Here is a 57671-nt window from a genome sequence, read left to right as displayed (position 1 = left end):
TGGAACTGGCGGCTGACCGGTTGCCGACGACGATCGGGACCTGCCGGTAGTTGGAGCCGTCGGTGGCGTAGGCGCCGCGGCTGCCGGCGTCGAAGCGGACTTCAGCGTCGACCTCCCGCAACGCGCGCTCCAGGGCCGCGAGGTCGAGTTCCTCGCCCGTGTCCTGGCCGGCCACGGTCAGTTCCCGCCGCTGCCGGGCAGGAACTCCTGGACCTTCGCCTTCACCCCTTGCCGGACGACGGAACCCCGGTCGCTGTCGCCGTGCAGGACCGCTGCGGCGGCGGCCTTGATCTGGTCCCAGGTGGCGTGCGGCGGGATCGGCGGCACCGCCGGGTCGGTGCGGAAGTCGATGACGAACGGCCGGTCCGCGGCCAGTGCCCGGCTCCACGCCGGCCCGACGTCCTCGGGCCGCTCCACCCTCACGCCGTTGAGGCCGAACGAGCGGGCGATGTCGGCGTACGGGATGTCCGGGAGGCTCTGTGAGGGCTCGAACTGGGGGGCGCCCTGCATGGCGCGCATCTCCCAGGTGACCTGGTTGAGGTCGTGGTTGTTCAGCACCGCCACCACCAGGCGCGGGTCCGCCCACTCGCGGTAGTACTTGGCTGCGGTGATCAGCTCGGCGAGGCCGTTCATCTGCATCGCGCCGTCGCCGACGATCGCGATCGCCGGTCGGCCGGGGTGGGCGAACTTCGCGCCGATCACATACGGCACCCCCGGGCCCATGGTGGCCAGAGTGCCCGACAGCGAGCCGCGCATGGTGCCGCGCAACCGCAGGTGGCGGGCGTACCAGTTCGCCGCCGACCCGGAGTCGGCGGCGATGATCGCGTCTTCGGGCAGCAGCGCGTCCAGCGTGTGGACGACGTACTCCGGGTTGATCGGTTCCGCGCTGACCTCGGCGCGGCGCTGCATGACCTCCCACCAGCGGGCGGCGTTGTCCTCGATCGTCTTGCGCCACGCGCCGTCGCTCTTCGCCTTGAGCAGCGGGATCAGGCGGCGCAGGGTCTGGGCGGCGTCGCCGACGATGTTCGCCTCGAAGGGGTAGCGCAGCCCGATCATGGACGGGTCGAGGTCGATCTGCACCGCGCGGGCCTGGTCGAAGTCGGGCAGGAAGTTGCTGTAGGGGAAGCTGGAACCGACCACCAGCAGGGTGTCGCAGTCGCGCATCATCTCGTAGGAGGGCCGGGTGCCGAGCAGGCCGATCGAGCCGGTGACATAGGGCAGCGTGTCCGGGAGGGCGTCCTTGCCGAGCAGGGCCTTCGCAACGCCGGCGCCGAGCAGATCGGCGACCTGCTCGACCTCGGCGCGGGCGTGACGGGCGCCCTGGCCGATCAGCATCGCGACCTTCTCGCCCGCGTTGAGGATCTCCGCCGCCCGGGCGAGGTCCTCATCGGTGGGCACCGGCGCGTAGTGGGGGATGCCGAGGCTGGAGGGAACGTGCTTGAAGGCGTGCGCGGGCGGCTCGTAGTCCAACTCCTGCACGTCGGCGGGGATGACCAGCGCGGTCACGGTGCGCCGGGTGCCGGCGATGCGCATCGCCCGGTCCAAGACGTTCGGCAGCTGTTCGGGGACGGTGACCATCTCGCAGAACTCGGACGCCACGTCCTTGTACAGGGACAGCAGGTCGACTTCCTGCTGGTAGGAACCGCCCATCGCGGTGCGGTCGGTCTGCCCGACGACCGCCACCACCGGGACGTGGTCGAGCTTTGCGTCGTACAGGCCGTTCAGCAGGTGAATCGCGCCCGGGCCGGAGGTGGCGGCGCACACGGCGGTGCGGCCGGAGAACTTGGCGTAGCCGACGGCCTCGAAGGCGGCCATCTCCTCGTGCCGGGCCTGGATGAACCGTGGCTGGTCCTCGGCCCGGCCCCAGGCGGCGAGAAGCCCGTTGATGCCGTCGCCGGGGTAGGCGAAGACGTACTCGATCTCCCACTCGCGCAGTCGCTGCAACAGGTAGTCGGCAACCTTCATCGTCTGCTCCTCCTGGTCCCGGTGCTGGCCGTCGGACGCGGCGCGGGCGCTCGTCGGTGCTCGGCCAACCGCAGGCGGCGGCCCGAAACCCCGCTGTCGGCGGTGGCCGGACGCGGACAGGTGAATTCCCGGGCCATGGCGGCAGTATCGCGAAGGCTTGGGCTGTGGGCGGGCAGGCGTGCCCGAGGGCGCGTGACCAGTCGCCCGCCCGGGGCTCCCCCACGGACCGCATGCCGCAGGGGCGAGGGCACCGCGGCGGCAGCCCGCGCCGCTCGGCAAGGGCGCACAGCAACCCGAGATCGCCGCGGACCCCGTTCCGGGCCGGCCGGGAGCCGGGCGGCGGCACCGAGGACCGCACCGAATGGCCGGGGATCGAGCTGCCGGAGGAGGCCGAGGGCGCCCCGGGACCCCAGGACGCCGAGGGAGAGACCCCCGGGAACCGGCTGAGCCGCGGCGCAACGCCACGACGACGGCCCCGGCTCCCCCGCGAAGGGGAGCCGGGGCCGCTGCCGCGCGGACCGCCGCGGCTCAGCCCGGGGTGATGCGGCCGCGCCAGCCACCTTCCGCCCGGCCCCGTTCCTCCATGAAGTCCTTGAACCGCCGCAGGTCGCCCTTGACCCGCCGGTCGACCATGCCCAGGGCGGATCCGGCCTTCTCCGCCATCCCCTCGGGCTTGTAGTCGATGGCCAGGCTGACCCGGGTGTGCGCGTCGTCGATGCGCTGGAAACTGACGACGCCCTTCTGGTCGACGTCGCCGTCGACGGTCCGCCAGGCGATCCGCTCGTCCGGCAGCTGGTCGACAACCTCGGTGTCGAACTCACGGCTGACCCCGCCGATGCTGGTCCGCCAGTGATTGTGGCGGTCGTCCAGTTGGGTCACCGCGTCGACGCCCTCCATGAACCGGGGGAACTCCTCGAACAGCGTCCACTGGTTGTACGCGTCGTGCAGCGGCACGTCGACGTCAACCGACTCCTTGACCATGCTCATCCGGTGCCTCCCTGCGGGTCGCGGGCCGGGCCCGTCCCGGCCTCGACCGCGCGCCTGCCCGGCCCGGGCACTGGTAATCACCGGATCCCCTATGGGCCATGCGGGTGTCACCCGATGACCGACCGGCGCCGTCCAGGACGGAAGACCGTCCCTGCTCCAGAAGGCGGCCGGCAGGTTCTGGTGTGACCACGGGACTGACCCGGGCCGGCAGCATGGCCACGACCCGCACGGCTCCTGATGTGCGGCCGTCCGGGCCGGCGGCCTCCGACACGCGGTGACCGGTCGCACCGGCGCTACGTGGCTGCCCTGCCACTCACTGCCGCTCTGCCACTCCCCCAACACCTGGCGTCCGGTGGAAGACCGGAGTCGGCGAGCGGGCAGGGTGTGAGGTGGGCTCTCTGGGGCAGGCGCGCGGCATGCTGCTGATCAGACCGCCCGGGGTCTATCCGCCCCAGGGCGACACCGAGCTCCTGATCTCCTGCCTGCGCCGCGAGCGCCTCGACGGGGGCTGCTGGGTGCTGGACCTGGGAACCGGGACCGGGGCGGTGGCACTGGCCGCCGCGCGAACCGGGGCGCGGGTCACGGCGGTGGACCTCTCGGCACGCGCCGTTCTGGCGGCCTGGGCGAACACCCGGCTGCGCCGCCGTCACGTCGAACTGCACCGGGGCGACCTGACCGGCCCCGTCCAGGACCGGCGCTTCGACCTGGTGACCGCCAATCCGCCCTACGTACCCACCGAGGGCTCCGGACGGCCGCGGGGGCCCGCCCTCGCCTGGGACGCCGGGCCGGACGGGCGGCTCGTCCTGGACCGGATCTGCCGTGAGGCGCCGCGCCTGCTCGACGCCGGCGGGGTGCTGCTGCTCGTGCAGTCGTCGCTGGCGGGCGTGCCGCAGACCCTGGCCGCGCTGCGCGATGCGGGCCTCCGGGCGGCCGTGGTGGCCCGTCGACGGCAGGCGTTCGGGCCGGTGATGACAGCGCGGGCCGGGCTGTTCGAACGGCTGGGGCTGATCGGGGCGGGCGTGCGCGAGGAGGAGTTGGTGGTGGTGCGCGGTGTCCGGTAGCGGAGACCCGGGGCGCGGCGCTCGTGCGCCGGTGCGGGTGACGGTCCTGGCCGAGGGGCCGATCCTGGTGGAGGGGCCGGTCGAGGTGACCGGGCCGGACGGTACGGTGCGGCTCTGCGAGCGCCCGGTGGTGGCGCTCTGTGCCTGCCGGCGCAGTCGGCACCGCCCCTTCTGCGACACCAGCCACCGCCGGCACGGCGGCCCCGTCGGAAGCCACCGCGATCCGTCGGCCCCCCGTTGACGCTGACCGGCACCGGACCGCGCCGCTCACCCCGGCCCGTCGGGCAGGGGTACGCGCAGCGAGCTGCGCCCGGCGCGCCAGTGGCCCAGCAGATGGGCGGCGAACCGGTCGTCCACCACCTCCGTCGCTGCCAGACCGAAGGCGATGTCCTCGGCCAGCGCGGGTTCGGCGGCCGTCAGTTCGTCGATCACCCCGCGTCGGACCAGTTGCTCGTGCACCGCGTCCGCCTCGATGTGCTCACGGTAGAACAGCGTGCCGTCCGGCCCCGCCCCCAGCCGCTCCAGGGCGGCGGCCAGCCGGGCCGCGCCCGGCGAGGAGGTGATCTCGATGGCGGCGAACTGGCCGACGGCCGCGCCGCGCAGCACCCGGTGCAGCCCGAACAGCGTCATCAGGTTGACCACCGCCAGCGCGGGCGCGGGCACCGCGTCGAGGTAGTGGCCGTAGGCCGGCTCCAGGCCGAGGTCGGCCATCATCCGGGCGAACAGCAGCGCGTGGGCGTTCTCCGGCCGCCCGGCGCCGTACTCGTCGAAGGTGACGGTCATCAGGACGGCCTGGGCCGGGCCGTGGATCCTGGGCAGCATCCACAGTTGCGGGTCGGCCTCCTTGAGGTGGTAGACCGAGCGGTGGACCAGGTACTCGCGGGCCTGCCAGCGCTCGCCCTCCGCCTCCAGGTACGCGGACGGGCCGCCGTCGCCCGCGGCGGTCAGCAGCCGCTCGACGGCCTCGGCGAGCGGCCGCACGGGCCTCGCCGCTTCCCGGACGGCGGCGAGGAACGGGCGTTCCAGGGTGCGCCGGAGCGCGAGCAGCCCGGGGTCCCACTCCCACCCGGCGTCGACGCCGGGCAGGCCACGGTCGTGCAGTTCGTAGCAGAGGTGCAGCGCGAGTTGGTGGTCCTCGCCCCACGGGTCACCGTCCCGAACCGCCTCCTCCCACGCACCACCGGACAGGTCGCCGGCCGGTTCGCCGGTCGGAGCGGCCGCCAGCAGGGCAAGGACGCCTTCGGAGAGTGGCCCCCGGGACGCCGGAGCCCGATGCAGGTCGAATGCCGCTTCAGCAGCCTGGGAATTCCGCGTCCGCCTGCCCATCCCCTTGTCTCCCTCCGATCAACCATCGGATCTGGTGGGGCGGCTTCCCCGGATCGGCCTGCGCGAACCTGTGGGTGAGGAGCGGTCCCAGCGGCCGCTGTGCGCTTCGGTGGACGGGCGGCCGTCGGTGGGTGGACACCGTTGCGCCGGTGCTGCCGCACCCCGGGGCTCAGTGCTCCGGGGGGACGGGAGAGTGCGCGCTGGGCCGCGGCGAGGACGGGGCCGGTGATCCGGCGCGCAGCGGGCCGGTGGGCGCGCAGGGCGGCCTGGGCGGCGTTGGCTCCGCAGGCGCCGTGGACCCCGCCGCCGGGGTGGGCGGAGGAGGAGGCCATGTAGAAAGTCCGGATGCGATGAGCGACGGCTCCGTCTTCCGCTGGTCGTGCCGCCGACCGACGCCGGCGGCGGCCGGTGCCGTTCGCCGCGGCCAACCGCCGGTCGGCGGGTCGGCGGGTCGGCGACCGAGCGCGGGCCGCACCTTCATGCTCGGGCGCCGCCTGTACCCGGGTGCCATTCGCGGAGAACAATGGTGGCATCGTCCTGCAGCGGCCGTGCTGGTGGTCGAGGCCCTCGGGTCGTTGCCGCGGGGTCGACTTCGCCGTGCGGCGGCGGCACGGGGGCAGGCGCGGCCGGGCCGTCAGCGGCTGTCAGTCCTCGACGGCCACCCGGACGCTCTCCAGTGCGGTGTCGGCGGCGTCCGGGACGAGCATGCCTGCCTGGACGCCGCTGTGCAGGTAGGCGACAACGGCGTCATTGAGGCGTTCACCGGGCAGTGCGGCCGGGATCCCCGGAGGGTAGGGGGTGAGCATCTCGGCCGCGATCCGGCCGCTCGCCTTGCCGATCGGGACCTGCTCGGTGGCGCCGAAGAAGGCGTCGCGCGGCAGCATCACCTGCTCCAGCCGCAGGTCCCGCGGGTCGGGCACGTCCACGGCCGGGCCCGGGCGCAGCCGGTCGGCCACGTCCGTCAGCTCTTCGAGGGCGGCCAGGAGCCGGGCGGTGGTCGCGGGGGTGTCGGCGTGGGTGAGCTGGGCGCTGATCCGGCGGTGGTCGCAGACGTGCAGGTCGACCTGGTGGTGGGAGCGCAGCCAGTCCCCGGCCCGGTAGCCGGTGCTGCCGAGTCCGGTCACGTCGATGATCACTTGCAGGGGGTCCAGGTCGAAGGCGCGGTGCGGGGCGCAGAAGTCGTCGCGGCTGTGGACGTGGAGCCCGTCCAGCTCCTCGATGCGCCGACGGACGTCACCGGCGAGGGCGAGCGTGCGGTCGTAGAGGGCGCGGCCGTGCTGGACCATCTGGCGGCGCCAGCCGTCCAGGGCGGCGTGGACGAGGACGGAGGGGCTGGTGGTGCCGAGCAGGTCCTCGCACTGCTTGAGCACGGCGGGGTCGACACGTCGGCCCTGGAGGTGGAAGACGGAGCTCTGTTCCAGGCCGGAGCCCATCTTGTGGACGGAGGTGACGCACACGTCGGCGCCGGCGTCCATCGCCCAGGTCGGCAGGTCCGGGTGGAAGGGAAGGTGCGCGCCCCACGCCTCGTCGACGATCAGCGGCCGGTCGTGTGCGTGGCACACCTCGGCGACGGCCTTCAGAGCCGCGCAGGTGCCGTACGGGGTGGGTGAGGTGACCAGCGCGCCGCGGGCTTCGGGGTGCTCGGCCAGCACCCGGGCGAAGGCGTCGGCGGACGGCGGGTGGGCCAGGTGCAGGTCCGGGTCCCACTGCGGGTCCACCCACAGCGGCCGGATGCCGGCCAGGATCAGCCCGGCCACCACGGACTTGTGCGCGTCCCGGCCGACCGCCAGTTGCTCGTGCGGCCCGGCGACCGCGAGCATCGCGGCCTTGACGGACAGCGAGCTGCCGCAGGTGGAGAAAAAGGTGTGCTCGGCGCCGACGGCCTCGGCCATCAGGGCTTGCGCGTGCTCCAGGATTCCGCGGGTGGACAGGCGGTCGTCCAGGCCGCCGGTCGCCAGCACGTCCGCGCGGAACACGTCCGCGCCCAGGACGCGCACCACCCGTTCGTCCGCGCCGCGGCCCTGCTTGTGTCCGGGCGGGGTGAACACGGCGTGCCCGTTGGCGTGGTAGGCGGCCAGGGCTTCCAGTACGGGTGCCTGTGACTGGTCCATGCTCCGCGCGTTCCCGCCCCACCGCTGCGGAAACCGCCCGGGCCGCCTGCCCCGGGGCGGTGGCGCGGACGGGGGAAGGGGGCAGGCGCCCCCGGCGTGGCGGGCACCTGACCTGCGCGCGGACCCGGAAGGGTGAGGGCGATGGAACCAGTGGTGGACCGGATCGCGCAGCCATGGGGAAGCCGCACTCCCTTCGAACCAGGCACGCCCTGGCCCGCCAGGGTCGACGCCTTCCTGGCCGACGGCCTAGCGCCACAGGACGTCGAACGCTGGGTACCCGCCGCCTCGCTCCTGCACTCCAACGGCGACGCCATGGACATCGCCGTCCGCCACGGCCGGATCGTCGGAGTGAGGGGGCGCGCTTCGGACCGGGTGAACCGGGGCCGGCTCGGACCGAAGGACCTGTTCGGCTGGCAGGCCAACCACTCACCGGACCGACTCACCAGCCCACTGATGCGCAGGGGCGGGGAGCTGGTGCCGTGCGACTGGGACACGGCCATGAGCGCCGTGGTGGCGCGATCGAAGGGCCTGCTGGACGAGAGCGGGCCGGGGTCGGTCGGCTTCTACACCAGCGGGCAGCTGTTCCTCGAGGAGTACTACACCTTGGCGGTGATCGCCCGTGCCGGGATCGGCACCAACCATCTGGACGGCAACACCCGGCTGTGCACCGCGACCGCCGCCCAGGCGCTGAAGGAGACCTTCGGCTGCGACGGCCAGCCCGCCTCCTACACCGACATCGACCACTGCGACGCCCTGGCGCTGTTCGGGCACAACATGGCCGAGACCCAGCCGGTGCTGTGGATGAGGGTCCTGGACCGTCTGGAGGGCGCCGCCCCGCCGCGGCTGGTCTGCGTGGACCCCCGCCCCACCCCGGCCGCCGCACGCGCCACGGTGCACCTGGCCCCGCGCGCCGGCACCAACGTCGCCCTCCTCAACGCGCTTCTTCACGAGATCATCCGTACCGACCGGATCGACCGCGACTACATCGACCAGCACACCGTCGGATTCGACGAACTCGCGGAACGGGTTGCCGAGTGCGCTCCGGCCTGGGCCGCGCGGATCTGCGACGTCCCCGTCTCCCGGATCGAGCACGCCGCAGAGATTCTGGGCACCGCCCGGCGGCTGCTGTCCACGGTGCTGCAGGGCGTCTACCAATCCCACCAGGCCACTGCCGCAGCCGTCCAGGTCAACAATCTCCAGCTGATCCGCGGCATGCTCGGCCGCCCCGGCTGCGGGGTCCTGCAGATGAACGGCCAGCCCACCGCCGAGAACACCCGCGAATGCGGCGCCAATGGCGACCTGCCAGGGTTCCGGAACTGGGAGAACGACGCACACGTCGCCGAACTCGCGCGCCTCTGGAACGTCAAACCGTCACGAATCCCGCACTACGCGCCGCCCACCCCGGCGATGCAGATCCTCCGCTACGCCGAGCAGGGCTCGATCCGAATGCTGTGGATCTCCGGCACCAACCCCGCCGTCTCCCTGCCCGAACTGGCGCGCATCCGCTCGATCCTCGGCCAGGAGCGGCTGTTCACCGTCGTCCAGGACCTGTTCCTGACCGAGACCGCGCAGCTGGCGGACGTGGTGCTGCCCGCGGCGACCTGGGGCGAGAAGACGGGCACCTTCACCAATGCCGACCGCACCGTCCACCTGTCCGACAAGGCCGTCGACCCGCCCGGCCACGCGCGCCCGGACCTGGACATCTTCCTCGACTACGCCCACCGCATGGACTTCCGCGACAAGGACGACCAACCGTTGATCGGCTGGCACGACCCGGCCTCGGCGTTCGCGGCGTGGCAGGAGTGCAGCCGAGGCCGGCCCTGTGACTACACCGGCCTCAGCTACGAGAGGCTGCGCGAGCACGGCGGCATCCAGTGGCCGTGCACCGACCAGGCCCCTGACGGCACCGAGCGCCTCTACGGTGACGGCATCACCTGGGCCGCCCCGGAGACCTGCGAGACCTACGGCAAGGACCTGGTCACCGGCGCCCCGGTCTCCGAGACCGAGTACCGGGCGCTCAACCCGCACGGCCGAGCGGTCCTCAAGGCCGCCGAGTACCTGCCGCCGCACGAGGACACCGACGACGAGTACCCGCTGCAGCTGACCACCGGCCGCACCCTCTACCACTTCCACACGCGCACCAAGACCGGCCGCACTCCCCAGCTGAACGCCGCCGCGCCGGACGTGTGGGTCGAGCTGTCTGCCACCGAGGCGGCGCGGTGCGGTGTCGCCGAGGGCGACCTGGTCGAGGTCACCAGCGCGCGTGGACGGATCCGCGGCCGGCTGCGGGTCACCGCCATCCGCGACGGCACGGTCTTCGTCCCCTTCCACTACGGCTATTTCGACACCCCTGCCGGCCACCGGCCCGCCGATGGCGCACCGGGGCGGGCGGCCAACGAGACCACGATCACCGACTGGGACCCGGTGTCCAAGCAGCCGCTCTTCAAGACCGCCGCCGCCCGCCTCACTCTCGTCAAGCGGTCGGACGGGGCCGTCGCACCGGCGCCGACCATCACGGCCTCCGCCCCGCTGCACCCCCGCTCCTTCCCACCGACCGCCGGCGGGCCGGCCGCCGCGGCCACCCAGACCGCCGAAACGGAAGGTGAGCGGCCGTGAACGGCATCCGGGCCGTCCTGCGGGCCCTGCACGAGGGCGAACACCGGCTCGAGCGCGACCTGCTCACCGCCGCCGACCGGCACCGCGCCGACCACGAGATCCACCACGTCGCCACCGACATCGCCCGCTGGTCCCGCGAGCACACCGAGCGCCTCGCCGACGCCGGCCGGCACTACGACCTCGACCTGTCCGGCGCGCACGAGCCCGCACCCGGGCTGTGGGCAGGCCTGCGGGAGAAGACGGGCGAGGCACTTGGGCGCCGCCCTGAGCCGGGACTGCTCCTCCTGCACGACCTGAGCGGCCTCCACCTCACGGCCACCGAGAACTCCCTGAACTGGGAGATGCTCGCCCAAGCGGCCCAGGCCACCAGCGACCACCGCCTCCTCGGCCTCGCCACCGCCTGCCACCCGCAGACCCTGCGCCAGATGCGCTGGACCAACACCATGATCAAAACCCTGGCGCCGCAGTCGCTCACCAGCATGTGACGCAAAGCCGTGCGATCACGGGGAGTGATGGCGAGGGCGAGGTCCCTGTCCGACGGCGCGGCAGGGCCGTCGGACAGGGCCAGCCGAATGCCTCACCTGAGGAGCGCTCCACAGGCGCGCGCGGGCATCGACGTGTGGCGGCCCAGAGGAAACTCGGACCGAACGGCCGCCACCTCTCCGTGCACCGCTCGAAGTGGTCGCTGCGCTCATCCGCACTCGCCCGCGGCTGGTCGGCGCGGTCCCGTGGATGGCGCGGAGTACGGTGGGGGGTATGAGCGGTCACGCGCCGCGTCGTGCATCGGAGGCGCCTGTCTGCGAGGTCTGCAGCCGGGCGCAGATGTGGCCGCCGGGTGAGGTGACCGTGGTGACAGGCGCTGCCCGGCTCTGGAGAGCCGGGCACCTGGCCCAGGACGCCGACCGGCGCCCTGTCGGCGGTGCCTTTGAGGAGGCGGTGGGCGTGTCTGTTCACCAGCGGTATGCGGTTACCCTGCCCGGACCGGTCGGCGCCCACGAGCGGCTTACGGTGCTCCTGGTGCACCTGAGCGACGGGATCGCCCCGGGCGGCGGCCACGTGTGGACGGATGCCACCGGACAGTGGCGGTTGCGGATCGAGGGCGAGGTGGCGACGGTGCTGTCCGCGCCCGCGGACTACGACGGCCGCCACCCCTGTCTGGAGGCCGTCCCGATGCCCTGACCACGCCCGGGACACCGGCCACCTGTTTCCCGTCAGCTTTCCGTCAGCCGGTGCCCGTGAGGGCGGCGCGGACGCTGGGCCGAATCGTGAAGACCTCATCCGTGCCGGTCGCCTCCAGCAGCCGGCGGGCCTGCCCGGGGACGGCGGCCAGGGCCAACGCGGTCCCGGCGGCCTCGGAAGCAAGGCGGATGCGCAGCAGTTCGTTGAGGCAGGTGGAGTCGCAGAACAGCAGGTGGGAGAGGTCGACGACCAGCAGGTGCGGTCGCTCGGCCAGCGCCCGGTCGAGGGCGTCGTGCAGGCGGGCACGCTGGTCGTAGTCCACAGTGCCGTCCAGGCGCACGACCTCGGCCCCGTCCGGGGAGTGGGCGGTGGTGATCCGCAGCAGCGGAGCGGGCACGGCGTTGGCGCCGCGCACGGGATGCCGGGGGGACATGAGCGGACCTCCTTCGGCGCGGGAAGCTGTCCGCCTTCGAGCCTGCCCCGTCCTGTGCCCATTCGCCATTGCGTAAGGATGCGATCGTGACCTCGCAGCCGGGCATCCGAGCGGGCGTGTTGCTTCCGGCCCCGTGATCGATGGCGAAGCGGCGGCGGGATGACATCTTCATCGGCTGCGTGGCTGCCTCCTCCCACTGAACGTCGCCGGCCCACCGGACCGGCGGGCGCAGCACGCAACTGTGCGTGAGCGCTGGAGCACACCTCAGGGGGTGTACCGCTTCAGGAAGAGGTGCTTGCCGCACTCCTGGGCCAGCCACAGGCGCCGGTGCTCCCCGAAGTCCGCGAGGCGGGGGTTGTCGAAGGTGTGGGGGAAGTCGGATTCCGGGTTGACGGTGACCCAGACGCGTTCCAGGCACCAGGCGGGGCGGTGGCCGTCCGGTTCGAGGCGCAGGTACGTCGGGTAGCGGTCGAGGTCGTCGGTGTCCAACTGCGGCCTGCGGGGATCGTTGCGGCTCGGGTTCTCCACGTTGGACTCCTCGCCCAGGACGAAGGTCCAGTTGTCCCCTCGCTCCAGTCCTGCGCTGGTGTCGGCGGCGTTCAGGAGGAACTCCCGGCCCGCGATGCCCAGGTAGACCCAGCCGTGAGTACCGGCGTTCGGAACGTCCGCGGTCCGGACGCGGGCCTTGATCTTCTTGATGTCCGCCACCTTGATCCTCCATTTCCCGTCGACGTCATCGACGTCCGGTGAACGTGCACGATCTACACCCGATTATTCCTCGCTATGTGAAATTCGAACCAGAATCACGAACCCGACCTGCCGTCGCCGAGCCTGATTCACCGGCGAAGGTACGAATATCGCTTCGCCTCATCAAGCGCCACCGCCCGGCGGCCCGACCCGCACACGCCCGCCACACCGTCACGACCAGGGAAGTCTCCTGCCGGTCCCCCTGCAGTCGACGCTCGCATCCGAGGCCTCTTCCACCCCGAGTCACCGACGATCCTTCAGTTCTAAATTCACTTCTCCAGCACACGCACACGCCGGGCGTGCAATGCCAGGCACGCTCCCCCACCCCGGGGGAGTGCGACAGGGCGAACGTTTCCGGAACCGCCCGCGGGACAACATCAAGAAAGCCGATCAATTCAGTCCGCCGGTCGAAAACCCCCTCGGCCGAAGCCGCGCCGTTCCTCGAGGAGGCCCCATGTCCCGCCATCAGCGGTCCTCGTTCAGCCATGCCCTCCGTCGCATCGTCCACGCGGCGGAGGACCTGGTGGACGACACCCTGGACCGCGCCGGTGACTTCGAGCGCGGGATGCGCCACTCGGTCAGCCGCGCCCTGGACGACGACCCGGATCACCACGACCACGACCACCACCACCCCAGGCACCGCGACCGGGACCGGGACCGCGACGACTGCCACCACGACCACAAGGACTGCCAGCACGGCGGACACGGCCACCACGGCCACGGCGGCTGCCACGACGGCCACGGCCAGGGCGACTGCCACCACGGCCACGGCCACCACCCCCGTCGCGACGACCGGGACCGGGACGATTCGCGGGAATGGGACGGCCCCCGGGAGGGCGGCGGCCCCCGGGGCGACCGGACGGACGACCGGACGGACGGGCGGGACGGTCGCGAGACCGGCGAACTGCGCTCGCTCAAAGAGCAGTTGATGCACCTCGCCAACCGCATCGACCGGATGTCCGATGGCGACCGCTGACCGCCGGGCGGCCCGGCCCGGTTCCGGACGGCGGCGCCCGTGGTGAGCGGCGGCCGGGGCCGGCTGTTGATGGGGATCCTCGCCCAGCTGGCCGGCCAGGAGGCGGCGCGCGCGGTCAGACCGCACCGGGGGCCGGCGAACGGGCAGGACTCCGGAGCCGGCCGGCGCGCCCGGGACCTGCGTGACGCGCTGGAGCGACTGGGCCCGTTCTACATCAAGGTCGGCCAGATGCTGGCGACCCGCCCCGACATCGTCTCCCAGGAGATGATCGACGAGTTCGAGAAGCTCCAGGACCGGGCGGCTCCCGCCCCCTTCACCGAGTTCGAGCCGATCCTCACCGAGGAGCTGGGTCCGCTGTGGCGCAGCGGCTTCCGTGACATCGACACCGGCAATCCGCTGGGGACCGCCTCACTGTCGCAGGTGTACCGGGCCGAGCTGCACTCCGGACGCCAGGTCGCCGTGAAGATCCAACGCCCCGGGGTCCGCGAGACCGTCACCGCGGACATGAAGCTGATGGGATCGCTGGCACGTTTCGCGGCCCGCCGGGCCCGGCGGTTCAACGAGGTCATCGACGTCGAGGCGATGCTGAGCGTGGTGTTCGACGCGATGCGGCCGGAGCTCGACTTCGTCATGGAGGCCCGCAACATGACGGAGGCCGCCAAGGCCGCCGAGGACTTCGAGTACATCGCCGTCCCGGAGGTCGTCCAAGCCACTCCGCGGGTCCTCGTGCAGGGCCTCGCGCCGGGCAAGCCGATCCGCGAGGCGGACCGCGACGCGTTCAGCGCGCAGGAGCGCGCGGCGATCGGGCGCGATCTCCTGGCGTTCATGTACCGGGGCTTCTTCGTCGACCGGGTCTTCCACGCCGACCCGCACCCCGGGAACGTCTTCGTCCACCCCGGGCAGCCGGCCACGCTGATCGACTGGGGCATGGTGGGCCGGATCGACCGGCCGATGAGCAACAGCATCCTGCTCCTGCTGCTCAACCTGGCGATGAACGACGGAGCGGGCACCGCCCGGGCGTGGATCGACATGGGCAGCACCACGTCCTGGACCAACGCCTCCGCGTTCGCCGGGGACATGGCCGCCCTGGTGCCCCAGATCGCCACCGCGTCCCTGGAGGACCTCAACTTCGGCGTGACGCTCACCGCCGTCCTGCAGCACTCCACGAAACGCGGCATCCGCACCAGTCCGATGGTCTCCGTCCTCGGCAAGTCCTTCGCCAACATCGAAGGGTCCATCCGGCACCTGGCCCCCGAGATCTCGATCATCGACGTGTTCTCCGAGGAACTCACCGGCATCGTCATCGACCTCGTCAAGGAGTCCCTGGCCCCCCAGCAGGCCGTCCGCACCGCGCTGGAGATCATCTCCGCCGGCGCCGCCGCGCCCCAGCAACTGCGCGGGGTCACCCGGGACCTGTCCAACCGGGACCTGACGATGCGCATGACCCTCAACGACGCGGTGCGCGGGGCCCGCCGAGACCCGGCCCTGAGCCTGGGTGCCGCGGAGGTCGCGCTCACACTCGGCGCCGCGCTGCTCTGGCGCCACCAATCGAAGATGAGCTGAGCGGCACCCGTGTACGCCCGAGCCTCGACCGCAAGGAGTCCAGGTGAGCCCGAACACCCCGGCCGCCGATGTCCTCGACCTGCGCCGTCTGCGCACCCGCATCGACGCCGTCCTCACCGGATTCCTCCGGCACGCCCCGGTCGCCGCCGTGCCCGCCCAACGCGGCTCGGCCCGCGAACTCGCTAGAGCCCTCGACGACTTCGTCCTCGCCCCGGCCAAGCGCATCCGGCCCGTGCTGTGCGTACTGGGCTGGCACGCCGGCGGCGGCAGCGGGAACGAGGAGCGAATCCTCCGGTTGGCCGCCAGCCTGGAGCTCTTCCACGCCTTCGCGCTGATCCACGACGACATCATGGACGCCAGTGAGACCCGCCGCGGTCGTCCCACGGCCCACCGCGCCTTCGCGGCCCGGCACGCCGGCCGGTGCGATGCGGACGCGTTCGGCACCGGCGCCGCCATCCTCCTGGGCGACCTCGCGCTGGTCCGCGCGGACGAGCTGCTGCACACCGCGCAGCTGTCCGGGAGCGAGTACCGGGCCGTCCTGCCCCTGATGGACGCCATGCGGGCCGAGCTGGTCCACGGCCAGTACCTGGACCTGATGACCACGGGAACCATCACCCCCGACATCGAGTGCGCCATGGCCGTCAACCTCTACAAGACCGCGAAGTACACCGTGGAGCGGCCCCTGCAGCTGGGCGCCGCCCTCGCCGGCGCGGACCCCGCCCTCCTGCGCGCCTGCTCCGCCTTCGCCCTCCCGCTGGGCGAGGCGTTCCAGCTGCGCGACGACCTCCTGGGCGCCTTCGGCGACCCGCGGCTCACCGGCAAGTCCGCCTGTGAGGACTTCCGGTCCGGCAAGGCCACCGTCCTGATGGCCCTGGCCGTCCGCCGGGCGGGCCCCGACGAGAGGGAGCAGCTCGCCCGGCTGGTCGGCGACCCCGGCCTCGACGACGAGGGGGTCTCGCGGGTGCGCCGGATCCTCGACGGCACCGGGGCCCCCGAGGCCGTGGAGCGGATGATCACCGGCCGCTACGACGCGGCCCTCGCCGCACTCGACCGGTCCGGTTTCCCCGCCGACGTCGTCTCCGTCCTGCGCCGCCTCGCCGCCGCGACCGTTCACCGCAGTGCGTGAGGCACCGCGTCCACCGACCTGCCTGCCTGCCGGCCTGCCTGCCTGCCTGCCTGCCGACCACGATGTACAGGAGGAACAGTGGGCGCCGCCCTCGACATCCTGCCGTTCTACTGCCCCGTCCCGCCCGCCATCCACCCGGAGGTCGACGCCGTCGAGCGCCGGGCCCACGCCTGGCTCGACCGGACGGGACTGTGCCCCACCACGGCGTCCCGGGCCTGGACCGCCGGCACCAACAGTGCCGAGTTCTACGCCCGCTTCGCCCCCGACGCCGATCCCGACCGCCTGTGGATCGCCGTCTGCTGGATCTACTGGGGATTCGCCTTCGACGACGCGCGCTGCGACGAGGGCCCTCTCGCCGCGGACCCGGCCGGCTTCGCCGCCCTGGCCGGGACCGTCCAGCGGGCCCTGGAACTGCCCGGTTCCCTGGACACCGACGACCCCTACGCCGCGGCGCTGCACGACATCGGCGAGCGCTTCCGGGCCTGCGCCGGGCCGGTGCAGAACCGGCGCTTCCAGCAGGCCCACCGCGCCTGGCTCAGCGGAGTCCAGTGGCAGATCGGCAACCGCGCCGCCGGCCACATGCCCGACCTGGACGCCTACCTGAGCATGCGTCTGCACTCGGCCGGCGGCGAACCCACCTACGCCATGCTGGAGATCGCCAACGGCATCGACGTACCGGCCGCCGAGATGGACTCCCCCGCCGTGTGCGCGCTGACCGAAATGGCGATCCTGGTCGCCGCCCTGGACAACGACCGCCATTCCCACGCCAAGGAAGCCGGCCGCGGCCAGACCGACCAGAACATCTTCGCCGTTCTGACGGCCCGGCACACTCTCGCCCCCCGGCAAGCGCTCCACGAAGCCGTCGCGCTGCGCGACGCCGTCCTGGACAGGTTCCTCGCGCTGCGGGACGAGGTCAGCCGCCGTGCCGGCGCCGACCTGCGCCGGTACCTCGACGACCTGGGCCACGGCATCCGCGGAAACATCGAGTGGGGACTTCGCGTCCCCCGCTACCTCAGCCTCCGCGACGCCGCCTCCGGCCCCGGCACCACGACCGCCCCCGACCGCCTCCCCTGGGCCGAGCGGCCGCTCACCGGCACCCTCGATGTCCGTCGTCTGCCCACCATCTCGTGGTGGTGGCAGGACCTCGCCCGCTGACCCGCCCCGGGTCGAGCGCGGCCGTCCTTCGGGGCGCTCCGCGCCCTCTCGGAGGCGAGCGGGCCAGGCGCTGCCCCGGGCCCGGCCGCTGTCAGCGGCCGGGAAGCGGCGGCTTCGCGGCTCCGGCCGGGAACCGATTGGTCAGGGCGACGGCGGCGCGCACGACCGGCGTGGTCATGATCCCGGCGACGCTGGTGCGGCCGGCGACGTAGGCGTCGAGCCGGCGCCACGCCAGGGGCAGGCGGGTCAGGACCGTGTGGACGAGACCGGGGCTGCGGACGAAGAGGTCCATCAGTGTGCTGCTGGCCCGCATCTCCACCCCTAGGACGTCGTCGATCTGCCGCGCGTAGCGGTCCACTGCCTCGTGCGCATCCGCCGCGTCGGAGGCGTGGACGAGGCGGACGGCGGCGCTGCCGGCCAGGCCTCCCGAGCGCAGGGCGTACGAAATGCCTTCCCGTGACCAGTGGTCGAGCAGGGCCGCGGCGTCGCCGGCGACCAGCACCCGCCCCCGGGAGAGGGGTGACCCGGGGCGGCGGCACCGGGTCAGGTGGCCGGTGTCGTGGAGGGGGCGGGGACCGAGGAGACCGTGGCGTCCGAGGAAGTCCTCCTTGTAGGCGCGCAGGGCGACGGGGTTGCCCCGGGCGGCCACCACGCCGGCGGTGCAGACGTCCCCCTTGGGGAAGACCCATCCGAACGAGCCGGGCAGGGGCCCCCACTCCATGAGAAGACGGCCCCGCCATCGGGCGGACGTCCTTTCGTCGACCGGTACCTCGGCCTCCAGTGCGAGGTCGACCTGGGCACACTGGACTCCCACGTACCGGGCGACCTTGCCGGCGCTGCCGTCGGCGCCGACGAGGGCGCGGGCGCGGAGCGTCTCGCCGCGTCCGGTCCGCACGGTGACGGTGTCGCCGTCCTGCTCCAGGGCGGCCAGCGCGGTGCCGTCCCGGACCTCCGCGCCGACCGCGGCGGCGGCTTCGGTCAGGGCCTCGTCGAACTCGCTGCGGTGGACCATCGCGATGGTCGGGCAGGCGGAGGTGAGGGTGCGTTCCCTCCGGCCGTTGAGGCCGAAGGTGAACTGCCCCGCCGTGTCGTGGATGTTCAGCCGCAGGCCGGGCGGCAGGGCCGCGAGCGAGGCGCCGATGAGACCTCCTCCGCAGGTCTTGTAGCGGGGGATCGTGGCGCGCTCCAGCAGCAGCGTCCGGCAGCCGTTCTCGGCGGCGACGCGCGCGGCGGTGGTGCCGGCCGGGCCGGCACCGACGACGATCACGTCCCAGGCGCCGGGGCGGCGGGTGGGACCGGAGAACGGGGGCATGGGTGGTCACCTCTCGGTCGGACGGAACGGGCGGGTGGGACCGTCAGCCGGGAACGGCCGGCGAGGCGACGGCCGGTGCCGACTCGGGCGCCGCGTCGTCCTGCGCAGGCGCGGGGTGGAGGCGGGCCAGGAGGTACCGGGTGAGGGCGGAGGCGGTCGGGTGGGTCCACATCACCGTGGCGGGGATGTCCAGGTCCAGTTCGCGTTGCAGCCGGTTGCGAAGGGCGATCGCCATCAGCGAGTCCAGGCCGATCGTGACGAGGGACGTGTGGGCGTCGAACCGGTCGGCTGCCACGCGCAGGACCGCGGCGATGTGTTCGACGACCCGGGGCTCAAGCAACCGCTGTCGCTGCCGGGGGCCGGCCGTCTCCCGCAGTGACGCCAGCAATGCGCTGCCGGTGGCGGGGTCCGTGCCCGCCGCGGGCTCGGCCAGTTCGGCGAAGAAGGCGGTGCGGCCGACGGCGGGGCAGGACTCCAGCCACCGGGCGAAGTCCGCCGGGGTGTAGGCCGTACGGTCCCGGTCGTGGGAGAGGATGCGTTCCAGGGCCGCGATTCCTTCGGCCGGCGCGATCATGGCGTAGCCGCGCTCCTCCATCCCCGCACCGCGGCCGACTTCCGCCCAGGGGCCCCAGTTGACACAGAAGGTCGGCAACCCCTGGGCCCGGCGCCAGGAGGTGAACTCGTCCAGCCAGGCGTTGGCGGCCGCGTAGGCGCCCTGTCCGGGGCTTCCCAGCAGCGAGGCGGCCGAGGAGAAGCCGACCCACCAGTCCAACTCCTGGCCGGCGGCGGCATGGTGGAGCAGCCAGGCCCCGGTCGCCTTGGGCCGCCAGACCCTCTCCAGGAGGGCGGGCGTCAGGTTGGCGACGGTGGCGTCCTCGACGACGGCCGCGGCGTGGACGATGCCGCGCAGCGGGTGGCCTGTGTCCAGCGCGGTCCGTACGAGGGTGTCGGCGACGCCGGGCGCGGCGAGGTCCGCGCTCACGACCTCGACACGGGTGCCGAAGTCGGCGGTGACGGCGTCGAGGGCGGCGCGGACGGACCGGGTGGGGGCGCTGCGGGAGGTGAGCACCACGGCGGCGGCACCCCGCTCGGCAAGCCACCGGGCGACCAGGACGCCCAGGCCGCCGAGACCGCCGTGACCAGGTAGCTCGCGTCGGGCCGGACGACGGGCACGTCCCCGGGACGCACGGGCAGCAGGGTGTCGGTACCGTCGACGGGCCAGGTGAGGACGAGCTTGCCGGTGTGCCGGGCGGCGGCCATGGTCTGGAAGACCGGGGCCGCCTCGGCCACGGGGTGCTCGGTGACCGGCAGCAGCGGCAGGGTGCCGTCCGCGAGCAGGTCCGTGAGTTCGCGGTAGCCCTCGGCGAGGAGGGCAGGGTCCTGGCGCATCATCATCAGCACGTCGACGCCCGCGAAGGTGATGTTGCGCCGGAAGGACAGCAGCCCCAGCCGGGTGTTGGCGTAGATGTCCCGCTTGCCGAGTTCGATGAACCGTCCCCGGTGCGCCAGCAGGCCGAGACCGGCGGACTGCGCCGGACCGGTGAGGGAGTTGAGGACGACGTCGACGCCGCGGCCGCCGGTGAGCTCGCGCACCCGGTCGGCGAAGTCCAGGGTGCGCGAGTCCATGACGTGCTCCACCCCCAGGCCCCGCAGGTAGTCCCGCTTGTCCTCGCTGCCCGCGGTGGCCCAGACCTCCGCGCGGAGCACCCGCGCCAGGTTCAACGCGGCCAGGCCGGTGCCACCGCTCGCCGAGTGGATGAGCACCTTCTCGCCCGGCCGGAGCCGGGCCAGGTGCCGCAGGGCGTACCAGGCGGTCAGGTAGGCGCACGGAAGGCCGGCGGCGTCCTGTGTCCGCACCGCCCGGGGAACCGGGAGCAGGCAGTCGTCGCGGACGGTCGCGAAGGAGGACATGACGGCCGACTCCGCCCCGTCCACGAACATCGCGGCGACGCGGTCCCCCACCCGGACGTTCCGCACGCCGTCCCCAATGGCGGTGATGACACCGGCGCCGTCGAACGCGCAGACGTCCGCCTGCTCCTCGCCCGTGTTGAAGCGCTGGTAGACGCCCATGGCCTGGAGCACGTTGATGAAGTTGACGCTCGTGGCGTCGACCCGGACCTCGACCTCGCCCGGCCCGGGCCGGCGCCGGGGCTGGGCGACGAACTCGAAGGAGTCCGGATCACCGGGGCGCGCGAGGTGCAGGGCGACCCGGTCGCACCGGCGGTCGACCGGGGAGCGACGGCGCTCGCGCTCGTCCAGCGGGGCGTTGCGCAGCCGCGCCAGGTACCGTGTCCCGCCGCGGTAGGCCACCTCGTCCTGCTCGTCGGGGCAGGAGAGCAGTTCCGCGGCCATCTCCTCGGCCGTCGTCCGCCGGTCCACGTCCAGGACCGCGGGGCGCAGCTCGGGGTGTTCGTAGCTCAGGACCCGGACGAAGCCCCGCAGACCGGCCTGCCCCAGGTCCGGCAGGTCCCCGGGTACGACCTGCTGCGCCGTGGACGTGACGGTCCACAGGCGGGGCGCCGTCGCACCCTCCGCGGTGGGGGTGAGTGCGCGCGCCGCTTCACCGAGGCGGGCGACCTGCTCCAGCGCCAGGCGGTCGGGCGACTGGTCCGGTCCGTCGCCGGACGCCGGCAGGTACACCACCGCCTGGGACGCCGCTCCCGCGTCGGTGACCGGAAGCGGGATCGTGCCGTCCGGCGCGGGCGTCCGGAGGCGCACGGCGGCGCCGCGCTGTTCCAGTGCCTTCCGCAGGGCGGTCGCGTCGGGCTCCCGCCCGGTTTCCGCGAGGAGGGTCCAGGCTCCGGTCGGGTCCAGCGCCGCCGGGCGCTCGCAGGGCTCCCAGACCGCCCGGAACAGGCGGGTGGCGAAGCGCTGCTCCGCGCTCTCGGCGGGCATGTGGCGGAACTCGACTCCGGTCGCGTCGGCGACCACGGAACCGTCCTCGGCCCACAGGCGGAAGTCCGCGCGGTAGCGGTCGCCGTCGACGCCGGTGAGGGTGACCAGGCAGTACCCGCCGAGCGGGACCGGCCCGTAGAGCCGCAAGGTCTCGATGCCCCGGGGCAGGATGCCTCCCGCGGGCACGGCACCGCTCCGCAGCACGGCTCCCGCGACGGCCTGGAGGCAGGCGTCGAGCACGACGGGATGGCAGTGGAGCGCCCGCGCGCCGATCCGTCCTTCGTCGGGTACCCGAAGCCGGGCCAGGAGCCGGGCGCCCGGGCGGTCCGCGGCCGTCCCGTCCGTGTACAGGGCACGCAGCGCGAGGAACGGCGGGCCGTGGTGCACTCCGCGCTCCTCACGCATCTGCCGGTAGACGTCCGTCGCGTCGACGGCGTGCGGGAACTCCGCCGTCAGGTCGTGCGGGTCCCGGCCGTCCGGGACGGGCTCCGACGCGGGTACGAGGTGCAGGGACGCCTGGGCGTGCTGCACGCGGGTGCCGTCGGACGCCGTGCCGGTCACCCGCCAGCGGGCCGTGTCCGGGCCGACCGCCTCGGCGGTGGCGGTGACGGTCGTGCCGTCGGTCTCCGGAAGCAGCAGCCGCTGGAGGTCGATACCGGTGATGCGCAGGCGCTCCGGACCGGCGGTGTACAGGTCGGTGGCGGCGGCGACGGCCATCTCGCACAGCGCGGCACCGGGCAGCACGACGACGTCGTTCACGCGGTGGGCGTCCAGCCAGGGCAGGGTCACGGGGGTGATGCGGGTCTGCCACAGGTGGCGGCCCCCGCCGTCGGGGTCCTCGGTGTGCGGGCCGGTGAGCGGGTGCGGACGCCCCGCCGCCTGCCGCAGCGGTGAGGGATCGACCACGTACCGGGTGCGCTCCCAGGTGGTCGGCGGCACGTCGGCCAGGGTGCCGCCGCCGTAGCGGTCGGCCCAGTCGAGCGGGTGGCCCGCGCAGTGCAGCGCCGCCACGTGGGTGTGGAACGCCAGCGCGTCGTCGGCGTCGCGCAGCAGGGAGGGCACCACGGCGCTGTCGCCGTGGCCGTGCGCGGCGAGCGTGGCCTGCACCGGGTGGGCCAGGACGGGGTGCGGGCCGATCTCGACGAACAGCCGGTATCCGTCCTCGGCCGCGGCCCGCACCGCGTCGGAGAAGCGCACCGGCCGGCGGAGGTTGTGCGACCAGTACGAGGCGTCGAAGGCCGGGAGTTCGCGCGGGTCGTCGGTGACGGTGCTGTAGAACCGTGCGGCCGGCGTCCTGCCGGTGACCTCGGCGAGTGCGTCGGCGAGGTCGGGCAGCACGGCGTCCATGTGCGCGGTGTGCGAGGCGACGTCCACCTCGACCACGCGGATGCCGATGCCCTGCGTGTCCCATGCCTCGGCGAGCCGGCGGATGCGGTCGGCGTCACCGCCGACGACGGTGTTCTCCGGGGACGCCACGACCGCCACGCCGACCCCCCGCACGCCCTGTTCCGCCAGCATCCGTTCGACCTCGGCGCGGCCCAGGGCGACCGATGCCATCAGGCCCTGCCCGGCGGTCCGCAGGATCAGCCGGGAGCGTCGGCAGATGACCCGTACGCCGTCCTCGACGCTCAGTGCTCCCGCGGCCACCGCGGCGGCGACCTCCCCCATGGAGTGGCCGATCACCGCGGCCGGTTCGACGCCGTGGGAGCGCCACATCGCCACCAGGCCCAGCTGAATGGCGAAGATCACCGGCTGGACCCGGTCGAACCCGGTCACCACCTCCGGCCGGCCCATCGTCCGACGCAGGGAGAAGCCGGACTCCTCCGCGACCAGCGGCTCCAGTTCGTCGACGACCCGGGTGAACTCCGTGTCGTGGTCCAGCAGTCCCCGGCACATGCCCGCCCACTGCGAGCCGTGCCCGGAGAAGACCCACACCACACCCTGTCCGGCGCCCGCCACCGCTCTGCCGCTCGCCACACCGAGGGGCGCGGCCCCGGCCGCCAGTTCCTCCAGCCGCGCCACCAGCTCCGGCCGGCCGGACGCGACGACGGCAGCACGCTCCCGGGCCGGCGATCGACGCACGGCCAGGGTGTGCACCACATCCCCCAGCGGCACCGTCGCCCCTTCACCGGCCAGCCACCGGGCCAGTCGCCCGGCCGCCGACCGCAGGCCTCCGGGCGTGCCCGCCGACAGCGGGAACACCCGAGGGACCTGGCACGGCCGGACACCAGGGACCGGAACCGTGCGCCGGGGCACCGGGGCGCGCTCCAGCACCACGTGGACGTTGGTACCGCTGATGCCGAACGAGGACACGGCGGCCAGCGGCGTACGCCCCCGCACCGGCCACTCGATACTCTCGCCGGGCACGAACAACCGCGTGCCGCGGGGATCGATCTGCGGATTCCAGCCGTGGAAGTTCAGGCTCGCCGGAACGATTCCGTGCCGCAGGGCGGCGATCGCCTTCAGCAGGCCCGCCACACCCGACACCGGCTCGGTGTGCCCGATGTTCGTCTTCACCGAACCCAGGGCACACCGGCCCCGGCCCTTGCCGTAGACCGCGGCCACCGCCGCGAACTCGATGGGGTCGCCCACCGCCGTGCCCGGGCCGTGCGCCTCCACCATGCCGACGTCGCCGGCGTCGACACCGGCGCGCTCCAGCGCCAGCCGGTACAGGGCGATCTGAGCGGGCTCCGAGGGCGCGCTCAACCGGGTGCCCCGGCCGTTCTGGTTGACGGCCGAGCCGCGCAGCACCGCGAGCACCCGGTCGCCGCCGCGCACCGCGTCCGCCAGTCGCTTGAGCACGACCACGCCGCAGCCCTCTCCGCGGACGTAGCCGTCGGCGGCGGCGTCGAAGGCGTGGCAACGGCCGGTGGGGGAGAACACGCCCCACAGCGCCGGAGCGACGACGCCCTCGGGCCCCAGGGTGAGCATGGCGGCTCCGGCCAGGGCGATGTCCGACTCACCGGTCCGCAGGCTCTGGCAAGCGGCGTGCACGGCGACCAGTCCGGACGCGCAGGCGCTCTCGACGACCACCTGAGGCCCCCGCAGGTCCAGCATGAAGCCCACGCGGCCGGGCCCGATGCTGTCGAAGCCGGTGTACATCGCGTAGGCGGCGGTCTCCTCCAGAGGCCGCTGCACGCGAAGCATGTAGTCCTTCTGGTACAGGCCGAAGAACATCCCCGTCGACGTACCCGCGAGCCGCCCGACGGGAATTCCGGCGTGCTCGATGGCCTCCCAGACCACTTCGGCCAGCAGCCGGTGCTCCGGATCGACCCAGGGCGCCTCCTGGGCGTTGATCCCGAAGAACTCAGGCTCATAGGCGTAGACGTCGTCGTCGAGGAAGCAGCCGTAGCGCAACCGCGCCGCGACCTCGGCGGGAAGGCCGAGCAGTTCCGTCTGCTCCCACCGCTCACGGGGCACCTCCCGCACGGCGTCCCGACGCGCGGCCAACAGTCGCCACAACGAGCCGAGGGAACGGACGCCGCCGGGGAACCGGCAGGCGGCTCCGACGACCGCGACCGGTTCGTCCCGATCTGCTGCGGGCACCGCGACTGCGGGGTGCACATGCATGACCTGTCCGCCCTTCACCGTGAGACCGGGGAAGTGGCCGATTCCGGCACGTTCCGTTCCGCGCTCCGCATCGACCGTGTGATATCCGTTGTGTCGGTACGCGGCGGAGGCGCCCGAAGGGCGCTTTTACCAGCGGTTGGTGGAGTGCCAGGGCACATCGGCAATCGAACACGCCAGGTTCAATCCATCGAGTGAATCCCATCCGTCGACCCCGCACGGCTGGCTGCCTGTCGTGCGGCAGGACGGGTCGGCTTCCGGTCGTGGTGCGGCCGCGCCGGCCGCCGGTCCCGCGCCCGATGGAACGGTTGCCGCCGACGAGTCGGGGTACCCGCCCGAGCGTGATCACTCTGGGTGTCGAGGAGGAGTACCTTCTCCTCGATTCAGCGACCGGCCTGCCGGTGGCCCGCGCCGCCGCCGTGCGCCGGGCAGCCGGCCTCCACGACGCGCTGGCCGAAGGCGAAGTCCAGCGTGAGCTGCTGCAGGCCCAGCTGGAGATCGCCACCCCGGTGTGCCACTCGCTGGACGAGGTCGGCGGGCACCTCCTGCGGATGCGCCACAGTCTGGACGCGGCGGCCCGCGAGGCAGGCTGCCTTCTGGCGGCCTGCGGCGGTGCGCCGTTCAACTGGCGGCTGCCCGTGCCGGTCACCCCCACAGACCGCTACCGGGCGATGCACGCGCACGCCCCCCGCCTGACCGACGAGCAGCTGATCGCGGGCATGCACGTCCACGTCGGCGTCCCTGACCGGCAAACCGGCGTCGTGGTGTTGAACCGGCTGCGCCCGTGGCTGCCGTTGCTGGTCGCGCTCGCAGCGAACTCACCCATGTGGCAAGGGGTGGACACGGGCTTCGCCAGCTGGCGCACCCTGGTGTTCGGCCGCTGGCCCGTCAGCGGCGCACCACCCTCCTTCACGGACGCCACCGACTACCGGCAGCGGGTCGACGCCCTGGTGGCCAACGGCCTGATCCCGGACACCGGCCAGATCTACTGGCACATCCGGCTGTCGGAGCACTACCCGACGGTCGAGGTCCGGGCCATGGATGTGCAACTGCGGCCGGACGAAGCGGTGATGCTCACCGGCGTCGTGCGGGCGCTGGCCGCCCGTGCCCTGACGGGCGGGCACGGACACCACCCGGTACCCGAGCTCGGGTTCGAGACCCTGTCCGCGGCGCTGTGGCACGCGGCCCGGCACGGTACGGCGACGGTCTTCGACCCGGTCACGGGCGGACTCGTCCCTGCCACTGAAGCGGTGGCCACGCTCCTCACGATCATCGACGACGGCCCGGAGGGCGACCGCCGGCACATCGTTCCCGTACTGGAGCGGCTGCTGCGCGAGGGCAACGGTGCCGTACGACAGCGGCGCACGCTCCGGTCGGGAGGCACAGCGGGCCTGCTGAGGATGATCACCGACGAGACAGGTGGCGCCTGACCGCGTCACGGGTCGCCTCAAGAGCGCCCGATACCGCCCGCCGGTGCGGGTCGGCCCCGGGCAGGGGTGCTCCGGGTGGGTCGGTTCAGGATCTGCCGCGGCCGCTGACGAAATCCCGGGCCCTTCGTCACCCCGCCGGAAGACGTCCCCCACCGCCGGCCGACGGGCACATGTCCAGGCCGGGCGGCCGGCTCAGGCGGCCACCCGGCCTCGTTTTCGAATCTCCCGACAGGGCAGCCGCCCAGTGGCGCGGGCGGCGGCCGAATGTCACTCCGACCGCCGAACAGAGCGCGCTCTCCCGACTGAGCGAGGTGGCACAGATGAAGGCCCTGACCTGGCACGGCAAGCGGGACGTACGCGTCGAGACGGTGCCGGACCCGAGGATCGAGGACCCGACGGACGTCATCGTCAAGATCACATCAAGCGGCCTGTGCGGATCGGACCTGCACCTCTACGAGGTTCTCGGAGCCTTCCTGGAGGAAGGCGACATCCTCGGGCACGAACCCATGGGCGTGGTCCAGGAAGCCGGGCCCGACGTCACCGAGGTCGCTCCCGGGGACCGCGTGGTGATCCCCTTCAACGTCTCCTGCGGCACCTGCCGCACCTGTGGCGAAGGCCTGCACTCCCAGTGCGAGACCACCCAGGTCCACGACTACGGCAACGGCGCCGCGCTGTTCGGCTACACCAAGCTCTACGGCCAGGTTCCCGGCGGCCAGGCCGAACTGCTGAGGGTCCCCTTCGGCAACACCCTGCCGATCAAGGTGCCCGACGGACCCCCGGACGACCGCTTCGTCTTCCTCTCCGATGTCCTGCCCACCGCCTGGCAGGCTGTCCAGTACGCCGACGTTCCTCCGGGCGGCAGCCTGGTCGTCCTCGGGCTCGGGCCGATCGGCGACATGGCCGCCCGCATCGCCCTCCATCGCGGCGCCGGCCAGGTGATCGGCGTCGACCTGGTACCCGAGCGACTCGAACGCGCCAAGGCCCGCGGCGCCACCGTGCTGAACCTCGCCGACCACCGCAAGGAACTGCCCGAGGTGATCCACGACCTCACCGACGGCCGCGGACCGCACGCCGTCATCGACGCCGTAGGTATGGAAGCCCACGGCTCCCCCGCCGCCGAACTCGCCCAGAAGGCAACCACGCTCCTTCCCAGCCGAATCGGCGCCGCCCTCATGGAACGCGCCGGCATCGACCGACTCCACGCCCTCCACCTCGCCATCGACGTCGTGCGCCGCGGCGGGACCATCTCGCTGTCCGGCGTGTACGGCGGCCAGAAGGACCCGCTGCCGCTGCTCACCATGTTCGACAAGCAGGTCCAGCTGAGGATGGGGCAGGCCAACGTCCGCCGCTGGGTGCCCGACATCCTTCCCCTGCTGCTGGACGGCGATCCGCTCGGCGTCGACGACTTCGCGACCCACCACCTCCCTCTCTCCCAGGCCCCACAGGCTTACGAGATGTTCCAGAAGAAACAGGACGGCGCCGTCAAGATCCTCTTCCGTCCCTGACCCGCACCGCCCGCAACGGTGGAGGCCCACCATGGCACGCCCTTCCCGTAGCCGCCACGACCGAGCCCAGCCCAGCGGGCCCGCGTCCCGCACCGCCGCCCGCACCACGCTGGTCACCGGAGCCTCCCGCGGCCTCGGCCTACTCATCGCCCGCGAACTGGTCCAACGCGACTGCCGGGTGATGCTCTGCGCTCGCGACCACGACGAGCTGCGGTGGGCCGAGCGGCGCCTGGCCGCCAACGGCGGGGCGGTCGCCTCCGTCACCTGTGACATCACAGCCCCCGAAGCGCCGCAACAGATCCTCGCCGCCGTCCACGAACGCTTCGGCCCCCTCGAACTGCTCGTCAACAACGCCGGGATCATCCAGGTCGGGCCCTTCGACGCCCTGCGCGAGGAAGACTTCCGCCAAGCCATGGAAACCATGCTCTTCGCACCGCTGCGACTGATCACCGCCGCGCTGCCCGACCTGCGCCGGACCGAGAAGGGGACGGTAGTGAACATCACTTCGGTCGGAGGCCGGATCCCCGCCCCGCACATGCTCCCCTACGTGGCGGCGAAGTTCGCGGCCACCGGACTCTCCCAGGGGCTGCGTGCAGAACTGGCGGCCGGCGGGGTCTCGGTCACCACCGTGCTCCCGGGCCTGATGCGCACCGGCTCCCACACGGCGGCACGGTTCCACGGCCGGGCCCCGGCCGAGTACTCGTGGTTCGCCGCCGCTGCCTCTCTGCCCCTGCTGTCGATGGACGCCGAACGCGCCGCCCGCGCGATCGTCCGCGCCGCCGACCGCGGGCGCGCGGAACTCGTCCTCACCCCGGCTGCGTGGATCGGATCGCGTGTCCACGGCCTGGCACCCGCAACCATGACCAGGCTGCTGACGCTGGCCGCCCGCCTACTCCCCGGCTCCAGCCCCGACCCCGTCCACGATGTACCGGGTGCAGAAGCGGCCCGGACATCTCCGCTTCCTCGCTGGGTCACCACTCTTGGAGACCACGCCGGCGACCGGTTCGGCGAACCTCGCGCCGGCGACTGAACGATCTTCCGCGTCCGGTACCGGTGGCCATCGGGCCGATCCCCCGCCGGGGTGCCGGCAGCCAATGCCGAGACGCCGCTCATGTTCGTTCGTGCTTGGAGTTCGGCGGGTAGGTACCAGCCTTCGATGGTGGTCCTCGCCGGGGATGAACCTGCGCACCGTCATCGCCAGGCCGGCCGAGCGGTCGACCAAAGCGGCGATCGCGGCGGTGACCCGTTCGCCCTTGATCGACTGGCCCTTGCAGGCGGGCTTGCCGGCCGTCTTCGCGCACCGGAAGCACTCGTAGACCTTGCCGTTCTTGGCGAGGTTCACCTCGCCGCCCGGACCGCAGCCCACTCCTCCTCCTTGAACAGTGGCTTGGCCATCCGGATCGGCAGGCCCTTCCCGTCACGGGCGATCTTGCGCGCCTTCACGGAGTGGCCGGTCAGCTTCAGCCCCGCCGTCGCCGGCGAGCGCAGGCTCTTCCCCACGCTGAAGGCGTTCCAGTGCTTCGGCGGAGCCTTCTTGCGCTTGCTCGAGTACGACTCGCCCTGGTTCTTGAACGCATGGGTCGACCGCGCCTCGCGTGAACGGCCCGGGCCCGGCTGGTTGCCGAGCCCGGGGACCGGGTCAGGAGAGGGCGAGCTCCGTGACGTTCTCGCCCACGATGGTCCACGCGGCGTAGAGGGTGCCGTCCTTGACGTAGGCGGCGCCGTTGTCCTTGACGATCCCGATGCGCTTGCCGGACAGAGCGATCTGGTTGGTGTCGTCGGCCTCCAGGGTCCAGTCGGCGTCCAGCGCACCCTCCTTGACCAGGGCGTTGCCGTCGTCCGTCAGCACGCCGATGCGGTCGCGGGAGAGCTCCAACTGGGCGGCGCCGTCGGCCTCCAGGGTCCACTGCGCCCCCAGCGAGCCCTCCTTGACCAGGGCGGTGCCGTTGCCCCTGAGCACGCCGATGCGGTTGCCGGACAGGGAGAGGTGGAGTGTGTGGTCGGCCTGCCCGGTCCACGCGGCGTAGAGGGGCCCTTCCTTGACCAGGGCGTTGCCGTTGCCCTTGAGGATGCCGATGCGGTTGCCGGAGAGCTGGAGTTCCTTGACGCTCTCGCCCTGCTGGGTCCACGCGGCGGAGAGAGGGCCTTCCTTGACGTAGGCGGTGCCGTTGTCCTTGAGGATGCCGACGCGGTCGCCGGACAGTGCGAGCTGCTTGACGTTGGTGGCCTCAAGGGCCCACGGGGCGGAGAGATCGCCCTCCTTCACAAGGGCCGACCCGTTGTCCTTGAGGATGCCGATGCGGTTGCCCGCGACCACTATCTGCTTCACGCCGTCGCCCTCGACGGTCCACGCGGCGGAGAGCTCGCCCGCCTTCACGAGGGCGGTGCCGTCGCCCTTGAGGAGGGCGACGCGGTCGCCGCCGTCGCCGGAGACGGTGCCGGGAACGGCCGCGCCGGCCGCGGTGGCCACGACGGCCGTGGCGGTGAGCGCCGCGAGCGCGGCTGCGGTGAACGACTTCTTCATGGGGGCCTCCGTACGGGAAAGTGGAATGACCTGGGCATGCCAAGCGACGAACCGCCCGGTGCCGAGGAACAGGAGATCACCGGACCCCGGGCGCACGGTGCGGCGCACCGCGAGCGCACGGGAGCATTTCTTCACACGGAGAACACACCCGTCATCTACGACCCGGCTCGCCGACCTGGCCGTTGTCCCGGACGACGCCAGGAACGAGGCGGCCTCGCACTTCTCCGAGCCCCAGCCGGCCCCCCTCGTGCCCCGGATCAGCCTGACCGACTTCCTCAACCGCATCAACGCCATTACCCGCCGGCCCGTCGGCACCGCCCGGTAGGCGCGAGGGCGGCGCCACGGCCGTGGTGAACCTGCCGCGGCTACGCGGTGAGGGCGTGGGCCGCGGCCGGGCTCGCCGAGCAGGTCGTCGGAGGGGCTGCTCGCCGGACGGCGCCGAGCGCTTGGCGGCGACCTCGACGGCCACACCCTCCGGGAGTTGCGCGACCACCGCGCCCGCATGGCGAAAGCGCGCCAGGAGGCGGCGGAAGCTGGCCTCAAGGTCGTCCAGGAGGTCCTGGGCCACTCCACGATCGCCCTGACCGCCGACACCCACACCTCGGTGCTGCCGTCCCTCGACCGCGAGAACGCGGAGAAGGCAGCCGCCCTGGTGCCGATCACGAACCGGCGCACCGCCACCGCGCACGCCTTCGTGCTGCACCTGGGCGGGTCGGCGGTCGCCACGGCCACGAGGGAGACGGCGGCCGCCCTCGTCGCGGAGTGGACCGCCGAGTTGCGGCACGGCGCCCCAACCGCCGACCCACCGCCCGTGGAGGTGCCTGCCGAGCCGGTGCCGTGGAACGGGGAGGGCCGGCTGTGGGAACGGCCTCCCCGCCATCAGACCCGTTCATCTCCTCGCCGCCGCACTCCACAGGCAGACCGGTGCCGTGAATTCATCGCGCGTGGCATCCTTCGAGCCGTCGAGTACGACTTCCTGACCGGGAGCCGGCTCAGCTCAGCCGCACTCGCCCAGGTCATACCGGCGCATCACCGCGGCGTCGGCATGATCACGCAGATGAAGCACCTCCGCCAGCGAGGCCGCACTACTGGCCGCGCGTCCCTCGCTCCGAGCTCAACCTCACGCGCCACCCAGCCGTCGTCATCGGCCTCAGAGTACTGCCAGAGGCCCTGGAAACTGTGCCGGGCCGCCGGTCCGTGTCCTTGGCCCGGCTGCTGCTGGTCAGAGGGAGGTGATGGTCAGGGTGGTGGCGCCGTAGTAGCCGGGGACCGTGCCGAGCCCTGCTGTGCAGAGCAGGATGCTTGCTGCCGGGGCGGTGAAGTTCAGGACGACGCTGTCCCCGGCGAACAGGCCGGAGGAGACGTTTCCGGTGAAGACGGTCACGATCGCCGCACCCACCACGGTGTTGACGGCGTTACCGGTCAGGGTGCTGGTCTGGCCGGTGTTCCAGGTGATGGTCCAGCTCGCTGACGACGGGGCGAGCAGGTCCAGGCAGGACCGGGTGGCGTTGAAGTTCAGGACGGCCGACCCCGACGTCACCGCGGGGTGACTGGGCGACACACATGGCCCGTACTGGTTGTTGATGTTGACGTTGACGGTCTGCGGGGCGAGGGTCAGTGGCGGGCTGTAGGTGATCGTGGTGCTGCTGGGAGGGACGCACGTGAGGTCGGCGACCCCGGCTGAAGCCGGTGAGGCGGTGGTCAGAAGGCCGGTGGCGGCGAGCAGGGCGAGCGCGGCGGTGACCGTGGCGAGACGGAACCTGGACATGTGGACCCATTTCAGCCTGGGGGAACAGGGCGGATTCCACTGTGCACTGCGCCTCCCGGCCTCGCGAGGGTACTGACCGGACCATCGGCCCGATGTCCGGCACAGCCCCGCCCGGTAGCGGGGCGCCAACGGGCACCTTCCTCTCGAAGGCGGGAGAACCCCCTGGTCACAGCGTCGAACCGTCAGCGGGGACCGAGGGTGGTCGCGTGGTGTCGCGTGGTGTCGTGCGTCTGCCTCCCCGCCCCGGCGATTGACCTGGGCGAGTGACCCCGGCGAGCACTCCCCCTGGTCGGCTCGGGAAACCCGGACAGCGTCCTTCGTCCTCGGCGGGCACATCAGCCGTCGGGGCGTTCTCCTCACGCGCCGGTGCGAGCTTGCGGCGGGGTGGGGCCTGTACGCGGAACCTCGTTGGGATGGCGGCAGGAGGTCGCGGCCGCCCGGCGCCGGCCGTCCTGAGGAAGCGTCGCTCCGGGCCCGGGACGGCGCCGGTACTCCGGGCGCTATCCCGCGTAGAAGACGGTCGTGCCGTCGATGTGGGTGAGTCCGCCGGGGCTCTGGCACGCGAGCAGGTCGAGGTTGCGGTCGGTGATGACGAGGCTGGCGGTGTCGCCGTTGAACAGGCCGCTGGTGATGGAGCCGTTGAGCGAGGTCACGGAGTTGCCGTTGACGAGGCTGAAGGTGCGGGTGTAGGAGAAGGTGCTGGTCTGGCCGGTGTTCCAGGTGATGTCCTGCGATCCGGTGCTGGTGGACAGGAGATCGCTGCACTGGAAGGTCAGGCTGGCGGAGCCGGAGCTCGTGCCCGACGTCAGCGACGGTGTCGTCAGGGACACGCACGTGCCGAGGTTCACGTTGTACGTGATGGTGGAGACGGCCGGGGTGTTGGTGATGCCGGGCGAGAACGTCACGACCTGGCTGCCCAGCGGGCACAGGGCGTCGCCGATGGCGGCCTCGGCGGCTTCGGCGGGGTCGGAGGCGATGACGGACGCGCAGAGGAGGGAGGCGAGCGCGCCGATCATCGGCACGCCACGCTTCACAACGCGGCTGAGGGTGCGCACAGTGGTGTCTCCTGCTCTCTGATTACGCTGCGGTGTCGGCGGAGAGCCTGTCGTCGGCGAGGGTTCCCGTCCCCGCGAACCGCGCAAACGGTCGGGCGTGGGGAGGGCCCGTTCGGCCCCGCGTCCTGAAGGCTCCCATCGCCCTGGAGGCCGCTCCACGGCGCCTCACCCGGTTGCTCGTAGGGGTCGCCGCCGGGCGGCGCCAACCTGCGGAGTATCCCGTCACCTGGTGCTCCCCAGGCCGACCACCCGCTGCGCTCGTACCCACCGCCCACCGCTCGCCGCTGTTCGACGCCGTCCCATCAGCGCTTCAACCGTGGTCGGCCGGTTTCCTCGGGTTGTCGGGCCGGGTGAGGGCTCTGGGCCCGCTGTTCTGGCGGAGGGGCCAGTCGGCGCATCAGGGGCACGGTCATGGCGGTGGAGGCCAGGGCCATGAGGACGAGCATGGTGAACAGGACCGGGCTGAGCACGCCGAGGGAGAGGCCGATGTTCAGGATGCAGCTCCTCCTCATGGACGTCGTGGGACTCGTGGCACCCCTCGCAGGACTTCTTCGAGCCGCCCTGAGAGCCCTGGCGCGCGGCCCCAGGGGAGGTGTCCCTGGTCGGCTCGCGAGCCGATTAGGGCTCGGGAACTCCGCGCTCGCGGCCCGGCAGCGGACACCGCTGCGCCGGAGCCCCGCCCCTGAGGTCGGAGCGATGGCCAAGGCAGGGGACCCCTGACCGGCGGGCGGCTCTCTCGGATCCTTCGGGTGGGCACCCGGGTGCCGGGTGACCACCCGAAGGTCGACACCCCGGAGGCGCCGGAAGCGCGGCAGCGTGGCCGGCGCCAGGGGAACGGTCTTGTTCTGCAGGAGAACGTGAAGGGGCGGGTCGGGCGCGCGGCGGCGTCGGGGACGGCGTGGAAGCCGCCGTCCGGCTGTTGTCGGCGGGCGATGCCCGTACGGCCGCCCGCCCGACCGCGCGCAGGGCGCGGTCCCGTCGCTCCGGAGGACGTCCGGAGCGGCGGGACGCACCGTTCGGCGCCCCGGGCCGGGAGGGCTCGGGGCGGTGGCCGGGGCGATGCCCGGCAGCCATGCCCGGCAGCGATCACCGGTCGTCGGATCACCCCGACGGCACCTCCACCGATCGGTGGTACCGCCACCCAAGCCCGGATCCTTCGTACTCCGCTCAGGCCAGGGTGAGGTGGGGTTCGAGCGTCACCTCGAAGAGGCGGTCCCAGGGCAGTTCGATGTGGATGTCACCGACGGCGGCGAGCTTGGCGGTGCGGGTGGTCGCGCCGCGGTGGCCGAGGACGAGGTGGTGGCCGGCGAAGTGGTCGGTGAAGTACTGGCGGGTCGCCGGGGCGAGGCGGTCCCGGACCCAGTTGTCGAAGAGGGCCTTCTGCTTGGCCGTCAGGTTCAACGGGTTCCACCCCTTGGACCTGGCCTCCGCGTAGGCGGCCTTCTGGAGGACGTTCTTCCAGTGGTCGTCCTTGACGAACCGGTAGAGCAGGTACTCCGCGTGCGCCCGGCCCGGGTCGGTCAGCGCCGGTACCCCCATGCCGCTGGTCGAACGCTTCAGGAAGGCCCAGCGGGCGGTGCCATGGGCCAGGGCCAGGCCGAGGGCGTTGCCGCCGGTGTTCCAGCCGGAGTACGACAGCAGCGCGGCCAGGTCGACGCGCTGTTCCAGCCCGGCCACCAGGTCGTGGTCGGCGCGGTTGACGAAGACCGGGTCCACCACGACGACCGACTCCCCGGCCGCCGTCAGCCCGGCGACCCGACGGGCGAACGCGGCGAGGTCGGCCGCCCGCTGGTCCTTGTTCGCCGAAGGGGTGTTGACCATGAGCACCAGGTCGGCACGGCCGTCGACGACGGTGCCGCCGACGGACTTCACGTGCCGGCGGATGTTCTCCGCGAACGGGATGCCCTCGAGTTCCGCCGTCCACTGCTCGCCGGAGATCCCGGCGTACTCCACCCGGTAGGTGGGCGAGGTGCCCGCGGCGATCAGCCGGGCGACCAGCAGCGCGTCGACCTCGTCCGCGCCGGGGAAGACCTCGACCCGCCGGCCGACCCCCAACCGCTCGACCAGCGCTTCGAGCTCGACGCGTTCGGCCCGGGCCAGGCCCACCGGAGCGGTGTCGTCCTCGGAGAGCACCAGATGGCTGATGGTGCCGTCGGCGACCCACTCGACCATCTGCCGGTTGACCTCGTGGTTGCGGGCCCGCGCCTTCAGGTAGTCGTCGACCACCGCGTCCGGGATGGTGGCCCGCACCGCCGTGAGCCGGGGCCGCAGCTCCTCCCGGCCGAGGTTCTCCACCTGGTCGTACAGCTTGGCCCACTCGACCAGCGCGGCCACGTACTGTTCGAGGTCGGGGTTGCCGGGGGTCAACGCGAGGCGCTGGATGGTGTCGTGGACCACGATCTGCGCGCTCGGCCGGGCCGCCCGCAGTGCCCGGATCGCCGCGATGTTGGCCCGCGCCGACTCAAGAGTGGGCGCGCCCGTGCGGGAGGCGATCAGACCGCCGTAGGCGAGCATGCTCACCGAGATCACGTACTCGTCGGTGCCGACCGAGCCCAGCCAGCGGGCGACGGCCGCGCCGTCCCCGGGCTGGAAGAAGCGGCCGAGGGTCTTGCGCGGCGGCAGTACGAGGTCGACGCCGGCGACGGCGGCGGTCATGGTCGGGCAGTAGACGTTGACGGGCCGGTCGTCGAGAGGGACGAGGGCGATCCGGCGGCTCGGACGTGAGGCCGCGGTGGCCGCCTGCGGGGTGAGGCCCAGCAGCGGGGCGGCCAGGACGGCGGCTCCGGCGGTAAGGACCGTGCGTCTTCTCATCAGGGGTGCACTCCGTTCGCGTCGGCGTGAGCGGGTACTGACCGGGCCAGCTCCCTGGTCAGGTACAGGGGTGAGGTGATGGCGTTGCCCACCACCACGGCGTGCGCCCCTGCGGCGTAGGCGCGTCGCAGGTCGTCCGCCGTGCGGTAGCGGCCTTCGGCGATCACCGGAACGGACAGCCGCGTGACCAGGCGTTCCAGCAGGCCGAGGTCGGGCCCCGGGGTCTTCGGGGTGTGTGAGGTGTAGCCGGAGAGCGTGGTGGCGACGGCGTCGGCGCCCGCGTCGGCCGCGGCCTGTCCCTCCGCCTCGGTGGACACGTCCGCCAGGACGAGGGCGCCGGCGGCGTGTGCGGCGGCGACGACGGCGGCGAACGGCTCGGGCCGCGAACGGTCGGTGGCGTCGATGGCGACCAGGTGCGCCCCGGCCTGTGCGACCGCTCGGGCGTGCCTGCTGGTCGGCGTGATCACGACCGGCCCGGGGCCGTCCTTCCACAGGCCGATGACCGGCACGTCCACCGCCGCCCGCACGGCGGCGATGTCCTCGGGGGCATTGGCGCGGATGCCGACCGCGCCGCCGAGGACCGCGGCGGCGGCGACCCTTGCCTGCACGGATGCGTCGCGCATCGGGTCGGCGGGTTCGTCCGGCAGCGGCTGGCAGGAGACCACCAGGCCGCCGCGGAGGGTGTCGAGAACGTTCACTGGGGCTCCGTTTCGGTGGTACGCGGGAAGGTGACCGACCGCGGCGGGCTGCCGGGTTCGGCAGGACCGGGACCGGCCTGCCCACCACCGGCAGGCCCCGGACCGGACGGCAGGCACCTGGCCCGCCGGGTCATCGCCGCCCGGGCCGCGCCGACGGCGACCGCTGCGTCACCGAGCGCGGCCGGGACCAGCGTCACGTCGGCGTGGACCGGCAGCCGCTCGGCGGCATACGCGCTCCGGGCGTACGGCAGCAGCGCTCCGCCGGCGCCTCCGGCCACCACCACCGTCTGCGGATCGAGCAGCGCCACCAGACCCGCGAGGGCCCGGCCGAGGGCGTGGCCGGCCGTGGCGAGGACCTCCACGGCGGCCGCGTCGCCGGCGGCGCAGCGGGCGGCGACCTCACGGCCGGTGACGTCCACCCCGGTGCGCAGCCGATAGGCGCGGGCCAGGCCGGTGCCGGAGGCCACGCCCTCCAGGTGTCCGGTGCGCCCGCAGCCGCAGGTCAGCTTGTCGGCGTCCGGCGCCGGAAGATGGGCCACCTCTCCGGCGCCGCCGCGCGCCCCGTGGTCGACGGCGCCGCCGCGGACCAGGCCGCCGCCGAGGCCGGTGCCGACCGCGACCAGCAGCACATGTGCGTGGCCTCGGGCGGCCCCGGCCCAGCTCTCGCCGAGGGCGGCGGCGTTGACGTCGTTGTCCACCACCACGGGCCGGCCGATGCGCCGGGCCAGCTCATCGGCCACCGGTGTCCCGGCCCAGCCGGGCAGGGAGTCGGTGGCGTACCGGACGACGCCGGTGGCCGGGTCGATGAGACCCGCGGCGCCGACGCCGACCGGACCGGCGCCGCCGAGGCGCCGGGCCAGGCCGGCGGCGGTCCGCAGCACCGCGTCCGGGCCCTGCGCGGCCGGAGTCTCGGCCCGCGCCCGGTCGAGCACGGCGCCGTCGGGTCCGACGAGGGCGGCCAGCGTCTTGGTGCCGCCGATGTCGATGCCGAGTGTGGCGTTCACTTCAGCCCCGTATGGGCGAGGCCCTCGATGAACTGCTTCTGGGCGATGACGAACACGATCAGCACCGGGACCGCGGTCAGCGACGCCGCGGCGAGCTGGACGTTCCACATGGCCCCGCCGTAGGAGTCCACGTACTGGGTGAGCGCCTGCGGCAGGGTGAACATCTCCGGCGAGGAGAGGTACACCACCGGTTCCAGGTAGAGGTTCCAGCTCTGCAGGAAAGTGAAGATCGCGACGGCGCCGAGCGCCGGCTTGGCGAGCGGCAGGGCGATCCGCCAGAACGTGCCGAAGTAGCCGATGCCGTCGATCCGGGCGGCCTCCTCCAGTTCGTTGGGCAGGCTGATGAAGAACTGCCGCATGATGAACGTGGCCATGACGCTCGGCGCGCCGAAGATCGGCACCAGGATCAGCGGCCAGTGGGTGTTGGTCAGGCCGAGGTCGTTGAACATCTGGAAGAGCGGGACGATGGTGACCTCGCTCGGGATGAGCAGGCCCACCAGCACCACCAGGAACAGCGCGTTCTGGCCGCGGAACCTGATGCGGGCGAAGGCGTACCCGGCGAGCGAGGACACGATCATCGTCCCCGCCGTCACCAGCGCGGCGATGTAGAGGCTGTTGACGTACTGCTGGACGAACGGGCGCCCGTCGAAGACGTCCTTGTAGGCCGAGACCGTCGGGTTGGTCGGGAAGAGCTTCGGCGGGTAGGAGAAGATGTCGGCGATCGGCTTGAACGACGACGTCACCATCCACCAGGTCGGGAAGACGAAGGGGATCGCGAGCACGCAGAGCAGGCCGTACAGGGCGACCCGGGTGCGCAGCGGGATTTTACGATTCATAGAAGACCCACCTCTTGCGCATCTGCCACTGCAGCACGGTGAGCGCCAGCACGATCAGCAGCAGCAGGATGGACAGGGTCGCGCCGTAGCCGAAGTGATGGAACTGGAAGGCCTGCTGGTAGAGGTAGTAGACGAGCACGGTGGTGGACAGCTTCGGGCCACCCTGGGTGAGCACCGCGATCTGCGCGAACACCTGGAGCGAACCCACGATGGTGATCACCGACGTCAGCAGGATCGTCGGGCTGATCAGCGGCAGGGTGATGGACCGGAACCGGACCCACGCGCCGGCCCCGTCGACCCGGGCCGCCTCGTACAGCTCCTTGGGCACGCCCTGGAGGGCGGCCAGGAACAGCACCATGTTCAGACCGACGTTCTTGAACACCTGCACGACGATGACCGAGAGCATGGCGGTGCCCTCGCCGCGCAGCCAGTTGGGTCCGTCGATGCCGACGGTGTGCAGCAGGCCGTTGATGCCGCCGTTGTTCTGGAGCAGGAAGCCCCAGACGATGGTCCAGGCGACCAGCGACACCACGACGGGCGAGAAGAACAGCGTGCGGAACACCGTCATTCCGCGCAGCTTCTGGTTGAGCAGGACGGCGAGCAGGAGGGCCAGGGAGAGGTTGAGCACCACCAGGCCGACCGAGAACAGGGCCGTGGACTTCAGTACCTCGGGCAGGTTGGCGTCGTCCAGCAGTTGGGTGTAGTTGTCGCCGCCCGTGTAGGTGAAGTCGCCGGCCAGCACGTTCCACTCGTACAGGCTGTACCGGAAGACCAGGGCGATGGGCAGCAGCACGAAGACGGCGCTGCCGAGGAGTTGGGGCGTGATGAACGCGAAACCGGCGAGCTGGTCACGTCGGCGCCGGGTCCAGAACGGACGTCGCGGCGGCTGCCCCGCGGGAGCGGACCCGCCCTTGGGCGGGTCCGCCACCGCTGTTCGCGGGGAGACGGACATGGTCACTTCTCCAGCAGCGGGGAGATGTTCTTGCACAGGTCGCCGAGAACGCCCTTGACGTCGGCGTTCGGCGTCCACAGCGGGTCCAGTCCGGCGCGGACCCGCTGGGCGAGTTCGGCCTGGCCGGCGTGGCCCGGCTTGACCACACCCTTCTTGACGCCGTTGACGACCACGCTTTCGAGCTGCTCGTTCTTCAGCAGCGGGTTGGTCTTGGCCAGGTTCTCCGCGGTGAGCTGGGACTCCCGGGGCGGCGGGAAGTAGGCGGCGAGCCTGGCGGAGTTCTCCGGGTTGGTGAAGTAGGCGAGGAAGTCCTTGGCCTCCTTGGTGTGGCCGCCCCGCTTGACCACGCCGATGCCGGCCTGGCCGATCACCGAGTAGTCGCCGGCCGGTCCGGCAGGCAGCGGCACCAGGTCCCACTCGAACTTGGCCCCGTCCAGCAGCGCCGCCCGGCTGATCTGGGAGATGGTCATCGCCGCGTCGCCGGTGAAGAAGTCGGCGGACTCTCCGGGGCCCGGCATCGCCTTGTCCTCGAAGATCCCCTTGTGCAGGGTGGTCATCGCGTCGACCATCGGCTGGCTGTTGAAGGTGCAGGTCTTGCCGTCGGCGCTCCAGGGCTCGGCCTTCCAGCCGCCCCAGAAGGTGGCCGCGTTGCTCCACTCCTTGTACTCGAAGTCCCGGATCACGATGCCGGCCTTGCCGGTGGAGCGGTGCACCTCGGCGCCCTCGGCGAGCACGGTCGTCCAGTCCCACGTGCCCGCCTTGATGAGCTCGTCCGGGGTCTTCTGGCCGGCCTGCTTCAGCAGGTCGCGGTTGACGAAGACACCGAACGGCGAGGTGGAGAACGGGTACGCGTACAGCTTGTCGTCGCGCTTCCAGAGCTTGGTGGTGCTCGGGATCAGGTCCTCGTACTGGTAGCCGCTGGTCTGCTTCAGGGTGTCGTCGAGCGGCACCAGGGCCCCGGAGCTGACGAAGTCGACCGCGTCCGTCTCGAAGACCCACGCCAGGTCGGGGGCGTTGCCGCCGGTCATCTGGGTGGTGAGCGCCGTGCTGTAGCTGTCGAACGGCAGCGGGTCGAACTTGATCTCCTTGATCTCGGGGTGGGCCTTCATGTACTCGGCGGCGATCTCGTTGAAGAGCGTCAGGTGCGGCTTGTTGGACGTCCAGACCGTCATCCGCAGGCTCACCGGACCCTTGTCGCCCCCCGAGCCCTCTCCACCGCACGCGGCCAGGACCAGCGTGGCGGACATCGCGGCGGCGGCCGTGGCCAGCCCTCTACGTATCGACATGGTGTTCTCCCTCGGTGTGCGTGGAGGCCTAGTAGCCCGTGATGTCGGGCCAGCGCAGTTCGACGCCGGCCGCGGTGAGCTGGTCCTGGAAGGCCGAGAGGAGTTCGGGGTTCTCCCGGACCGCGCGGGGGCGGGTGCCGTGGGCGAGGCAGAAGGCGGCGAGCGCGCCGGCGGCCTCCCCGATGTTCCACTCGACCGGGTGGACCCGGTAGGCGCCGTTGGTGATGTGGGTGGTGCCGATGTTCTTGCCGGCGGGCAGGAGGTTCTCGACCCTCTGCGGGAGGAGCGCGCCCAGCGGGATCTCGAACGGGCTGCAGCCGACGTCGATGTAGGTGTCGCCGCCCGTCGAGGGGTGCAGGTCGATCCGGTACATGCCCAGGCCGACGGAGTCCGGGTACCGCACGGCGCCCCGCTCCCCGCGGACGGCGAGCGAGAGGTCCTGCTCGACGACGGTGTAGTCGGCCTTGATCCGGCGCGCCTCGCGGATGTACGGGGCCTGGGCCAGGCCGTCGGTGCCGCCGGTGATGTCGCCGCGCAGCCGCAGCCCCGGGAATCCGGTGCCGCCGTCCGGGCGGGGCGCCTCGGTCTGCATCCAGTACAGGAAGGCGAAGCTCAGCTCCCTGGCCCGGCGCAGGTGGTCGGCGGCGTCGGGGACGTCGAGGACCGGGCCTTCGAGGTAGTCGATCATCGGCCAGTTGACCAGGGTGATGTCGCTGGGGTATGCGCCGTCGGTGAAGGTGCGTCGGGCGGCGATCCGGCGGAACGTCCACAGATTGGCGTTGCCGGGGTTGACGCGCTGGTCGGCGTTGACCGCCAGCGGGTCGTCGCTGGGGTTGGGGCTGAAATCGTGCCCGACCCGCTCCAGCGTCCTGGGGTGCGGGTACTGCCAGGACAACAGCGGTCCGCCCCACACCTCGGGCTGATAGGACCGCCAGAAGTCGTACTCCGCGGGCTTGTCGATGGTGTGGTCGCCGTCGACGTGGTCCATCGCGAAGCACACCGATACGGCCTGCATGTTCAGCGGCTGCGCGACCTGCGGGGCGCTCGGCTCGCCGGTGTCGGCGGCGGACTCGAAGCCGGTGACGTACTCGGTGCCGGTGAGCGGCAGCAGGTCGCCGGTCTCGGTGGCGTCCAGTACGTAGGAGGCGGTGGCGTGGACTTTCTCGCCGGTGTCGCGGTGCGTCAGGGTCACCGCGGTCACCCGGTCGCCGTCGGTGTCGGCGGCGGTCGGCCGGTAGGGCTGGAGGACGGTGAGCCGCCCGGCGGCGCGGTAGGGCGCGAGCATCGCCTCGATGACCGCCACCGCGACCCGCGGTTCGTGGCAGAGCTTGCTCACCCAGCCCCCGCCGGGGTTCAGTTCGAGGCGCGCCCTGGCCCGTTCGGTGAGCGGGTAGTGCCGGCGGTAGTAGTCGCGAATGCCGTCGCGCAGGGCCCGGTAGCCGGCCGTGACGCCGAACTGCTCCACCCAGGAATGCTCGTCCGGCGGCACTGCCTGGCTGGTGAGCTGCCCGCCGATCCAGTCGAACTCCTCGGTCAGCACCACGGTCCGGCCGGCGCGGGCGGCGGCGAGCGCCGCGGCGACGCCGCCCAGCCCTCCGCCGACCACCAGCACGTCGCTGCGTATCTCAGTCAAAACGGTCCTTTCTCGGTTCGCCGAGGGTCCGCCCCTCGACGAAGTGGCACGGCAGAAGCCGCTGGAGCGTGGTGGCCGACTCGTCTTCCAGTAAGGCGGCGAGGAGTTCCACCGACTGCCAGCCCATCTCCCGGCGCGGAATGCGGAAGCCGGTGCTCGCGATGCCGGCGTCCGCCGACTCGGCCGGTACGCCGGTCACCACGACCGACAGGTCACCGGGCACGTCGACGCCTCGCTCGCGGGCCGCCCGGATCAGCGCGACCCCGTCGGCGTAGCCCTCGACGACGGCGACGGTCACCCCGGCGGCGAGCAGCGCGTCCAGGGTCTCCCCCGCGGATCGGCCGGCTGTCCGCTCGTGCCGGCCGCTCCCTCGGGTGCCCGCACGGAACCCGTTCATCCGGTCGTCGGCGGACTCCGCGCCCTCGCCCGCTCCGACGTAGGCGAACTCCCGGTGCCCGAGCTCCCGGGCCCGCTCGACCAGCTGCTGGGTGGCGGCGGCGTAGTCCGCCCCCACGCAGGGCACCGGACCACCCGCGTCGTCGCGTCGGCCGACCGCCACGAACGGGTAGTTCTCGCGGTTCAGCCGGGCCAGCTCGTCGTGCGGTATGTCCCGGCCGAGCAGGATGCAGCCGTCGGCGATCCGCAGCCGGTTGTTCTCGTGGAACACCTTGCGCCGCCCGTCGGTGACCGGAGCGCTGGTGAACAGCAGCAGGTCGCGCCCGAGCTGCTCGGCACACTCCTCGATGCCGCGCAGGAACGGGTAGTAGAAGTCGGCGCTGGTGCTCGGGAACACCGATTCGTAGGTGAACACGCCGATGATCTGGTTGAGCTGACGCACCATGCGGCGGGCCACGGGGTCGGCCGCGTACCCGGTCTCGCGGATCACGTCGAGGACGCGCTGTCTGGTCTCGGGAGCGATGCGGGTCGTCGCGTCGGTCCTGTTGTTCAGCACGAGCGAGACCACCGCCTGGCTTACGCCGGCGAGGCGAGCGATGTCACGCTGCGTGATCCTTGGCACGGGGAACTCCTCCGGAGGCTACTGAAGCCCTCGCTGATAATACGTATTATCAACTCGGTGATCAGTGACGCTACTCGGGCCGTTACGCGGTGTCAACGATCCTGGTGGACTTTGCCAAGGAACTTGAAAAATCCAGGCAGATGGTCGATATTTCGTGATACCGATCGATTTGCCCCACCCCGGTGTTCCCGAGGTGGCAAGCATCCGTTCATCCGCTGCCCGGTGGGGCGGTGCCCGAGCTCCGGCCACCTCTCCTGGGCCCTTGCGCCGACTACCATCTGTAAGCAGCCGAGGCCGCCGGCTCATCGGCCCTCATCGACGCAGTGCCGAGCGACTCCGGGATCGAGGCGGGTCGGCCGTCCTGAGTACAGGGATGACGAGCCGCCGGAACGGATCGCCGCGCGCCGCACGGAACTGGACGAACTCGAAGAAGCACTGGCCGGAAAGCCCGCGGACGTGCGGGCCGGGCGGGCCTGACTAGCCGTCGCAAGCGGGTACTTGAAAGCCGGTGAGCGCCACCATGCCGGTCACGGCGGTGAGGTCGGCACGGATCCGGTCCATGTCGGGCCCGGTCTCGCGCAGGTCCGCCTCGGTGTCGTCTGTCGGACCGCCGTACTGTCCGGAATGCGGAACGCGGTGGTGTTCGCCACTCAAATGTGGTTGCCTGACCGCATGATCACGCTCGTGACCCGCCGCCACGTGGACTACACGCGTGTCACGACCATGAGTTGTCCCGCTGCCCGCTGACGCGGCGCCGTGGTGATCCCTTCCGCGCCGTAGCGCGATCCGCGCGCCGCTCCACCCGGAGCGTCCCTGCGCCCGTTCCCCGCACCCGCCGCTCACATCGGCGCCGGCCCGGCCCGCCGGGCTCCACATGTGTACGAGGAGAAGCATGAGCCAGCCGACCGACGCCGTCACCGCCGACCGCACGCCCGACGGCGAATCCACCGGATCCACCGCCCCCGCCTGGTCCTTCGAGACCCAGCAGCTGCACGCCGGTGCCGTGCCCGACCCCACCACCGGGGCCCGGGCGGTCCCGATCTACCAGACCAGCTCGTTCGTCTTCCGGGACACCCAGCACGCGGCCGACCTCTTCTCGCTCGCCGAGGCCGGGAACATCTACACCCGCCTCCACAACCCCACCCAGGACGTCTTCGAGCAGCGGATCGCCGCCCTGGAAGGAGGGGTCGCCGCCGTGGCGGTCGCCTCCGGCCAGGCCGCCGAGACCCTCGCCGTCCTCAACCTCGCGAGCGCCGGCGACCACATCGTCTCCAGTGCCTCCCTCTACGGCGGCACGTACAACCTCTTCCGGCACACCCTGCCGAGGTTCGGGATCGAGGTGTCCTTCGTCGAGGACCCGGACGACCTCGACGCCTGGCGGGCCGCCATCCGGCCCGGGACGAAGGCCCTGTTCTCGGAGACCCTCGGCAACCCGCGCGGCAACGTCCTCGACATCCGCGGCGTCGCCGACGTCGCCCACGAGGCCGGGATCCCGCTGATCGTCGACAACACCGTCCCCACCCCCTACCTGCTGCGCCCGATCGAGCACGGGGCCGACGTCGTCGTCCACTCGGCGACCAAGTTCCTCGGCGGCCACGGCACCACCCTCGGAGGCGTCGTCGTCGACGCCGGGACCTTCGACTTCGGCGCCCACGCCGAGCGCTTCCCCGACTACAACGAGCCGGACCCCAGCTACCACGGCCTGCGCTACTGGTCCGCCCTCGGGCCCGGCGCGTACGCCGTCAAGCTGCGCGTCCAGCTGCTGCGCGACCTCGGGCCGGCCATCGCGCCGCACTCCGCCTTCCTGCTGCTGCAGGGCGTGGAGACGCTGAGCCTGCGCATGGAGCGCCACTCGTCCAACGCCCAGGCACTCGCCGAGTGGCTGGAGCAGCGTGACGAGGTCTCCGCCGTCCACTACGCCGGGCTGCCCTCCAACCGCTGGTACGAGGCCGGGCAGCGCTACCTTCCGCGCGGCGCCGGGGCCGTGTTCTGCTTCGAGCTGCGCGGCGGCGTCGAGGCGGGCAAGCGGTTCGTGGACGCCGTCGAGCTCTTCAGCCACCTCGCCAACATCGGCGACGTGCGCAGCCTCATCATCCACCCGGCCTCCACCACGCACAGCCAGCTCGACGAGGAGCAGCTCGCCGCCACCGGCACCTCCCCCGGCCTGCTGCGGCTGTCCGTCGGCATCGAGAACCTGGAGGACCTCAAGGCGGACCTAGAGGCCGGCTTCCGCGCCGCGAAGGCGGCGTCCTGAACCCCGCGGACGGGACCGCCCCGCACGCGGCTCCCCCTCCCGCCACCGGTGCGTGGCGGGAGGGGGACCCGCCCGGGCGCCGCAACTGGTACGACCGTACGGAGCCCCTGCCGCTGGAGGCCGGCGGTCAGCTCCCCGGCGTGCGGCTGGCGTACGAGACCTGGGGGCGGCTCGCGCCCGACCGTTCCAACGCGGTCCTCGTCCTGCACGCGCTCACCGGCGACAGCCATGTCGCCGGACCGGCCGGGCCCGGTCACCCGACCTCCGGCTGGTGGGACGCCCTGGTCGGGCCGGGCCGCGCCCTCGACACCGACCGCTGGTTCGTGGTGGCGCCCAACGTCCTGGGCGGCTGCCAGGGCAGCACCGGCCCGGCCTCGCCGCGTCCTGACGGGCGGCACTGGGGCGGGTCCTTCCCGCGCCTGACCCAGCGTGACCAGGTGCTGGCCGAGACCGGGCTCGCCGACGCGCTGGGCATCGAGCGCTGGGCACTCGTGGTCGGCGGCTCGATGGGCGGGATGCGCGCCCTGGAGTGGGCCGTCTCCTACCCGGAGCGGGTCTCCTCGCTGTTCCTGCTCGCCACCACGGCGGTGGCGAGCGCGGACCAGATCGCCTGGACCACCGTCCAGTTGCACGCGATCCGCGCCGACCCGCACTGGCGCGGCGGCGACTACCACGACGCCGCTCCCGGGCAGGGCCCGCACGCCGGTCTGGGCGTCGCCCGGCGCCTCGCCCACGTCACCTACCGCGGCGCCGAGGAGCTGGACGTCCGCTTCGGCAACCGCGCCCAGGAGGGTGAGGACCCCGGGGCGGGCGGCCGCTACCAGGTCGAGTCCTACCTGGACCACCACGCCGCCAAGCTGGTCCGGCGCTTCGACGCGGCCAGCTACGCGGTGCTGGCCGAGGCGATGAACGCCCACGACGCGGGCCGGGGACGCGGCGGCACGCGCGCCGCCCTGGCCCGGGTGACCGCCCGGACCCTGGTGGCGGGGGTCGACACCGACCGCCTCTACCCGCTCGCCCAGCAGGAGGAACTCGCCGCCGGCATCCCCTCCGCCGACCGGGTCCGGGTGATCTCCTCGCCGTACGGCCACGACGGGTTCCTCGTCGAGACGGCGCAGGTCGCGGCGCTGATACGGGAGCTCGTGGACGACGTACGGGAGCCGTCGGCCACCGTCCGCGCCGGGTGAGGACCCCGGCGCGGGCCGGCAGAAGTCGCTGCCGGCCTCGTCGGACGCCTCCGGCGGCACGCTCCGCGCGCGGGCTGCCACCCTGGGCCTGACCGATGTCAGGACCACCATCCAGGGCACCACCATCACCGTGACCGCCCCCGGCGACGCCGGTGGGAAACTCACCGCCCTCACCAGGCCCGGGAAGCTGCTCATCCGCCCCGTCCTCGCGCTGGCACCGTGCCTGACGGCGCCCGGCCCGTCCGCCGCAGCGACCGGTGCCACCGGTGCCACGGTCGAGGCCGCTCCCTCCGGCCCGACGGACGCGCTCCCCCAAGGCACCCTCCCGCCCGAACTGGCCGCCCGGTTCGCCGCCCTCGACTGCGCCCCGGACCGCAATTCCCCGGGCCTCCAGGTCGCCGCGTCCGCTCCCGCACTCGCCTTCAGCGCCGCGGCGGAACACGACGTCCGGTACAAGTTCGCGCTGGGCCCCGCCTCCGTGGACAGTGCCGACATCATCGGCGCGGAAGCGGCTTTCGCCGCGCAGGAAGCCGCCGGCTGGCAGGTGCGGCTGTCCTTCAACACCACGGGCACCAAGGACTTCGCCGACAGCACCGGCCGGCTCGCCGCCCTGCCCACCCCCGCCAACGAGTTCGCGATCGTGGTGGACGGGGAGGTCGTGTCCCACCCCTATGTGAGAGAGGCCATCACCGGGGGCGAGGCGGTCATCAGCGGCTCCTTCACCCGCGAGATGGCCGAGCAGCTCGCTTCGGCGCTGGCCCACCAGCTGCCGATCGAACTCGATCAATCGGCCGTCGCCACGCTGCCACCCGCCAGAGCGACACCGTAGGACCTCGCCGCGGCCCGTCCCGCGGCCGGTCCGGTCCGACGGCGGCACCGGCCGCCGTCACCCGCGCGGAATCCGCCCCGGTGACGGCGGCACCGGGACCGTTCGGTCCCGCAGGAGGCCGATGACCAGACGTTCCAGAGCGGCTCTGATGACGCGGCCGTCCGAAGGAGTCTCCCGAGTGGGGTCACGCCTGCCCGGGGGTGACGAGGCGGGCCTTGTAGAACGGCTCGTCCAGGTGCGCGGTCTGCTTCCTGCCCTGGGTGACGAGGCCGATCGTGGAGGTGTCGGAGGCCTTGCCCATGGTCTGGGCGTACAGGACCGTGTCGCCGTGAACGCTCAGGCTCTTGAGGTTCGTTGCGGAGGGATGCTCCGTCAGGGGGTCCTTCGGTTCCACCTCGGACTGGAACGTCGTGCGCGGCACCGGCTCGGGCGGCGTCTCCAACGTGTCGAGGTCGAAGGCCACGACCCGTGACTCGGTGGCGATCCACAGGGTGTTCTCGTCGGCGCGGGCGATGTCGTGGGGACTCTCGTTCCAGCCCGGCTGTTCCATGTAACCGAGTTCGAGCGGCTCGGCGACCAGGGTGAACTGGTTCACGTACTGGAGCGGGCACTTGAGGTCCTTGCCCAGGCCGTACTGGCGCAGGACGCAGGTCCCCCGGTCCTTCGTGTCACGCGCGAGGGTGGTCCGGCCGATCGCCCACAGGTAGCCGCCCCCGGAGGCCTTCGCGGACTCGACCCACACCGAGCCGTGGCTGTCGACGAGGTCGTACGGCACCATCGCCTCCGGCCGGTCGTGCGGGATGAAGATCAGGTGGTCGCCGTCGTTGGCGTCCGCCTTCGGCGCGTGGACGACGACGTGGTCGCCCGGGAGCAGCGTCGCCGAGTGAACCCCTCCGCCCAGGTCCCCGAGTTTCGGGTCGCTGCGCCAGACCACCTTCCCCGTGGCGTACTCGATGACGAGCACCCGGGGATCCTTGCCCCAGCGCGCGGCGAGGACGACCTCGCCCCAGGTCGCGGAGCGGACCAGCTTCGCGTCGGTGTAGTGCGTGGACTCGACCTCGTCGGCCTTCGCCGGAGCCCAGACCTGCTTGGCGTCCAGCTGCCCGGCGGTCGCCGACGGGGTCAGTTCGAAGACCCTCGGCCCGTCGCCGCCGGGCGTGCTGAGAACGAACGGATTGCTCATGCCCCTGGCGTCCTCTCGTGGCGGTCGGCCGGCTGACCGGGATCACGATCGGCCACGACGGCAGCGGTACATCGGATCGTCCTGCCGCCGGGAACGGGGGTGCCGTGAGGTGTCCACGCGCCCGTGCCCGGGATCGGCCGCCCGGAAGGCGGCGACGCCTCCAGGCTCACCCCTCCCCCGGCCCTCGTCGTCGCGGGTGCAGCCGACGGAGCGAACGGCCCCCGGGGGAACAACCCGAACAGCCCCGGCGCCACCGGGGTCGGCCGGCTGCGGCTTGAGGCCGGTGGGCACGCGGAGCGGCGAGCACGTTCACCTCACCCGGTATGGACGTCAGCGCACCGGGCGGCGCCTTCTGTCAGCGGTTCCTGGCTGTGGGCTGCGTCTTCTGGTTGTAGATCTCCTCGCCGTCCGCGTTGAAGGCGTGGATATAGGAAGCCGGGGGTGAGGTGTTCGTGTTGGGGTCGGTGGCGATGGCGGCCGTGTAGGCGAACGCGCCGCCCGCCATGACGGCCGGGTACTGGGCCGGGTCGTCGCCGTAGCTGATGGTGACCTTGGCGACATCGGGTGTGTAGTGCCCGGCGCCCAGCGAGAGGAACTGCCCGGCGCCGGCCCGCGCAATGAAGCTGTCGAAGAACTCGATCAGGTGGCCGGCGCCCCACAGGCGGCCGTTGATCAACGTCGCGGGGACGGACAGGCTGTTGCCCTGGTTGCCCTTCGACTCGCACTGCACGTACTGGCCGGCGGAGTCGACGGCGATGACCACGCCGTCGGTGTCCGACGAGGCGACGGGAGCGCGGACCGCGATCACCGCCTGGTACTGCGACGCCGCCGAGCCCAGGCAGGAGGCCAGGATCCCGGCGACGGCCCCGGCGTCGATCGGAGTCGTCGTCGTACTGGTGACGGTGAAAGCAGCCGGGGGGTTGGGGGGAGCCGGCACGGAGGGGGTGTCTGTGGTGGCTGCTCCCTGCTGTGGTCCTGGTGAGCTTTGTGGCACCGGTGAGTGCCGTGGCCCCGGTGAGTGCAGAACGGACGGGAGAGCCAGGCACAGGGCCGCTACGGTGCAGACCGCGGTCACGCCCAGGGCCTGCCGGCGGTGGCGGCGCCGGTCGGCGCGTCGGCGGACCTCCGCAGCGGGCAGGGTCGGTGCGGGCATCTGCGTGCCGAGCAGCCGCAGCCGGTCGGCGAGGCTGTCGTGGGTGGGGTCAGACACGGAGCTTTCCTTCCTCGCTGGTCGGGGTCCGGTCGGCGAGTCTGGCCGCGAGCGCGGTCCGGCCGCGGGCGAGGCGGCTCTTGACGGCGCTGACGCTGGCGCCGGTCTCGGCTGCGACCTGCTCGACGGAGAGGTCGCACATGTGGTGCAGGACCAGGGCGTTTCGCTGTGCCTCGGGCAGGTCGCGGAGCGCGGTGACCAGCATCAGGTGCTCCTCGGTGGGCGGCTCGGCAGCGGGTGGCTCATGGCGGTGATGGCGTCCGGCCAGGTGCAGGCCCCGGGCGAGACGCCGCCAGCGGGAGTGGGCCAGCCGCCGGGCCGTGGTCCGGATCCACGCCTCCGGGGCGTCGTCCGGGGCGAAGGTGCGCCTTCGGTCCCACGCGCGGATGAAGGCCTCCTGGACCACGTCCTGCGCTTCGGACCAGTTGCCGGTCAGCGCGTAGAGCTGCCCGGTCAGGCGGGAGAAGGACGCCGCGTAGAACGCGTCGAACTCCTGTGGCGTCATCAAGGGCCTCTCCTCCGGGGCTGTCCGTCAGCTCGCGGCACAGGCGATGCACGAGGAGGCACTCCTCGGTCGCGGCGGTGGAGCCGTGCGTCCTGGGCGCGGCTCCCGCCTTGTACGCACGAGCGCCGTCCCAGGGTCGCACCGGCGGGCTATGAGCTGGATCACATGTGCGGGATGCGACCTGCCGGACGGCGGGGGGCGTACAGGGGTGCCGGCGTCAACCGGACGCCCGCAGGAAGGACACGGATTCATGCGTATCCGCCCGATCATGCTCATCGCCGCCACCGCCACCGCCGCAGCCGTCGCGGCCGCAGGGGGAATGGCCACCGCCGCAACCGGCACCTCCACGCCCGCCCCCACCGCCACGGCCCACGGCAAGCCCTCCGGTACGCCCACCGCCACGGCCCACGGCTCCGGCCCGGCCGGCGCCCCGGTTGTCTCCGGCGGCGGCTCGTCCGCCACCCCGGTGACCACCACCCCGGCTGCTTTCACCGTCACCAGTACGACGACAACTCCGATCGACGCCGGGGCCGTCGCCGGGATCCTGGCCTCCTGCCTGGGCTCGGCGGCGTCGCAGTACCAGGCGGTGATCGCGGTCCGCGCTCCCGTCGCCTCGTCGGACACCGACGGCGTGGTCGTCGCCGTCGACTCCGCCGGCCAGTACGTGCAGTGCGAGTCGAAGGGCAACCAGGGCACCAGCCTGTCCTCCCCCGCGACCTTCATCAACGACCGCCTGTGGGGCACCGGTCACCTGATCGAGTTCTTCGACAGCTTCAGCGCGCCGGCCGGCGGCCCCGGGCAGTTCCTCTCGCTGGGCGCCGGGCACTACACGCCCGATGTCGCCAAGGTCACCATCAGCTACGGCGACGACCCGACCCAGTACCCCACCATCATGGCGGGCGGCGCGTTCGCCTACACGGCCGCCGTCTCCACCGACCCCGACACGAACGCCTTCCGCCCGGCCCCCTACGTCCACGCCTTCAACGCGGACGGCAAGGAGATCTACAACCAGAAGACGCAGCCCACGGCCAAGGGCGCCCCTCAGTAGGCGTTGCCAGGTGCTTGGTGGTGGGGCGGTCCTCCCCTCCGCTCCACCACCCACCTCCTGCCGGCCTGGATCGGGGCGGGGGCGTCCTTGCGGGCGATCGCGCGTCGAAGCCCAACTCTCCGAGCGTGCAACGGTACTTGTCGCCGACGTGACCGCGGCCCGGGTTCGCTCCGGAATGCCCGCCGACCTCGCGCCGGGGGCGGGCGTCGGGGCTGCCGGGCCGTGACGGCGCTGCGCGGGACACGAGGGGGTGCGGGAACGGCCGGCGCGGCCCCGGTGGCGTGGACGGGAGCCCGGGCACGGCGACGCGCCGGGCGGGGACGCACCGGAGGGTCGTTGAACCCGGTCGCACCCGAACCTACAGTGACGCCACCCGGCCGCTTTCCGTCACAACCGCTTCACCAGGCGTGATCCCTGCTGCGAGGAACGGTGGCCTCCGGCAGCGCGGGCGGCCCCCCTTCCACCCCGACGAGGCCTCCCATGCCCATGCTGCTCGTCCACGGCACCTACGACATCGTCAAGACCGAGCCTGACGGCGACACCATCGCCTTCATCCCCACCGACCCGAACGTGTGGGACAGGCTCCGCGCCTGTCCGGTCGACCACAAGCCGGAGACCGGCAGGGCGAAACTCCGGCTGGAATCCGTGGACGCCCTGGAGACCCACTACGAGGCGAGCGGCCCTCGGACCCACCAGCCGCTCGCCCTCGCCCACCAGGCGAGGAACGAACTCCTGAAGTTCCTCGGCTTCACCGACGTCGAGTTCGACCACGAGGAGGTCAAGAGGGCCACGCCGGCCAATCCACCCGGCTGGATCCTCACCCGGGGTGCCGACTCCTTCGGACGCTGCGTCGCCCTGGTCGGCACCGGCATGCCGCCGGGCGCCGACGGCACCCAGATCCCGGTGGACGTCCCGCTGCTGCGGACCACGGCGAACCATCGCCTGATCGCCGACGGTCTGGCCTACCCGACCTTCTACAAGGGGTTCTTCGACGACCTTCGCGAGGAGCTGAGGGCCGTCGCCCGCCAGGCCCGGGCCGACCGGAAGGGGGTCTGGGAGTACGACGTCACCACCAGCCCTGCGGGCGCGTACGTCCCGGACAAGCGTTCCCTCACCAAGGTGGTCATGGTTCCCAAGCTGTTCCGGCGGCTGGTGGAGCACTACAACCGGGTCGGCGAGGACCTGAGCACCTTCCCGATCTTCCTGGCCGGGGCCGGAGACACCGTCAAGGTGGTGCTCCCGACCGACGAGATGGAGGACAGCCTCGTGCCGCTGGTCCACGTCCTCGACGACAGCACCGTCCGGATGACCGCCGACATCGAGAACCTCGTCTTCCAGAAGGGTTGACGGGCCCGTCAAGGCCGCTCGCGGCGGTCGCCGGAAGCCGTCGGCCCGGAGCGGCCCGGCCGGGGCCGCTCCAGCGCGTGCTCGGCGGCGTCGGCGATGTCGTGCCGCCCGCGCGCTCTGGCGTCGAGCGCCAACTCGCGCATCGACACCCGGGCGTCCTCCGACTCCACCGGCACGGTGCGCAGCCGGTGGAGGTCGAGCACCCGGGGCAGGGTGCGGCAGCGTCCCAGTGCGCCGGCCAGTTCCAGGGCGGCCATGGTCCGCAGGCACTTCTCGCACTCGCCGCAGTTGTGGCCGGGCCGGCTGCGCCAGCACACCCCCAGGTTGTCCAGCGCCAGCGCGGAGCCGACGAGCCGGCGCTCGACCTTGCCCGTTCGGGTGGCCTCGGCGCCGTCGTGGACGATCTCCAGTCCCTCGGTGGACCAGAGGTGGTCCAGCAGCGGGTGCGAGCCCAGCGGGGGCAGGTGGCGGTACTGGTCGCTGGCCGCGATCAGGCAACGGCCGAGCAGGCCCTGCAGTGACAGTGCGACGCCGCCGAGCGCCGCGCCGTGGTAGGCCTCCCACGTGGTCAAGGGCTCGGCGAAGGAGCGGATGTTGGTGTCCACCACCACGGCCCGGCAGCGGCTTCGGGCGGCCACCTGCCCGATCCGGGCGACCAGTCGGTCGTGGTCCGTTCCGGAGTCCTGTTCGAAGTTCGCGAACAGCAGGTCGGTGACCGGCTGGTGGTGGGGCTCCGTGCGGCGCTCGCCGTCCTTGAGCAGGCTGTAGAAGCAGTCCACCCCGGTGGTGAAGAACAGCCCGACGGCGTCCTCGCCGCCGGTCGCGACGGCGGTCCCGGTCGCCGTCACCCGGACCGGGCGGAGCCGTTCCCACCAGGCGGAGTAGATCTCCATCACGGTACGGGCGGATCTGAGCAGCCGGGGGGAGACCGGGGCGTCGACCAACAGGTCCTCGCCGAGGCTCATGGCGGGCATGACGAGCGCGGCGAGGAAGGCGTCGCCACGCTCCGGCAGCCGGTCGGCTTCACCGCCGCGTACGGTGAAGTGCAGGCGTCCCACGCCGAGCGCGGCCTTGGCGCGCACCCGTGCGGACAGCTCCCAGCCCTGCGCGGTCCCGGTTCGCCTGACGTCCTCGACGATCAGCACGGTCGCCCTCCGTTCAGACGATCAGCATCGAGTCGCCGAATTCGTGGAAGCGGTACTCCCGGGGGATCAGCTCCCGCCGGTAGACGTCCAGCAGGGGCGCCCGTCCGGTGAACGCCGAGGTGAGCAGCAGCTCGGAGCTCTTCGGCCGGTGCAGGTTGGTCAGGAACCCGTCGCAGGCGTGGAACCGGTGCCCCGGGACGATCCGCAGCCGGGTGAAGCCGGTGGCCGCCGGGACGCGGCCGTCCTCGCCGGTGACGCTCTCCAGTGTGCGCAGCGCGGAGGTTCCGCACACCATGATCCGGCCGCCGCGAGAGCGGCGTTCGTTGATGGTCTCGGCGGTCCCGGCGGTGACCTCGTAGCGCTCGGCCCCCGGGAAGTCGAATCCCTTGACCTGAGTGGCGCGGTCGACCCGGTCCTCGGCCGCGATGTCTCCGACGCCGCCGGCGGCGACCTGCTGCTGGAACAGCTGCCGGACGAAGTGGTGCGACCGTGCCGCGAGCAGCAGGGTCACCTCGGCGACGGCCACGCCGCGGGCCCGCAGCTCGTCCAGGACGGCGGGGGTGAAGTGGCGTCCGGCCGAGGGGAAGAGGACGGCGCCGGGGCGCGAGGCGTAGGTGGTCTGGTAGTACTCCGGGTCGGCGGGAGCCTGCTTGAGGTAGCCGGGGTAGATCGGTTCGGCGAGCCGGTAGAGGGTGTCGCCGTCGGCGGGGTCGAGCTCGATCCGCCAGACGCCCGGATCCGCCTCGGCGAGCAGGCGGCCGGCGACCTGGCGTTCGGGGCCGAGGACGAACCGGGCGCCGGGCCGGCAGACCGCTTCGGGTGCCACCAGGCAGTGCCAGGTGCCGTCCTCGTTCGGCGAGTGGATGCTCACCGCGACCACCTTGCCGTCCTGGTCCTCGCCGTGCAGCAGGGTCGGCACCACCCGCGCGTTGTTGACCACGAGGACGTCCGACGGCTCGAAGTACTCGGCGATTTCGTGGAAGCCGCGGTGCTCGACCTGATCCGTGCCGCGTCGCAGCACGGCGAGGCGGGCATCGCTGCGCCGGCCGCCGCGCGCCTCCGGCGGCTCCTGCGACACCAGCTCTCCGGGGAGGTCGAACTCGTAGTCCCCGGGGTACTCCGTGCTCTCCACCATGGCCTCACACCTCATGAAGGACGTATGCGGACCGGTCGAAGGTATCCCGGGCGACGGTGACGATCACGCTGTGACACACGGTCAGTCGCGTCGAGTGGTCGATCGCTGCAGTCGTGGCGCGGTCGGCACCGGCCGTCATCTTTCCGACCCGATCCCATGCCTGAGCGCGCGGAACCCCGGGCGCCGCCTCGGCGATGCCCGTCATGCCGGGTCACACCTGGAGAGCTGCCCCCGGTCGGACGGCCTGGCTGCCCCCCGGTGAAACGGCGGCCCGGCCGCGATTGCCGTCGATCGCCGCGTCGCTGCCGCGTCAGTCCCGGCGGTCGCCCGATCGGCGGCGGCCGGGGCTGCGGTGCGGGCCCAGTTCGCCCAGTGCGGCGTGGAGTTGGGCGGGGGTGAGAGCAGGGGCGGGCAGCGGCGGCGTGGTGGGTACGGCGCGCAGGCCGTCGACGAGCAGGGCGAGGGGGCGACGCCAGGCTTCGGCGGACGCCGCCGCCGTCAGCGCCGGGACCGCACGGCCGAGAGCGGCCAGGGCGAACAGGACGTCCTCCACGGTGACATCGGGCCGGACGCTGCCCTCCGCCCGCCCGCGTTCCAGTAGCAGTTCCAGCGTGCGGCGGTTGTGCGCGTGCACGGAGTCCAGGGACTCGACGCCCTGGAGGCGTGTGGTCATGAGGTCGTTGGTGCCGCGATCGGCGGCCAGCACCGTGAAGACCGCGTCCAAGTAACCCGTCAGCGCCGCCCAGGCGTCCGGAGCCGTGCGGGCCCGTTCGCCGACCGCCACCGTGTCGGCCAGCGGATCGTGGAACACCGCGTCGACGAGCGCGGCCCGGGTGGGGAAGTGGCGGTAGAGCGTCGCGTTCCCCACGCCCGCCCTCCGGGCGATGACGTCGAGTGGCGCTTCGAGCCCCTGCTCGGCGAACACCGCGTGGGCCGCCTCGACGAGCAGCTCCCGGTTGCGCCGCGCATCGCGCCGCGACGGGGGCGGCGTGCGCTGGTCCCCGGTGGTCATCGCGTCCTCCGTCGTACCTCTCGACCGAAAGCGGGGAGCATTCCCCGTTCGGGATGCTATCGTCCCGGCAGGAAACAGGGACTGGTCCCCATTTCCTGCCGGGCCCCTATGACACGCGGGAGGCGGACCGTGGACGGAACGGCACTGCTGCTCGGCGTCGGCGGCCCGCCCCCGCGACTCACCACCGGAGAGCCCCGTGAAACAGGCACCCACCTTGCAGGAACTGGCCCCCGACGGCCACGACCTGGCGGCCGACCCCTTCCCCCTCTACGAGCAGTTGCGCGCGAAAGGCCCCGTCCACCGCATCCACGTACCGGAGAGCGGCGCCTGCTGGCTCGTGGTGACCCGGGACGCGGCACGACAGGCCCTCACCGATCCCCGGCTGCGCAACGACATCGCCCATTCCTCGTCATGGCGCACGGACGGCGGTCACGCCATCGGCCGCAACATGCTCCAGAGCGACCCGCCGCAGCACACGCACCTGCGCCGACTGGTCGCGGGCCACTTCGCCCCGGCCCGCATCACCGCGCTGCACGGACAGATCGAGGCCATCGCCGACGACCTGCTCGCGACGCTGCCGGAACGGGGAACCGTCGACTTGGTGCACCGGTACGCGCTCCCACTGCCCGTCGCGGTGATCTGCGCACTTCTGGGTGTACCGGAGGCGGACCGCGCCCCGTTCCACACCTGGTCGACCGAGCTGGTCCTGCCGTCGTCCCCGGAGGCGGCAGCGGCGGCCTCGGCGGAACTGGCCTCCTACATCTCCGACTTGACGGCAAGCGCCGACCCGATCGGCGGTCGGGCCCAGGGATCGGACAGCACGCTGCTCGCCGACCTGGCGGCGGCGGAACGCGCGGCGCGCGGACCGGGGCCGGGAGCGCAGGCGGCGGGCCTCACCCGTGAGGAACTCCTCGGGATGGTGTTCCTCCTCCTCGTCGCCGGTCACGAGACGACGGTCAACCTGATCTCCGCCACCGTGCACAGTCTGCTCGCCCACCCCGCCCAACTCGCCCTGCTGCGTGCCGATCCCGCACTCCTCCCCCGTGCCGTGGAGGAGTCGCTGCGGTACAACACCCCGGTCCGCGCCTCCGCGTTCCGGTTCGCGGCCGAACCACTGGACCTGGCCGGAACCCCGGTCGCGGCGGGCGACGCGGTCCTGGTCTCCCTCGCCGCGGCGTCCCGCGACCCGCTCCCCTTCCCCGCACCCGACCGCTTCGACATCCGCCGCCAGGGCCCCGGCCACCTCGGCTTCGGCCACGGACCGCACCACTGCCTCG

At 72.5% G+C, this 57671-nt stretch carries 47 protein-coding genes and 1 pseudogene (1 of these 48 running past the window's edge); 19 read left to right on the top strand and 29 right to left on the bottom strand.

Annotated elements, in window-relative coordinates; all coding sequences use genetic code 11:
* Positions 1 to 177 precede the first annotated feature (177 nt).
* Both ACFZBX_RS10815 and ACFZBX_RS10810 read right to left on the bottom strand, forming a co-directional pair.
* On the bottom strand, positions 178 to 1965 hold the full coding sequence (locus tag ACFZBX_RS10815) for a thiamine pyrophosphate-requiring protein (RefSeq protein ID WP_391532961.1): 1788 nt from the start codon (positions 1963 to 1965) through the stop codon (positions 178 to 180).
* A 528-nt stretch (positions 1966 to 2493) separates the two neighbouring features.
* Complete coding sequence (locus ACFZBX_RS10810) at positions 2494 to 2952, bottom strand: SRPBCC family protein (RefSeq protein ID WP_391532959.1); 459 nt, start codon at positions 2950 to 2952, stop codon at positions 2494 to 2496.
* 416 nt (positions 2953 to 3368) lie between these two features.
* Here ACFZBX_RS10810 and ACFZBX_RS10805 point away from each other — a divergent pair, with 416 nt between their 5' ends.
* Entirely contained in the window at positions 3369 to 4013 is a 645-nt protein-coding gene (locus ACFZBX_RS10805) for a HemK2/MTQ2 family protein methyltransferase (protein WP_391532958.1), read from the top strand.
* Positions 4003 to 4254, top strand: a complete 252-nt coding sequence (locus ACFZBX_RS10800) for a CDGSH iron-sulfur domain-containing protein (protein ID WP_391532956.1) — start codon at positions 4003 to 4005, stop codon at positions 4252 to 4254. The genes ACFZBX_RS10805 and ACFZBX_RS10800 overlap by 11 nt, the downstream gene beginning before the upstream one ends.
* Before the next feature lie 26 nt (positions 4255 to 4280).
* Here the strand turns inward: ACFZBX_RS10800 and ACFZBX_RS10795 are convergent, their stop codons facing one another.
* Positions 4281 to 5339, bottom strand: a complete 1059-nt coding sequence (locus tag ACFZBX_RS10795; protein ID WP_391532955.1) for an iron-containing redox enzyme family protein — start codon at positions 5337 to 5339, stop codon at positions 4281 to 4283.
* Between the two features lie 644 nt (positions 5340 to 5983).
* Complete coding sequence (locus tag ACFZBX_RS10790; protein WP_391532954.1) at positions 5984 to 7450, bottom strand: aminotransferase class I/II-fold pyridoxal phosphate-dependent enzyme; 1467 nt, start codon at positions 7448 to 7450, stop codon at positions 5984 to 5986.
* A gap of 141 nt (positions 7451 to 7591) precedes the next feature.
* Here ACFZBX_RS10790 and ACFZBX_RS10785 point away from each other — a divergent pair, with 141 nt between their 5' ends.
* The 3 genes from ACFZBX_RS10785 to ACFZBX_RS10775 all read left to right on the top strand — a co-directional run bounded on the left by ACFZBX_RS10785 (position 7592) and on the right by ACFZBX_RS10775 (position 11245).
* Positions 7592 to 10066, top strand: coding sequence for a molybdopterin oxidoreductase family protein (locus tag ACFZBX_RS10785; RefSeq protein WP_391532952.1), 2475 nt, complete (start codon positions 7592 to 7594; stop codon positions 10064 to 10066).
* The gene (locus ACFZBX_RS10780) at positions 10063 to 10551 is read left to right on the top strand and encodes a hypothetical protein (RefSeq protein ID WP_391532951.1); all 489 of its coding nucleotides are present in this window, start codon (positions 10063 to 10065) and stop codon (positions 10549 to 10551) included. Before ACFZBX_RS10785 ends, ACFZBX_RS10780 begins: the two co-directional genes overlap by 4 nt.
* A gap of 457 nt (positions 10552 to 11008) precedes the next feature.
* Positions 11009 to 11245 (top strand): DUF6296 family protein, encoded by a 237-nt coding sequence (locus ACFZBX_RS10775; RefSeq protein ID WP_391532949.1) that lies wholly within the window; start codon positions 11009 to 11011, stop codon positions 11243 to 11245.
* Positions 11246 to 11288: 43 nt separating this feature from the next.
* Here ACFZBX_RS10775 and ACFZBX_RS10770 read toward each other — a convergent pair whose 3' ends face one another.
* Together ACFZBX_RS10770 and ACFZBX_RS10765 are read right to left on the bottom strand one after the other, a co-directional pair.
* Complete coding sequence (locus tag ACFZBX_RS10770; protein WP_391532948.1) at positions 11289 to 11678, bottom strand: STAS domain-containing protein; 390 nt, start codon at positions 11676 to 11678, stop codon at positions 11289 to 11291.
* 264 nt (positions 11679 to 11942) lie between these two features.
* Entirely contained in the window at positions 11943 to 12386 is a 444-nt protein-coding gene (locus tag ACFZBX_RS10765) for a hypothetical protein (RefSeq protein WP_391532947.1), read from the bottom strand.
* A gap of 493 nt (positions 12387 to 12879) precedes the next feature.
* Here ACFZBX_RS10765 and ACFZBX_RS10760 point away from each other — a divergent pair, with 493 nt between their 5' ends.
* The 4 genes from ACFZBX_RS10760 to ACFZBX_RS10745 all read left to right on the top strand — a co-directional run bounded on the left by ACFZBX_RS10760 (position 12880) and on the right by ACFZBX_RS10745 (position 17245).
* Complete coding sequence (locus ACFZBX_RS10760) at positions 12880 to 13401, top strand: hypothetical protein (RefSeq protein ID WP_391532946.1); 522 nt, start codon at positions 12880 to 12882, stop codon at positions 13399 to 13401.
* Between the two features lie 42 nt (positions 13402 to 13443).
* Positions 13444 to 14964: an ABC1 kinase family protein gene (locus tag ACFZBX_RS10755; protein ID WP_391532944.1), complete on the top strand. Its 1521-nt coding sequence runs from the start codon at positions 13444 to 13446 to the stop codon at positions 14962 to 14964.
* Positions 14965 to 15007: 43 nt separating this feature from the next.
* Complete coding sequence (locus ACFZBX_RS10750; RefSeq protein ID WP_391532942.1) at positions 15008 to 16090, top strand: polyprenyl synthetase family protein; 1083 nt, start codon at positions 15008 to 15010, stop codon at positions 16088 to 16090.
* Positions 16091 to 16168: 78 nt separating this feature from the next.
* On the top strand, positions 16169 to 17245 hold the full coding sequence (locus ACFZBX_RS10745; RefSeq protein ID WP_391532941.1) for a glutamate dehydrogenase: 1077 nt from the start codon (positions 16169 to 16171) through the stop codon (positions 17243 to 17245).
* A 91-nt stretch (positions 17246 to 17336) separates the two neighbouring features.
* On the opposite strand, the gene ACFZBX_RS10740 is transcribed toward ACFZBX_RS10745, so the two are convergent.
* From ACFZBX_RS10740 to ACFZBX_RS10725, 4 genes and pseudogenes are all read right to left on the bottom strand, one after another.
* Positions 17337 to 18557 (bottom strand): geranylgeranyl reductase family protein, encoded by a 1221-nt coding sequence (locus ACFZBX_RS10740; protein ID WP_391532940.1) that lies wholly within the window; start codon positions 18555 to 18557, stop codon positions 17337 to 17339.
* A gap of 43 nt (positions 18558 to 18600) precedes the next feature.
* Positions 18601 to 19131, bottom strand: a complete 531-nt coding sequence (locus ACFZBX_RS10735) for an acyl carrier protein (protein ID WP_391533082.1) — start codon at positions 19129 to 19131, stop codon at positions 18601 to 18603.
* Between the two features lie 99 nt (positions 19132 to 19230).
* Positions 19231 to 19632, bottom strand: a pseudogene (locus tag ACFZBX_RS10730) (ketoreductase domain-containing protein); the annotation flags it as partial.
* On the bottom strand, positions 19536 to 25022 hold the full coding sequence (locus ACFZBX_RS10725) for an acyltransferase domain-containing protein (protein WP_391532937.1): 5487 nt from the start codon (positions 25020 to 25022) through the stop codon (positions 19536 to 19538). The pseudogene ACFZBX_RS10730 and the gene ACFZBX_RS10725, both read right to left, overlap by 97 nt.
* 338 nt (positions 25023 to 25360) lie before the next feature.
* On the opposite strand from ACFZBX_RS10725, the gene ACFZBX_RS10720 reads away from it, so the two are divergent.
* The 4 genes from ACFZBX_RS10720 (at position 25361) to ACFZBX_RS10705 (ending at position 29270) form a co-directional block, all read left to right on the top strand.
* On the top strand, positions 25361 to 26449 hold the full coding sequence (locus ACFZBX_RS10720; RefSeq protein ID WP_391532935.1) for a glutamate--cysteine ligase: 1089 nt from the start codon (positions 25361 to 25363) through the stop codon (positions 26447 to 26449).
* A 320-nt stretch (positions 26450 to 26769) separates the two neighbouring features.
* Positions 26770 to 27954 carry a zinc-dependent alcohol dehydrogenase gene (locus tag ACFZBX_RS10715; protein WP_391532934.1) on the top strand — a complete coding sequence of 395 codons (1185 nt, stop codon included), beginning with the start codon at positions 26770 to 26772 and terminating at the stop codon, positions 27952 to 27954.
* 31 nt (positions 27955 to 27985) lie between these two features.
* Complete coding sequence (locus ACFZBX_RS10710; protein ID WP_391532933.1) at positions 27986 to 28984, top strand: SDR family NAD(P)-dependent oxidoreductase; 999 nt, start codon at positions 27986 to 27988, stop codon at positions 28982 to 28984.
* A gap of 145 nt (positions 28985 to 29129) precedes the next feature.
* A complete protein-coding gene (locus ACFZBX_RS10705; RefSeq protein ID WP_391532931.1) occupies positions 29130 to 29270 on the top strand; it encodes a hypothetical protein in 141 nt (46 codons plus the stop codon).
* A gap of 22 nt (positions 29271 to 29292) precedes the next feature.
* Here ACFZBX_RS10705 and ACFZBX_RS10700 read toward each other — a convergent pair whose 3' ends face one another.
* The 12 genes from ACFZBX_RS10700 to ACFZBX_RS10645 all read right to left on the bottom strand — a co-directional run bounded on the left by ACFZBX_RS10700 (position 29293) and on the right by ACFZBX_RS10645 (position 43539).
* Positions 29293 to 29454: a hypothetical protein gene (locus tag ACFZBX_RS10700; protein WP_391532930.1), complete on the bottom strand. Its 162-nt coding sequence runs from the start codon at positions 29452 to 29454 to the stop codon at positions 29293 to 29295.
* Between the two features lie 139 nt (positions 29455 to 29593).
* A complete protein-coding gene (locus tag ACFZBX_RS10695; RefSeq protein WP_391532929.1) occupies positions 29594 to 30478 on the bottom strand; it encodes a peptidase S1 in 885 nt (294 codons plus the stop codon).
* Positions 30479 to 31700: 1222 nt separating this feature from the next.
* Positions 31701 to 32246 (bottom strand): hypothetical protein, encoded by a 546-nt coding sequence (locus ACFZBX_RS10690; RefSeq protein WP_391532927.1) that lies wholly within the window; start codon positions 32244 to 32246, stop codon positions 31701 to 31703.
* 500 nt (positions 32247 to 32746) lie between these two features.
* Positions 32747 to 33301 (bottom strand): hypothetical protein, encoded by a 555-nt coding sequence (locus ACFZBX_RS10685; protein ID WP_391532926.1) that lies wholly within the window; start codon positions 33299 to 33301, stop codon positions 32747 to 32749.
* Positions 33302 to 34468: 1167 nt separating this feature from the next.
* Positions 34469 to 36112, bottom strand: coding sequence for a DUF4127 family protein (locus ACFZBX_RS10680; protein WP_391532925.1), 1644 nt, complete (start codon positions 36110 to 36112; stop codon positions 34469 to 34471).
* A complete protein-coding gene (locus ACFZBX_RS10675) occupies positions 36112 to 36810 on the bottom strand; it encodes an N-acetylmannosamine-6-phosphate 2-epimerase (protein WP_391532923.1) in 699 nt (232 codons plus the stop codon). Before ACFZBX_RS10675 ends, ACFZBX_RS10680 begins: the two co-directional genes overlap by 1 nt.
* Positions 36807 to 37814, bottom strand: coding sequence for an ROK family protein (locus ACFZBX_RS10670; protein ID WP_391532921.1), 1008 nt, complete (start codon positions 37812 to 37814; stop codon positions 36807 to 36809). The genes ACFZBX_RS10675 and ACFZBX_RS10670 overlap by 4 nt, the downstream gene beginning before the upstream one ends.
* Positions 37811 to 38650 carry a carbohydrate ABC transporter permease gene (locus tag ACFZBX_RS10665; protein ID WP_391532919.1) on the bottom strand — a complete coding sequence of 280 codons (840 nt, stop codon included), beginning with the start codon at positions 38648 to 38650 and terminating at the stop codon, positions 37811 to 37813. The genes ACFZBX_RS10670 and ACFZBX_RS10665 overlap by 4 nt, the downstream gene beginning before the upstream one ends.
* Positions 38640 to 39602, bottom strand: coding sequence for a carbohydrate ABC transporter permease (locus ACFZBX_RS10660; RefSeq protein WP_391532918.1), 963 nt, complete (start codon positions 39600 to 39602; stop codon positions 38640 to 38642). The genes ACFZBX_RS10665 and ACFZBX_RS10660 overlap by 11 nt, the downstream gene beginning before the upstream one ends.
* 2 nt (positions 39603 to 39604) lie before the next feature.
* Positions 39605 to 40888 carry an ABC transporter substrate-binding protein gene (locus ACFZBX_RS10655; RefSeq protein ID WP_391532917.1) on the bottom strand — a complete coding sequence of 428 codons (1284 nt, stop codon included), beginning with the start codon at positions 40886 to 40888 and terminating at the stop codon, positions 39605 to 39607.
* A 28-nt stretch (positions 40889 to 40916) separates the two neighbouring features.
* A complete protein-coding gene (locus tag ACFZBX_RS10650) occupies positions 40917 to 42512 on the bottom strand; it encodes an FAD-dependent oxidoreductase (protein ID WP_391533080.1) in 1596 nt (531 codons plus the stop codon).
* A 1-nt stretch (position 42513) separates the two neighbouring features.
* Positions 42514 to 43539, bottom strand: a complete 1026-nt coding sequence (locus ACFZBX_RS10645) for a LacI family DNA-binding transcriptional regulator (RefSeq protein ID WP_391532916.1) — start codon at positions 43537 to 43539, stop codon at positions 42514 to 42516.
* Positions 43540 to 44431: 892 nt separating this feature from the next.
* Here ACFZBX_RS10645 and ACFZBX_RS10640 point away from each other — a divergent pair.
* The 3 genes from ACFZBX_RS10640 (at position 44432) to ACFZBX_RS10630 (ending at position 47809) form a co-directional block, all read left to right on the top strand.
* Positions 44432 to 45793 carry a bifunctional o-acetylhomoserine/o-acetylserine sulfhydrylase gene (locus ACFZBX_RS10640; RefSeq protein ID WP_391532914.1) on the top strand — a complete coding sequence of 454 codons (1362 nt, stop codon included), beginning with the start codon at positions 44432 to 44434 and terminating at the stop codon, positions 45791 to 45793.
* Positions 45790 to 46980, top strand: a complete 1191-nt coding sequence (locus ACFZBX_RS10635; RefSeq protein WP_391533079.1) for a homoserine O-acetyltransferase — start codon at positions 45790 to 45792, stop codon at positions 46978 to 46980. The genes ACFZBX_RS10640 and ACFZBX_RS10635 overlap by 4 nt, the downstream gene beginning before the upstream one ends.
* A 130-nt stretch (positions 46981 to 47110) precedes the next feature.
* On the top strand, positions 47111 to 47809 hold the full coding sequence (locus ACFZBX_RS10630; RefSeq protein WP_391532913.1) for a hypothetical protein: 699 nt from the start codon (positions 47111 to 47113) through the stop codon (positions 47807 to 47809).
* 184 nt (positions 47810 to 47993) lie between these two features.
* Here ACFZBX_RS10630 and ACFZBX_RS10625 read toward each other — a convergent pair whose 3' ends face one another.
* The 3 genes from ACFZBX_RS10625 to ACFZBX_RS10615 form a co-directional block, all read right to left on the bottom strand.
* Positions 47994 to 48992 carry a hypothetical protein gene (locus ACFZBX_RS10625; RefSeq protein ID WP_391532912.1) on the bottom strand — a complete coding sequence of 333 codons (999 nt, stop codon included), beginning with the start codon at positions 48990 to 48992 and terminating at the stop codon, positions 47994 to 47996.
* Positions 48993 to 49347: 355 nt separating this feature from the next.
* Entirely contained in the window at positions 49348 to 49929 is a 582-nt protein-coding gene (locus ACFZBX_RS10620; RefSeq protein ID WP_391532910.1) for a hypothetical protein, read from the bottom strand.
* Positions 49930 to 50194: 265 nt separating this feature from the next.
* Positions 50195 to 50707 (bottom strand): SigE family RNA polymerase sigma factor, encoded by a 513-nt coding sequence (locus tag ACFZBX_RS10615; RefSeq protein ID WP_391532909.1) that lies wholly within the window; start codon positions 50705 to 50707, stop codon positions 50195 to 50197.
* Between the two features lie 250 nt (positions 50708 to 50957).
* Between ACFZBX_RS10615 and ACFZBX_RS10610 the strand changes: the two genes are divergently transcribed.
* Together ACFZBX_RS10610 and ACFZBX_RS10605 are read left to right on the top strand one after the other, a co-directional pair.
* Entirely contained in the window at positions 50958 to 51755 is a 798-nt protein-coding gene (locus ACFZBX_RS10610) for a hypothetical protein (protein WP_391532908.1), read from the top strand.
* A gap of 480 nt (positions 51756 to 52235) precedes the next feature.
* Complete coding sequence (locus ACFZBX_RS10605; protein ID WP_391532906.1) at positions 52236 to 53102, top strand: thermonuclease family protein; 867 nt, start codon at positions 52236 to 52238, stop codon at positions 53100 to 53102.
* A gap of 8 nt (positions 53103 to 53110) precedes the next feature.
* On the opposite strand, the gene ACFZBX_RS10600 is transcribed toward ACFZBX_RS10605, so the two are convergent.
* The 4 genes from ACFZBX_RS10600 to ACFZBX_RS10585 form a co-directional block, all read right to left on the bottom strand.
* A complete protein-coding gene (locus ACFZBX_RS10600; RefSeq protein WP_391532905.1) occupies positions 53111 to 54247 on the bottom strand; it encodes a hypothetical protein in 1137 nt (378 codons plus the stop codon).
* Between the two features lie 13 nt (positions 54248 to 54260).
* Positions 54261 to 55382 carry an S-adenosylmethionine:tRNA ribosyltransferase-isomerase gene (locus ACFZBX_RS10595; protein ID WP_391532903.1) on the bottom strand — a complete coding sequence of 374 codons (1122 nt, stop codon included), beginning with the start codon at positions 55380 to 55382 and terminating at the stop codon, positions 54261 to 54263.
* 4 nt (positions 55383 to 55386) lie between these two features.
* On the bottom strand, positions 55387 to 55587 hold the full coding sequence (locus ACFZBX_RS10590; RefSeq protein WP_391532902.1) for a hypothetical protein: 201 nt from the start codon (positions 55585 to 55587) through the stop codon (positions 55387 to 55389).
* Between the two features lie 105 nt (positions 55588 to 55692).
* A complete protein-coding gene (locus tag ACFZBX_RS10585; protein ID WP_391532900.1) occupies positions 55693 to 56394 on the bottom strand; it encodes a TetR/AcrR family transcriptional regulator in 702 nt (233 codons plus the stop codon).
* A gap of 196 nt (positions 56395 to 56590) precedes the next feature.
* On the opposite strand from ACFZBX_RS10585, the gene ACFZBX_RS10580 reads away from it, so the two are divergent.
* Positions 56591 to 57671: the 5' portion of a cytochrome P450 gene (locus ACFZBX_RS10580; protein ID WP_391532899.1), read on the top strand. It continues 155 nt past the right edge of the window; the window shows 1081 of its 1236 coding nt (coding positions 1-1081); the start codon lies at positions 56591 to 56593; its stop codon lies off the right edge, out of view.

It is taken from the genome of Kitasatospora sp. NPDC008115 (assembly GCF_042957205.1).
Lineage (GTDB): Bacteria > Actinomycetota > Actinomycetes > Streptomycetales > Streptomycetaceae > Kitasatospora.
The sequence above is the reverse complement of the archived record's forward strand: the minus strand, read 5'-3'. Positions and strand labels throughout refer to the sequence as shown.

Bases quoted from the DNA above. Each gene is read 5' to 3' on its own strand.
- ACFZBX_RS10815 (WP_391532961.1), bottom strand. From the start codon at position 1,965: ATGAAGGTTGCCGACTACCTGTTGCAGCGACTGCGCGAGTGGGAGATC.
- ACFZBX_RS10810 (WP_391532959.1), bottom strand. From the start codon at position 2,952: ATGAGCATGGTCAAGGAGTCGGTTGACGTCGACGTGCCGCTGCACGAC.
- ACFZBX_RS10805 (WP_391532958.1), top strand. From the start codon at position 3,369: ATGCTGCTGATCAGACCGCCCGGGGTCTATCCGCCCCAGGGCGACACC.
- ACFZBX_RS10795 (WP_391532955.1), bottom strand. From the start codon at position 5,339: ATGGGCAGGCGGACGCGGAATTCCCAGGCTGCTGAAGCGGCATTCGAC.
- ACFZBX_RS10790 (WP_391532954.1), bottom strand. From the start codon at position 7,450: ATGGACCAGTCACAGGCACCCGTACTGGAAGCCCTGGCCGCCTACCAC.
- ACFZBX_RS10785 (WP_391532952.1), top strand. From the start codon at position 7,592: ATGGAACCAGTGGTGGACCGGATCGCGCAGCCATGGGGAAGCCGCACT.
- ACFZBX_RS10770 (WP_391532948.1), bottom strand. From the start codon at position 11,678: ATGTCCCCCCGGCATCCCGTGCGCGGCGCCAACGCCGTGCCCGCTCCG.
- ACFZBX_RS10760 (WP_391532946.1), top strand. From the start codon at position 12,880: ATGTCCCGCCATCAGCGGTCCTCGTTCAGCCATGCCCTCCGTCGCATC.
- ACFZBX_RS10740 (WP_391532940.1), bottom strand. From the start codon at position 18,557: ATGCCCCCGTTCTCCGGTCCCACCCGCCGCCCCGGCGCCTGGGACGTG.
- ACFZBX_RS10735 (WP_391533082.1), bottom strand. From the start codon at position 19,131: ATGATCGCGCCGGCCGAAGGAATCGCGGCCCTGGAACGCATCCTCTCC.
- ACFZBX_RS10725 (WP_391532937.1), bottom strand. From the start codon at position 25,022: ATGCATGTGCACCCCGCAGTCGCGGTGCCCGCAGCAGATCGGGACGAA.
- ACFZBX_RS10715 (WP_391532934.1), top strand. From the start codon at position 26,770: ATGAAGGCCCTGACCTGGCACGGCAAGCGGGACGTACGCGTCGAGACG.
- ACFZBX_RS10710 (WP_391532933.1), top strand. From the start codon at position 27,986: ATGGCACGCCCTTCCCGTAGCCGCCACGACCGAGCCCAGCCCAGCGGG.
- ACFZBX_RS10705 (WP_391532931.1), top strand. From the start codon at position 29,130: ATGAACCTGCGCACCGTCATCGCCAGGCCGGCCGAGCGGTCGACCAAA.
- ACFZBX_RS10695 (WP_391532929.1), bottom strand. From the start codon at position 30,478: ATGAAGAAGTCGTTCACCGCAGCCGCGCTCGCGGCGCTCACCGCCACG.
- ACFZBX_RS10690 (WP_391532927.1), bottom strand. From the start codon at position 32,246: ATGTCCAGGTTCCGTCTCGCCACGGTCACCGCCGCGCTCGCCCTGCTC.
- ACFZBX_RS10680 (WP_391532925.1), bottom strand. From the start codon at position 36,112: ATGAGAAGACGCACGGTCCTTACCGCCGGAGCCGCCGTCCTGGCCGCC.
- ACFZBX_RS10665 (WP_391532919.1), bottom strand. From the start codon at position 38,650: ATGAATCGTAAAATCCCGCTGCGCACCCGGGTCGCCCTGTACGGCCTG.
- ACFZBX_RS10660 (WP_391532918.1), bottom strand. From the start codon at position 39,602: ATGTCCGTCTCCCCGCGAACAGCGGTGGCGGACCCGCCCAAGGGCGGG.
- ACFZBX_RS10655 (WP_391532917.1), bottom strand. From the start codon at position 40,888: ATGTCGATACGTAGAGGGCTGGCCACGGCCGCCGCCGCGATGTCCGCC.
- ACFZBX_RS10640 (WP_391532914.1), top strand. From the start codon at position 44,432: ATGAGCCAGCCGACCGACGCCGTCACCGCCGACCGCACGCCCGACGGC.
- ACFZBX_RS10625 (WP_391532912.1), bottom strand. From the start codon at position 48,992: ATGAGCAATCCGTTCGTTCTCAGCACGCCCGGCGGCGACGGGCCGAGG.
- ACFZBX_RS10615 (WP_391532909.1), bottom strand. From the start codon at position 50,707: ATGACGCCACAGGAGTTCGACGCGTTCTACGCGGCGTCCTTCTCCCGC.
- ACFZBX_RS10610 (WP_391532908.1), top strand. From the start codon at position 50,958: ATGCGTATCCGCCCGATCATGCTCATCGCCGCCACCGCCACCGCCGCA.
- ACFZBX_RS10605 (WP_391532906.1), top strand. From the start codon at position 52,236: ATGCCCATGCTGCTCGTCCACGGCACCTACGACATCGTCAAGACCGAG.
- ACFZBX_RS10595 (WP_391532903.1), bottom strand. From the start codon at position 55,382: ATGGTGGAGAGCACGGAGTACCCCGGGGACTACGAGTTCGACCTCCCC.
- ACFZBX_RS10590 (WP_391532902.1), bottom strand. From the start codon at position 55,587: ATGACGGGCATCGCCGAGGCGGCGCCCGGGGTTCCGCGCGCTCAGGCA.
- ACFZBX_RS10585 (WP_391532900.1), bottom strand. From the start codon at position 56,394: ATGACCACCGGGGACCAGCGCACGCCGCCCCCGTCGCGGCGCGATGCG.